51 protein-coding genes and 1 riboswitch (1 of these 52 only partly in view) are annotated in these 56269 nt (G+C 70.6%); of the genes, 25 read left to right on the top strand and 26 right to left on the bottom strand.

Translation table 11 applies throughout. From position 1 onward, the window contains the following. Positions 1-344: the 3' portion of an ester cyclase gene (locus tag ACFO60_RS16590; RefSeq protein ID WP_380841206.1), read on the top strand. 100 nt of this gene lie to the left of the window's left edge; 344 of the gene's 444 nt are visible here — the last part of the coding sequence; its start codon lies off the left edge, out of view; it ends in the stop codon at positions 342-344. 43 nt (positions 345-387) lie between these two features. On the opposite strand, the gene ACFO60_RS16585 is transcribed toward ACFO60_RS16590, so the two are convergent. Continuing rightward, the gene (locus tag ACFO60_RS16585; protein ID WP_380841187.1) at positions 388-675 is read right to left on the bottom strand and encodes a hypothetical protein; all 288 of its coding nucleotides are present in this window, start codon (positions 673-675) and stop codon (positions 388-390) included. 85 nt (positions 676-760) lie between these two features. Further along, positions 761-2437, bottom strand: a complete 1677-nt coding sequence (locus ACFO60_RS16580) for a sodium:solute symporter family protein (protein WP_380841186.1) — start codon at positions 2435-2437, stop codon at positions 761-763. Positions 2438-2717: 280 nt separating this feature from the next. Here ACFO60_RS16580 and ACFO60_RS16575 point away from each other — a divergent pair, with 280 nt between their 5' ends. After that, entirely contained in the window at positions 2718-5906 is a 3189-nt protein-coding gene (locus ACFO60_RS16575) for a cellulose binding domain-containing protein (protein ID WP_380841184.1), read from the top strand. A gap of 63 nt (positions 5907-5969) precedes the next feature. On the opposite strand, the gene ACFO60_RS16570 is transcribed toward ACFO60_RS16575, so the two are convergent. Continuing rightward, the gene (locus ACFO60_RS16570) at positions 5970-7076 is read right to left on the bottom strand and encodes a hypothetical protein (RefSeq protein WP_380841183.1); all 1107 of its coding nucleotides are present in this window, start codon (positions 7074-7076) and stop codon (positions 5970-5972) included. Between the two features lie 359 nt (positions 7077-7435). Between ACFO60_RS16570 and ACFO60_RS16565 the strand changes: the two genes are divergently transcribed. Next, complete coding sequence (locus ACFO60_RS16565; protein WP_380841182.1) at positions 7436-7858, top strand: TIGR02611 family protein; 423 nt, start codon at positions 7436-7438, stop codon at positions 7856-7858. Positions 7859-7987: 129 nt separating this feature from the next. Here ACFO60_RS16565 and ACFO60_RS16560 read toward each other — a convergent pair whose 3' ends face one another. Beyond that, positions 7988-8215, bottom strand: a complete 228-nt coding sequence (locus ACFO60_RS16560) for a carboxymuconolactone decarboxylase family protein (RefSeq protein WP_380841180.1) — start codon at positions 8213-8215, stop codon at positions 7988-7990. A gap of 8 nt (positions 8216-8223) precedes the next feature. On the opposite strand from ACFO60_RS16560, the gene ACFO60_RS16555 reads away from it, so the two are divergent. The 3 genes from ACFO60_RS16555 to ACFO60_RS16545 all read left to right on the top strand — a co-directional run bounded on the left by ACFO60_RS16555 (position 8224) and on the right by ACFO60_RS16545 (position 11121). Further along, positions 8224-8568, top strand: a complete 345-nt coding sequence (locus ACFO60_RS16555; RefSeq protein ID WP_380841179.1) for a sigma-70 family RNA polymerase sigma factor family protein — start codon at positions 8224-8226, stop codon at positions 8566-8568. Positions 8569-8807: 239 nt separating this feature from the next. Further along, positions 8808-10094, top strand: coding sequence for a PucR family transcriptional regulator (locus ACFO60_RS16550; RefSeq protein ID WP_380841178.1), 1287 nt, complete (start codon positions 8808-8810; stop codon positions 10092-10094). Positions 10095-10287: 193 nt separating this feature from the next. After that, positions 10288-11121, top strand: coding sequence for an esterase/lipase family protein (locus ACFO60_RS16545; protein WP_380841177.1), 834 nt, complete (start codon positions 10288-10290; stop codon positions 11119-11121). A gap of 121 nt (positions 11122-11242) precedes the next feature. Here the strand turns inward: ACFO60_RS16545 and ACFO60_RS16540 are convergent, their stop codons facing one another. Beyond that, complete coding sequence (locus tag ACFO60_RS16540; RefSeq protein ID WP_380841176.1) at positions 11243-11563, bottom strand: GroES family chaperonin; 321 nt, start codon at positions 11561-11563, stop codon at positions 11243-11245. A gap of 106 nt (positions 11564-11669) precedes the next feature. On the opposite strand from ACFO60_RS16540, the gene ACFO60_RS16535 reads away from it, so the two are divergent. The 3 genes from ACFO60_RS16535 to ACFO60_RS16525 all read left to right on the top strand — a co-directional run bounded on the left by ACFO60_RS16535 (position 11670) and on the right by ACFO60_RS16525 (position 16078). Next, positions 11670-12230 carry a DUF1349 domain-containing protein gene (locus ACFO60_RS16535; protein WP_380841175.1) on the top strand — a complete coding sequence of 187 codons (561 nt, stop codon included), beginning with the start codon at positions 11670-11672 and terminating at the stop codon, positions 12228-12230. Between the two features lie 191 nt (positions 12231-12421). Next, positions 12422-13240 (top strand): SAM-dependent methyltransferase, encoded by an 819-nt coding sequence (locus ACFO60_RS16530; protein ID WP_380841174.1) that lies wholly within the window; start codon positions 12422-12424, stop codon positions 13238-13240. 96 nt (positions 13241-13336) lie between these two features. Further along, positions 13337-16078: a penicillin acylase family protein gene (locus ACFO60_RS16525; RefSeq protein ID WP_380841173.1), complete on the top strand. Its 2742-nt coding sequence runs from the start codon at positions 13337-13339 to the stop codon at positions 16076-16078. A 50-nt stretch (positions 16079-16128) separates the two neighbouring features. On the opposite strand, the gene ACFO60_RS16520 is transcribed toward ACFO60_RS16525, so the two are convergent. The 3 genes from ACFO60_RS16520 to ACFO60_RS16510 form a co-directional block, all read right to left on the bottom strand. After that, the gene (locus ACFO60_RS16520; RefSeq protein ID WP_380841172.1) at positions 16129-16473 is read right to left on the bottom strand and encodes a hypothetical protein; all 345 of its coding nucleotides are present in this window, start codon (positions 16471-16473) and stop codon (positions 16129-16131) included. Between the two features lie 158 nt (positions 16474-16631). Beyond that, complete coding sequence (locus tag ACFO60_RS16515) at positions 16632-19013, bottom strand: helicase-associated domain-containing protein (protein ID WP_380841171.1); 2382 nt, start codon at positions 19011-19013, stop codon at positions 16632-16634. Positions 19014-19219: 206 nt separating this feature from the next. Continuing rightward, the gene (locus ACFO60_RS16510; RefSeq protein ID WP_380841169.1) at positions 19220-19741 is read right to left on the bottom strand and encodes an ATP-binding protein; all 522 of its coding nucleotides are present in this window, start codon (positions 19739-19741) and stop codon (positions 19220-19222) included. 203 nt (positions 19742-19944) lie between these two features. Between ACFO60_RS16510 and ACFO60_RS16505 the strand changes: the two genes are divergently transcribed. The 3 genes from ACFO60_RS16505 to ACFO60_RS16495 all read left to right on the top strand — a co-directional run bounded on the left by ACFO60_RS16505 (position 19945) and on the right by ACFO60_RS16495 (position 21399). Then, positions 19945-20766, top strand: a complete 822-nt coding sequence (locus ACFO60_RS16505) for a helix-turn-helix domain-containing protein (RefSeq protein ID WP_380841205.1) — start codon at positions 19945-19947, stop codon at positions 20764-20766. After that, positions 20767-21003, top strand: a complete 237-nt coding sequence (locus ACFO60_RS16500; protein WP_248959591.1) for a DUF397 domain-containing protein — start codon at positions 20767-20769, stop codon at positions 21001-21003. 132 nt (positions 21004-21135) lie between these two features. Beyond that, entirely contained in the window at positions 21136-21399 is a 264-nt protein-coding gene (locus ACFO60_RS16495; RefSeq protein ID WP_380841168.1) for a hypothetical protein, read from the top strand. Between the two features lie 92 nt (positions 21400-21491). Here ACFO60_RS16495 and ACFO60_RS16490 read toward each other — a convergent pair whose 3' ends face one another. The 3 genes from ACFO60_RS16490 to ACFO60_RS16480 form a co-directional block, all read right to left on the bottom strand. Then, entirely contained in the window at positions 21492-23636 is a 2145-nt protein-coding gene (locus tag ACFO60_RS16490) for an MGMT family protein (protein ID WP_380841167.1), read from the bottom strand. Positions 23637-24459: 823 nt separating this feature from the next. After that, positions 24460-24636, bottom strand: a complete 177-nt coding sequence (locus ACFO60_RS16485) for a hypothetical protein (protein ID WP_380841166.1) — start codon at positions 24634-24636, stop codon at positions 24460-24462. 789 nt (positions 24637-25425) lie between these two features. Then, positions 25426-26019: a histidine phosphatase family protein gene (locus ACFO60_RS16480; protein ID WP_380841165.1), complete on the bottom strand. Its 594-nt coding sequence runs from the start codon at positions 26017-26019 to the stop codon at positions 25426-25428. A gap of 363 nt (positions 26020-26382) precedes the next feature. Between ACFO60_RS16480 and ACFO60_RS16475 the strand changes: the two genes are divergently transcribed. Next, positions 26383-27021 (top strand): HD domain-containing protein, encoded by a 639-nt coding sequence (locus ACFO60_RS16475; protein ID WP_380841164.1) that lies wholly within the window; start codon positions 26383-26385, stop codon positions 27019-27021. A gap of 10 nt (positions 27022-27031) precedes the next feature. On the opposite strand, the gene ACFO60_RS16470 is transcribed toward ACFO60_RS16475, so the two are convergent. Then, positions 27032-27460, bottom strand: coding sequence for an ATP-binding protein (locus ACFO60_RS16470; RefSeq protein WP_380841163.1), 429 nt, complete (start codon positions 27458-27460; stop codon positions 27032-27034). A gap of 94 nt (positions 27461-27554) precedes the next feature. After that, positions 27555-27839 (bottom strand): hypothetical protein, encoded by a 285-nt coding sequence (locus tag ACFO60_RS16465; protein ID WP_380841161.1) that lies wholly within the window; start codon positions 27837-27839, stop codon positions 27555-27557. A 277-nt stretch (positions 27840-28116) separates the two neighbouring features. On the opposite strand from ACFO60_RS16465, the gene ACFO60_RS16460 reads away from it, so the two are divergent. Then, positions 28117-28926 carry a helix-turn-helix domain-containing protein gene (locus tag ACFO60_RS16460; protein ID WP_380841203.1) on the top strand — a complete coding sequence of 270 codons (810 nt, stop codon included), beginning with the start codon at positions 28117-28119 and terminating at the stop codon, positions 28924-28926. After that, a complete protein-coding gene (locus tag ACFO60_RS16455) occupies positions 28899-29117 on the top strand; it encodes a DUF397 domain-containing protein (RefSeq protein WP_380841160.1) in 219 nt (72 codons plus the stop codon). Before ACFO60_RS16460 ends, ACFO60_RS16455 begins: the two co-directional genes overlap by 28 nt. 86 nt (positions 29118-29203) lie before the next feature. Here ACFO60_RS16455 and ACFO60_RS16450 read toward each other — a convergent pair whose 3' ends face one another. After that, complete coding sequence (locus ACFO60_RS16450) at positions 29204-30091, bottom strand: SDR family NAD(P)-dependent oxidoreductase (protein ID WP_380841159.1); 888 nt, start codon at positions 30089-30091, stop codon at positions 29204-29206. A 99-nt stretch (positions 30092-30190) separates the two neighbouring features. On the opposite strand from ACFO60_RS16450, the gene ACFO60_RS16445 reads away from it, so the two are divergent. Further along, complete coding sequence (locus ACFO60_RS16445) at positions 30191-31114, top strand: LysR family transcriptional regulator (protein ID WP_380841158.1); 924 nt, start codon at positions 30191-30193, stop codon at positions 31112-31114. Between the two features lie 124 nt (positions 31115-31238). Here the strand turns inward: ACFO60_RS16445 and ACFO60_RS16440 are convergent, their stop codons facing one another. The 8 genes from ACFO60_RS16440 to ACFO60_RS16405 form a co-directional block, all read right to left on the bottom strand. Next, the gene (locus tag ACFO60_RS16440; RefSeq protein WP_380841157.1) at positions 31239-32033 is read right to left on the bottom strand and encodes an SDR family NAD(P)-dependent oxidoreductase; all 795 of its coding nucleotides are present in this window, start codon (positions 32031-32033) and stop codon (positions 31239-31241) included. A 209-nt stretch (positions 32034-32242) separates the two neighbouring features. Then, positions 32243-32845, bottom strand: coding sequence for a GTP-binding protein (locus ACFO60_RS16435; RefSeq protein WP_380841155.1), 603 nt, complete (start codon positions 32843-32845; stop codon positions 32243-32245). Beyond that, the gene (locus ACFO60_RS16430) at positions 32826-33215 is read right to left on the bottom strand and encodes a DUF742 domain-containing protein (protein ID WP_380841154.1); all 390 of its coding nucleotides are present in this window, start codon (positions 33213-33215) and stop codon (positions 32826-32828) included. Before ACFO60_RS16430 ends, ACFO60_RS16435 begins: the two co-directional genes overlap by 20 nt. Next, positions 33212-33634, bottom strand: a complete 423-nt coding sequence (locus tag ACFO60_RS16425; RefSeq protein WP_380841153.1) for a roadblock/LC7 domain-containing protein — start codon at positions 33632-33634, stop codon at positions 33212-33214. Before ACFO60_RS16425 ends, ACFO60_RS16430 begins: the two co-directional genes overlap by 4 nt. Positions 33635-33749: 115 nt before the next feature. Beyond that, positions 33750-36104 (bottom strand): sensor histidine kinase, encoded by a 2355-nt coding sequence (locus tag ACFO60_RS16420; protein ID WP_380841152.1) that lies wholly within the window; start codon positions 36102-36104, stop codon positions 33750-33752. A gap of 227 nt (positions 36105-36331) precedes the next feature. Then, on the bottom strand, positions 36332-38059 hold the full coding sequence (locus tag ACFO60_RS16415) for a prenyltransferase/squalene oxidase repeat-containing protein (RefSeq protein WP_380841150.1): 1728 nt from the start codon (positions 38057-38059) through the stop codon (positions 36332-36334). Continuing rightward, positions 38056-38955 carry a terpene synthase family protein gene (locus tag ACFO60_RS16410; protein ID WP_380841149.1) on the bottom strand — a complete coding sequence of 300 codons (900 nt, stop codon included), beginning with the start codon at positions 38953-38955 and terminating at the stop codon, positions 38056-38058. The genes ACFO60_RS16415 and ACFO60_RS16410 overlap by 4 nt, the downstream gene beginning before the upstream one ends. Continuing rightward, complete coding sequence (locus ACFO60_RS16405) at positions 38952-40280, bottom strand: cytochrome P450 (RefSeq protein ID WP_380841148.1); 1329 nt, start codon at positions 40278-40280, stop codon at positions 38952-38954. The genes ACFO60_RS16410 and ACFO60_RS16405 overlap by 4 nt, the downstream gene beginning before the upstream one ends. Positions 40281-40738: 458 nt before the next feature. Between ACFO60_RS16405 and ACFO60_RS16400 the strand changes: the two genes are divergently transcribed. From ACFO60_RS16400 to ACFO60_RS16380, 5 genes are all read left to right on the top strand, one after another. Next, on the top strand, positions 40739-41590 hold the full coding sequence (locus tag ACFO60_RS16400) for a Gfo/Idh/MocA family protein (RefSeq protein WP_380841146.1): 852 nt from the start codon (positions 40739-40741) through the stop codon (positions 41588-41590). A gap of 195 nt (positions 41591-41785) precedes the next feature. Then, positions 41786-41894, top strand: a riboswitch (cobalamin riboswitch). 72 nt (positions 41895-41966) lie between these two features. After that, complete coding sequence (locus ACFO60_RS16395) at positions 41967-42923, top strand: ABC transporter substrate-binding protein (protein WP_380841145.1); 957 nt, start codon at positions 41967-41969, stop codon at positions 42921-42923. 218 nt (positions 42924-43141) lie between these two features. Beyond that, positions 43142-44146: a FecCD family ABC transporter permease gene (locus ACFO60_RS16390; RefSeq protein ID WP_380841144.1), complete on the top strand. Its 1005-nt coding sequence runs from the start codon at positions 43142-43144 to the stop codon at positions 44144-44146. Further along, a complete protein-coding gene (locus ACFO60_RS16385; RefSeq protein WP_380841143.1) occupies positions 44143-45072 on the top strand; it encodes an ABC transporter ATP-binding protein in 930 nt (309 codons plus the stop codon). Before ACFO60_RS16390 ends, ACFO60_RS16385 begins: the two co-directional genes overlap by 4 nt. Before the next feature lie 62 nt (positions 45073-45134). Further along, complete coding sequence (locus tag ACFO60_RS16380; RefSeq protein WP_380841142.1) at positions 45135-45968, top strand: adenosylcobinamide amidohydrolase; 834 nt, start codon at positions 45135-45137, stop codon at positions 45966-45968. A gap of 28 nt (positions 45969-45996) precedes the next feature. Here the strand turns inward: ACFO60_RS16380 and ACFO60_RS16375 are convergent, their stop codons facing one another. The 3 genes from ACFO60_RS16375 to ACFO60_RS16365 all read right to left on the bottom strand — a co-directional run bounded on the left by ACFO60_RS16375 (position 45997) and on the right by ACFO60_RS16365 (position 50276). Beyond that, entirely contained in the window at positions 45997-46740 is a 744-nt protein-coding gene (locus ACFO60_RS16375; protein WP_380841141.1) for an SDR family NAD(P)-dependent oxidoreductase, read from the bottom strand. 162 nt (positions 46741-46902) lie between these two features. Continuing rightward, positions 46903-48627 carry a serine/threonine-protein kinase gene (locus ACFO60_RS16370; RefSeq protein WP_380841140.1) on the bottom strand — a complete coding sequence of 575 codons (1725 nt, stop codon included), beginning with the start codon at positions 48625-48627 and terminating at the stop codon, positions 46903-46905. Continuing rightward, the gene (locus ACFO60_RS16365; protein WP_380841139.1) at positions 48624-50276 is read right to left on the bottom strand and encodes a chromosomal replication initiator protein DnaA; all 1653 of its coding nucleotides are present in this window, start codon (positions 50274-50276) and stop codon (positions 48624-48626) included. The genes ACFO60_RS16370 and ACFO60_RS16365 overlap by 4 nt, the downstream gene beginning before the upstream one ends. 414 nt (positions 50277-50690) lie before the next feature. On the opposite strand from ACFO60_RS16365, the gene ACFO60_RS16360 reads away from it, so the two are divergent. From ACFO60_RS16360 to ACFO60_RS16350, 3 genes are read left to right on the top strand one after another with little or no spacing between them, the layout of a single operon-like run. Continuing rightward, entirely contained in the window at positions 50691-52751 is a 2061-nt protein-coding gene (locus tag ACFO60_RS16360; protein ID WP_380841138.1) for a DUF6421 family protein, read from the top strand. Beyond that, positions 52748-53428 (top strand): SDR family NAD(P)-dependent oxidoreductase, encoded by a 681-nt coding sequence (locus tag ACFO60_RS16355; protein ID WP_380841136.1) that lies wholly within the window; start codon positions 52748-52750, stop codon positions 53426-53428. The genes ACFO60_RS16360 and ACFO60_RS16355 overlap by 4 nt, the downstream gene beginning before the upstream one ends. Positions 53429-53469: 41 nt before the next feature. Beyond that, complete coding sequence (locus tag ACFO60_RS16350; protein ID WP_380841135.1) at positions 53470-54534, top strand: threonine aldolase family protein; 1065 nt, start codon at positions 53470-53472, stop codon at positions 54532-54534. 227 nt (positions 54535-54761) lie between these two features. Here ACFO60_RS16350 and ACFO60_RS16345 read toward each other — a convergent pair whose 3' ends face one another. After that, positions 54762-55397, bottom strand: coding sequence for a DUF305 domain-containing protein (locus ACFO60_RS16345; RefSeq protein WP_380841134.1), 636 nt, complete (start codon positions 55395-55397; stop codon positions 54762-54764). A 124-nt stretch (positions 55398-55521) separates the two neighbouring features. On the opposite strand from ACFO60_RS16345, the gene ACFO60_RS16340 reads away from it, so the two are divergent. Beyond that, positions 55522-56244: a DUF3105 domain-containing protein gene (locus ACFO60_RS16340; protein ID WP_380841133.1), complete on the top strand. Its 723-nt coding sequence runs from the start codon at positions 55522-55524 to the stop codon at positions 56242-56244. Positions 56245-56269 lie beyond the last annotated feature (25 nt).

Raw genomic sequence — 56269 nt, 5'->3', positions numbered from 1 at the left:
ACGTCGGCCCGGTGGGCACAGCCGAGGGGCGCGACCAGATCACCTGGCACTTCGAGCATCTGCTCGAAGCCTTCCCGGATCTCCACATCACGCCGTGGTGCAAGGTCCCGGTCTGCGATCCGGCCATCTCGGCTGTCTCCGAGTACGTCATGACCGGGACGCATCTCGGGCCCTTCCTGCTGCCGGGAGGGTCGGCGTTGCCGGCCACCGGGCATCGCATCGCGGTCCGCGTGGCCGGGATGTGCTCCATCGAGAACGGGCTCATCGTCAGCGATCGCGAATATTACGATCAACTGGAGCTGCTCAGCCAGCTCGGCCTGTGCCTGCCGCAGGTCGTCGTCTGACCGCCCTGGACCTCGCAGCCGGGGGTGTCCGGGCCGGTGAGTCTCAGGGGTTCTGCCCGGCCTCCTCTTCGCCGGCCTCGCCGGCCGCCTCGGGGCCCGGCGCGTCGAGGGGGCGCAGCCGCTCCCAGATCAGGAAGACCGCGCCGACGAGGATCATTGCCACGCCGGTCCACAGGTTGATCCGGATCCCCACGGCCTTGTCCATCGCCGCCTTGCCGTCCAGCAGGCCGGCGATCGTGAGGATCACGCCGTAGAGCAGGAAGAGGCCGCCGATGATACGGCGGATGTCGAAGAGCCGGGCGACGCGCCCGCGGTCGCTCTCGTCGTTCACAGCAGGTCTCCGATCGGGGACAGGTTGATCAGCGTCGGATCGGCCGCGGCCGGAATGGTGATCATCGGGGATGGCCCGGCGGGGGTCAGATGAACGGGATGTAGAAGACGGCGCCCAGGACGACCGCGCCCACGCCCAGCACGATCGGGGAGCGGAACCACGCCTTGTCGCCGGCCAGCGCGTCGTCGGCGATCGAGGCGTCGCTGAGCCCGTAGACCAGCCCGCGCAGCTCGCTCTCGGGCTTGGGCGTGGTGACCAGCGTGACGACGACCGAGACGACGGCGTCCAGGACGAACGCGGCGCCGGCGCCCCAGAACGTGGCGTTCAGCTCGGTGCCGAGATCCAGCACCCCCGCCTTGAACAGGATGTAACACGCGAAGGCGGCGAGCGTGCCGGTCAGCAGCCCCCAGAATCCGGCCCACGCGGTCATCCGCTTCCAGAACAGGCCGATGATGAACGTCGCGAACAGCGGCGCGTTGAAGAAGGAAAAGAGTGTCTGCAAGTAGTTCATGATGTTACTGAAACCGGCCGCGATCAGCGCGGTGCCGATGGCCATCACGATGCCGCCGACGGTGGCCAGGCGTCCCAGCCTGAGGTAGTAGTCGTCGGGCTTGTCCTTCTTCACGTGCGACCGCCAGATGTCGTAGGTGAAGACGGTGTTGAAGCCGCTGATGTTGGCCGCCACGCCCGCCATGAACGACGCCAGCAGGCCGGTGATCGCGACGCCGAGCACGCCGTTCGGCAGCAGGTCTCCCATCAGCAGCGGGATCGCGTAGTTGTACTGCGGGCCGCCCGGTTCGCCGAGGTCGCTGAACAGCACCAGCGCCACCAGGCCGGGGATGACGGTCACGGCCGGGATCATCAGCTTCGGGTACGCCGCGACGATCGGGGTGAGCCGCGCCGCCGTGGTGTTGCGCGCCGACAGGCCGCGTTGCACCTCGGCGAAGTTCGTCGTCCAGTAGCCGAAGGACAGCACGAAGCCGAGGCCGAGGACGATGCCGATCCAGTGCGCGCCGAGCGGGTTGGCGTCGCTGGAACCGGTGTTCGCCCAGGCGTGCAGGCCGGGGTCGCCGAGCGCCGACTGGCGCACCTTGTCCGCCAGCCCGGAGAAGCCGCCCACCTTGACCAGCCCGAGCACCGTGACGGGGATCAGGCCGGCGAGGATGACGAAGAACTGCATCACCTCGTTGTAGATGGCCGAGGACAGGCCGCCGAGCACGACGTAGACCAGGACGATGGCGGCCGACACGACGATCGACAGCAGCAGCGGCCAGCCGAGCAGCGCGCCCATCACCAGCGCGAGCGCGTACAGGTTGATGCCCGCGATCAGGACCTGCGCCACGGTGAAGGTGATCGCGTTGAGGAGCTGTGTCTGGCCGTTGAAGCGGCGGCGCAGGAAGTCGGGGACGCTGTGCACCTTGGACCGGTAGTAGAACGGCATCATCACGATGCCGAGGAACACCATCGCGGGAACGGCCCCGATCCAGTAGTAGTGCACGGTCTGCACGCCGTACTGCACGCCGTTGGCGGCCATGCCCAGGATCTCGGTGGCGCCCAGGTTGGCCGACAGGAACGCGAGGCCGGTGATCCAGGCGGGGAGGGACCGGCCGGACAGGAAGAAGTCCAGGCTGGTCCGGACGGCGCGGCGCGCGGCGAAGCCGATGCCGAGCACGGTGAGGAAGTAGAGCGCGAGGACGGCGTAGTCAAGGAGGTTGACGTCCAGTCGCAGGTCCTGCGCCACGAGGGTGAGGTGATGAGGCACGAACGCCCGTTACCCCGAAATTTCATGCTTTCACCTGCTGCTTCGCGGCAGGTTCCCGCCCCGCCCGCCGGCCGCCTCACGGGCCCCGTGCCGCGCGGAGAAAGTTTGAGCGGCAAACTATTGACGTCCAGGACCGGCTTGTGTGAATCTGCGGCGGAGACTGTCAGGAGTCTCATCGGTACCATGCACGGCGGAGGTCGACGGTCAGGGTCCCACCTGATCGTGCATGGCGGTTGACGCGTTCTCGAAGCGTTTCGAGGCGATCCGAAGGGAACCGTTCATGCGCAAGAAGCTCCTCAGCATGCTCGCGATGGCGCTCGCCGCCAGCTTCCTCGCGGGCGTGCAGGCGCCGCCGTCGGCGGCCGCCGCCTCCGAGCCGTACACCTTCAAGAACGTCCAGATCGGGGGCGGCGGGTTCGTCCCCGGCATCATCTTCAACCAGAGCCAGAAGGACCTGATCTACGCACGCACCGACATCGGCGGCGCCTACCGGTGGAACCAGTCGTCCCAGACGTGGACGCCGCTGCTCGACTCGGTCGGGTTCGACAACTGGGGCTACAACGGCGTGGTGAGCATCGCCACCGACGCCGTGGACCCGAACAAGGTCTACGCCGCCGCCGGCATGTACACCAACTCCTGGGACCCCAACAACGGCGCGATCCTGCGCTCCGGCGACAAGGGCGCCACCTGGCAGGCCTCGCCGCTGCCGTTCAAGCTGGGCGGCAACATGCCGGGCCGCGGCATGGGCGAGCGGCTGGCCATCGACCCGAACAAGAACAGCGTCCTGTACTTCGGGGCGCCGAGCGGCAACGGCCTGTGGCGCAGCACCGACTCCGGCGTCACCTGGGCCAAGGTGACCAACTTCCCCAACGCCGGCAACTACGTGGCCGTCCCCGGTGACGCCTACAACGGCGACAACCAGGGCGTCGTGTGGGTGACCTTCGACAAGCGCACCGGCACCTCGGGCAACGCGACCCAGACCATCTACGTCGGCGTCGCCGACAAGAACAACACCGTCTACCGCACCACCAACGGCGGGACGAGCTGGGAGCGGGTCGCCGGCCAGCCGACCGGCTACATGGCGCACAAGGGCGTCCTGGACACGGTCAACGGCTACCTCTACATCGCCACGAGCGACACCGGCGGGCCGTACGACGGCGCCAAGGGCGACGTGTGGCGGTACGCCACCGCGACGGGCACGTGGACCCAGATCAGCCCCATCCCGTCCAGCAGCTCCGACGACTACTTCGGCTACAGCGGCCTCACGGTCGACCGCCAGCACCCGGGCACGCTCATGGTCGCCACCCAGGTCGCCTGGTGGCCCGACGTGATCTTCTTCCGCAGCACCGACTCCGGTGCCACCTGGACGCGCGTGTGGGACTTCACCAGCTACCCCGACCGCTCGTTCCGCTACAAGATGGACATCTCGGCCACGCCGTGGTTGACCTTCGGCACCAACCCGGCCCCGCCTGAGGTCACGCCCAAGCTGGGGTGGATGACCGAGTCGCTGGAGATCGACCCGTTCGACTCCGACCGCATGATGTACGGCACCGGCGCCACCATCTACGGCACCACCGACCTCACCAAGTGGGACACCGGCGCGCAGTTCACCATCAAGCCCATGGTCCTGGGGCTGGAGGAGACGGCGGTGCTGGACCTGATCAGCCCGCCGTCCGGCGCGCCCCTGGTCAGCGGCCTCGGCGACATCGGCGGGTTCCGGCACAACGACCTGACCAAGGTCCCCTCGATGCTGTTCACCCAGCCCGTCTTCACCAGCACGAGGAGCCTCGACTACGCCGAGACCAACCCGAGCATCATGGTGAGGGCCGGCGACTTCACCGACGCCGACCGACCCAACGACAGCCACGTCGCCTTCTCCACCGACGGCGGGAGCAACTGGTTCCAGGGCACCGAGCCGGGCGGCGTCAACAACGGCGGCACGGTGGCCGCCGCCGCCGACGGCAGCCGGTTCGTCTGGGCGCCCGGTGACCCCGGCCTGTCCGTCGTCTACTCCGTCGGCTACGGCAACAGCTGGAGCCAGTCGTCCGGCGTCCCGGCCAACGCCGTCGTCGAGTCCGACCGGGTCAACAAGAACAAGTTCTACGCCTTCGCCAACGGCGGCTTCTACGTGAGCACCAACGGCGGCGCCGCGTTCACCAAGACCGCCGCGACCGGCCTGCCGGCCACTGGCGTGAGGTTCAAGGCGGTGCCCGGCACGGAGGGCGACATCTGGCTGGCCGGCGGCACCGGCGGCCTGTGGCACTCCACCGACTCCGGCGCCTCCTTCACCAAGGTGAGCGGCGTGGCCGAGGCGACCAACATCGGCTTCGGCAAGGCCGCGCCCGGTAAGACCTACCAGGCGCTCTACCTCGCCGGCCGGGTCGACGGCGTCTACGGCGTCTACCGGTCCGACGACACCGCCGCCACCTGGGTCCGCATCAACGACGACCAGCACCAGTACGGCAACATCGGCGAGGCGCTGACCGGCGACCCCCGCGTCTACGGCCGCGTCTACATCGGCACCAACGGCCGGGGCATCATCTACGGCGACCGCGACGGTGGCGGCACCCCTGACACGACGGCTCCGTCGAGGCCGGGGACGCCTGTGGCGTCGTCGGTGACCTCTTCGGGGGCGACGTTGTCGTGGACGGCGTCGACCGACAATGTCGGGGTGACGGGGTATGACGTGTATCGCGAGGCGGGTTCCACCGATGTGAAGGTGGGCACGGCGAGTGGTGCGTCGTTCGCGTTGACGGGTTTGTCGGCGAGTACGTCGTACACGTTCTATGTGGTGGCGCGTGACGCGGCGGGCAACAGTTCGACGGCTTCCAGCCCGGTCACCTTCACCACCTCCGGTGGCGGCACTCCCGACACGACGGCTCCGTCGAGGCCGGGGACGCCTGTGGCGTCGTCGGTGACTTCTTCGGGGGCGACGTTGTCGTGGACGGCGTCGACCGATAATGTCGGGGTGACGGGGTATGACGTGTATCGCGAGGCGGGTTCCACCGATGTGAAGGTGGGCACGGCGAGTGGTGCGTCGTTCGCGTTGACGGGTTTGTCGGCGAGTACGTCGTACACGTTCTATGTGGTGGCGCGTGACGCGGCGGGCAACAGCTCGACCGCTTCCAGCCCGGTCACCTTCACCACCTCCGGCGGCGGAACCGGCGGCTGCACCGCCACCTACCAGGTGGTCAACTCCTGGCCGGGCGGCTTCCAGGCCGAGGTCGCGGTCAAGAACACCGGGACCGCCGCCATGACCGGCTGGACGGTGAAGTGGGCCTTCGCCAACGGCCAGACCATCACGCAGCTGTGGAACGGCACGCTCACCCAGAGCGGGGCGAACGTCACGGTGAAGAACGTCGCCTACAACGGCAACATCGGCGCGGGCGCCTCCGTCACCTTCGGGTTCGGAGCCTCCTCGACGGGGACCAACGCCGTCCCGTCCCCGGTCACCTGCACCGCAGGCTGACCTCGACCACCGAAGCGGGCCCGGCACTCACCAGTGCCGGGCCCGCCTCGTCGCGGCCGGACGTCAGTAGGCGGAGGTGTAGGTGACCAGCGAGGCGCTCTCCACCGGCCTGCCGCCCTCGTAGCAGGCGACGTCGCGCACCGTCACCTCGTTGCCGTAGGTGGCCCAGCGCGCGAGGAGGTTGCAGAAGGCCGGACCTCGCCCGTACGCGGTGACCTGGACGTCGTCCGGGAGCTGGCCGACCTTGTGGAAGGTCACCAGGCGCAGCCCGAACCCGGCGCTCTGGATCTCGTTGAACGACCCTGCCGAGTTGAAGGTGACACCGGCCGGCACCGGCGTGTACGGGCCGGGGTCGGCCGGGGCGTTGTCGAAGGTGTAGGCGAAGTACTTGGGCGGGATCGCCCCGCCGATGACGGCGCGCTCGTTGTGGTAGGTCAGGGTCCAGCCGGTCTTGAGCGGGGCGTCCGCCGCGTCGAAGCAGCGCACCTGCAGTTTCTGCCCGCTCGTCGACGGCGACCACCCGCTCACCTTGCAGTGGGCCGGCACGCTGGAGTCGACCGCGGTCACCTGGATGTTCCCCGAGGCGTGCGCGGGGCCCAGCCCGTTCAGCATGACGGTCCACACGCCGGGCGACACCGATGGCACGACGGTGTTGGTGTTGAGGGCGGAGTTGTAGGACGCGGCGATGCCCGAGCCGTCCCAGTACAGGTAGCCCAGCGCCTCGGGCGGCGGCAGCGCTCCGGAGCTGGAGGCGAAGGTGATGGCGAACGGCGTGAACACCGGCCTGCCGCCGTACGCGTAGCACCGGACCGCCACGATCTCATCGGTGCCCACCGCGCCGTACTTCTCGACCTGGCACCACACGGCGGTCTGGGCTATCGCCGTGACGTGGACGACGCCGCGATCCGTGCGGGTGGAGGAGACGCCGATGTCCGGGAACCGCACGAACACCTCGCCGATCGCGCCGGGAGTCACCGTCACGTTCGGGCCGGCGGGCCAGCTTCCCGCCTGGTGCGTCAGGTCGGGGGTTCCCGAGGTGGTGTCCACCAGAGCGAAACCCCACCGGTCGGGGACCGCGGCCTGGGCGCCGGTGGCCGCCGTGGTGAGCCCCGCCGCGAGCATGGCGATGATGCACAGTAACCGGGAGAGCACTTTCCGTGGTCGACGCATGTCGTCCTCCGTTCACTCCAGAGCCGGCGGTTCCTGAACGTGGCGCCGGAGTCCCGGCGCGGATGATCGGAGCGGCGCGTGGAATCACACCGTGTCCAGCGCTCTTGATAACCCGCGCCACGATTGTTGAGAAGACCCAACATTCCTGGTGGTGCGGCCCGTTCCGGGGTAGATGGACATCGGGTTCGTCCACGTCGGAAGGGACGGCCGACCGAAAATCGGCGCCATCGCCAGGGGTGGATCAGGGACGTCTCCGCCTGGAGGCGGACGAGGAGTTCTACCTGCGGAGGAAGCGGGTCTCGGAGGAGCGCCCCTATTCTGGACACAGAGACGGGGCCGGACGGGGGGTACAGGTGGCGGTGACCGATGACAGGCGCGGCGATGCCACGAAGCACGCCCGCCGTGAAGGTTTCAAAGGCTGGCGGGACGGCGTGCGCTCCACCCGGACGGGCCGGCTCACCCTGAAGATCGTCATCGGCGTGGTGGGGGCCGCACTGGTGATCGGCGGCCTGCTGCTGGTGCCGCTGCCCGGCCCGGGGTGGCTGATCGTCTTCGCCGGCCTCGCGGTCCTGGCCACCGAGTTCGACTGGGCCCACCGGCTGCTGGAGTTCGCCAAGCGCACCCTGCACGACTGGACCGACTGGCTCAAGCGGCAGAACTGGCCGGTCCGCATCCTGGTGAGCGCCGTGACCCTCGCCGCCGCCGCCGTGATCGTCTGGGCCATGCTCAAACTCAGCCTGGGCATCGACCTGATCCAGCAGGCCCGCCAGTTCATCGCCTGAGGCCCCCGCATCCGCGTCCGTCTCGGGGCGGGCGTCGAACGGGCGTCCCGCCCCGTCCCGCCCCGCCCCGCCTCGCCGGGCGTCGGGAGGCGGGGCGGGGGCCTGCGGATCGATGACGTCCCGCTCAGCTCACCAGGCCTTACCGGCCTGCTCCAGAATCGTGCGGTTGATCCGGTTGAAGAAGTTGGTCAGCGCGATCTCCAGGTTGAGCGCGGACAACTGCGTTTCGTCGAAGTGGGCGGCGGCGGCGTCCCAGATCTCGTCGGTCACCCCCGGCGCGCCGTCCTGGATCCGGGTGGCGGCCTCGGGGAGCGCGAGCGCCGCCCGCTCCGCCTCGGTGAAGAACGGCGTCGTCATCACGTCAGGTGGTCCAGGCCTTCCTGGCGGCGGCTCGCCGCGGCGATTTCGAGGGGTTGCTGCGCGTGCTCGACCCGGAGGTGAGGCTGACCGTCGACACCTCCGACGGTGTGGTCGTCGTCCTCGGGGCCACCAAGGTCGCCGCCGGGGCGACCGCGCGCGTCGCCGCCGGCGCGGCCGCGCGAGGACGAGCGGTGCTCGTGAACGGCCTTCCCGGTTTCGTCTCCTGGCGCGAGGACGGAACTCCGCTCTCGGTCATGGCGTTCACCGTCGTCGACGGCCGGATCGCCGCCATCGCGACCGTGATCGACCCGGTCAGGCTCGCGTCGCCGGACCTGCCGGATCCGGCGTGAGTCACCCCCGAGCGTGTTTCCATCGTCGTGCCGGACGGCGTCCCCGCGCTGGGCGTCACCGTGGTGCGAAACGACCTATGAGAAATGCGTACGGAAGCATAGGAGCGGCGTGATTTTGGAGTAACGTCCGGATCTGTAGATCTTCACCGGACATGAGGTGTGAAGGTGGGCGCTGTCCAGAGCCAGGGGCCGGCCCTCGCTTCATCGAGGAGACAGGTGATCGCCGTCCAGAGACGCGGGTGAGCGCCTTCGCCGCCCCGGCACCGCCGCAGGTGCCTCGCGCGTTCGTGGACGTCATCCGTGCCCATCTCCCCGAGCTGGCCGAGGAGATGCTCGGCGAGATCCAGGCCAGCGTGCCCGAGTACGCGAGGCCGGGCGACGAGAAGTACGTCACGGCCGTGCGGCGGGCGGTGGAGGAGGCGCTGCGGCTGTTCCTCACCAGGGCCGCTGACGGCGGTTCCCGCCCCGGCAGGATGACCGAGGTCTTCCGGGCGATCGGCAAGGGCGAGGCGTACGAGGGCCGGCCGCTGGACTCCCTGCAGGCGGCCCTGCGGATCTGCGCTCGGGTGGCATGGCGGCGTCTCGCCCTGTCGGCGGAGACGCTCGACCTGTCGAGGCAGGGCCTGTGCGGAGCCGGGGAGGCGATCCTGGTCTACCTGGACGAGATCGCCGCGGCGGCGGCCGAGGGCTACGCGGAGGCGCACATCAAGGTCGCCGGCGAGCTGGAGCTGCGCCGTCGTCGCCTTCTCGACCTGCTGGTCGCCGACCCTCCCCCCGACCCGCGGGCCGTCGAGGACCTGGCCAGGGCGGTGGGGTGGCCGGTGCCGAAAACCCTGGCCGGGGTCGCGCTGGCGGCGCGGACGTCGGGCACGGGATCCCGGGCGGGCCCGTCGCGGACGCCCGCCGGACGCGACGGCGTCACGCCCGGGCCGTCCGCGCCGCCGGACGCGCCTGCCAGGCCCACTCTGCCTCCCGACGTGCTGTCCGACCTCGACCGTTCCGACCCGTACCTCGTCGTGCCCGACCCCGGGGGGCCAGGGCGGACCGCCATGCTGGACGGGGCGCTGAGGGGCTGGGTGGCCGTCCTCGGGCCGCCGGTGCCCGTGCACGAGGCGGCGCAGTCGCTGCGGCTGGCCCGCGAGGCGCTCGGCCTGGCCCGCCGCGGGGTGCTGCCTTCCGGCCGGGTGGTCCGCTGCGCCGACCATCTCGCCACGCTGATCATCTTCAAGGACGAGGCGCTGGTCAGGGTCATACGGCGCGTGCGGCTGGCCCCGCTGCGCGCGCTGCGCCCGTCCCAGCGTGACCGCATCGCCGAGACGCTGCTGGCGTGGCTGCAGTGCGGCTACAACGCCAACGAGGTGGCGGCCCGCCTGCACGTCCACCCGCAGACCGTGCGCTACCGACTCCGGCAGGCCACGGAGCTCTTCAGCGACCAGCTCGCCTCTCCCGACGACCGTTTCGAGCTGGAAATAGCGCTGCGCGCCCGCGCCCTTTCTCTGCGGGCCGCGCCGGACGCCGGACGCTGAACCCCGGGAGAAACGGCGTCCCGGGTAGTGCGGTGAGTTCTCCTCCGCCTGCCCGGCGGGTGTTCTTGTCATTCAGGTGATATGGCGGAAGGCGTATTTCATTTCCGCGGACAAGCCATTCGGCCGCTCTTCGACTTACTTTTCTGCCATTCGGGATGGCCGGGCCGTTCATCGGCTGGAAGGCGGAAAAGTCATGCGTTTTCGAGTCGTCCTCTCCGTGCTCGCCGGAGCGGTGCTGATCACCACCGCCCTGACCGGGACCGCGCGGGCCGAGACCTCCCCGCTGGGGGCCAACGACTGGGCCTGCAAGCCGACGGCCGCCCGTCCGCGCCCGGTCGTGCTGGTCCACGGCACCTTCGCCAACATGGCGGTCAACTGGCCGGCGATCGCGCCGGTGCTGAAGAGGGCCGGCTACTGCGTCTTCGCGCTCAACTACGGCGGGACGCCCGACGCGCTCATCCAGGGCACCGGCGACATCGCCCGGTCGGCGCAGCAGCTGTCCGCCTTCGTCGACCGGGTGCTCGCGGCCACGCGGGCGCCCGAGGCCGACATCGTCGGGCACTCCCAGGGCGGCATGATGCCGCGGTACTACCTGAAGTTCCTCGGCGGAGCCGCCAAGGTGCGCAAGCTGGTCGGCATCGCGCCGTCCAACCACGGCACCACGCTCAGCGGCCTGGTGGCCCTCGGCGACCTGCTCGGCCTCACCGGGCCGGTGACCGACGCCTGCCCCGCGTGCGGCCAGCAGATCGCGGGGTCGGCCTTCCTGACGGGCCTCAACTCCGGCGGGGACACCGTCCCGGGCGTGGAGTACGCCGTGATCGTCACGCGGTACGACGAGGTCGTCACGCCCTACACCTCCGGCTACCTCAGCGGCCCGGGGGTGCGGAACCTCCGGCTGCAGGACTTCTGCCCGCTGGACTTCAGCGCCCACCTCGGCGTCATCGTCGACCCGGTCGTGCAGCGCCTGGTCCTGGACGAGCTCGGAGCCCCGCGCGGAGGGATCAACTGCCTGAACCCGCTCGGCTGACACCCCTCGGCTGACACCCCGCCACGGCCGCGCGGGGCGGCCGCGGTGAGGTCGGACAGGGCGGCCGCGGCGAGGCGGGGGCGTCAGCGGGTGCGGGCCGGCGCCCTGGAGAGGCGGCTCGTCACAGGTACAGGCCGGTGCCCTGTTCGGACTGGGGGGTGGCGATGGCGTGCAGGTCGCGCTCGCGCATGACCAGGTAGATCTGGCCGTGCACCTCGACCTCGTATTGGTCCTCGGCGTTGAACAGGACCTTGTCGCCCACCTTCACCAGGCGGGCGCTCGCGCCGACCCCGCATACCTCGCCCCAGATGAGGCGGTTGGCCATCTTGACGGTGGCCGGGATGACGATGCCCGCCGAGCTGCGACGCTCCTCGGACTCCTGCTCGACCTTGACCATGACTCGATCATGGAGCATCTGTATCTCGAACTTGGGGTCAACCACATATGAAGCTTATTCGGCCCGCGCCGGGGACGGTGGCACCGATGCGCGGGCCGTCCGCGAGAGCGCTCTCCCGGTGGTGATCTATAAGGTGACCGCAGGAGGGGCGATGACTCAGGATTTCAGCGACTGGCAGTGGATCAACGAGCCCGCGAAGTGGTCCGCGGACGCGGCCACCGGCGAACTGCGGGTGACCGCGGACGCCCGCACCGATCTGTGGCGGGTCACCCACTACGGCTACACCTACGACACCGCGCACATCTTCGGCAGGACGCTGCCGGGCGACCTGCGGCTCACCGCGACGCTCGAGGCCGCCTACGCCGAGCAGTACGACCAGGCGGGCGTCGCGCTGCGCGTCGACGACGCCAACTGGATCAAGGCGGGCGTCGAGTACGTCGACGGTGGCGTCAAGCTCAGCACCGTCGTGACCAGGGACTTCTCCGACTGGTCCGTCACCCCGGCCGTCGGGCCCGCCGAGGTGGTCACCATCGAGCTGGAGCGCGAGGGCGACACCGTCATCGTGCGGTACGGGCTCGACGGCGCCGAACCGTCCGTCCTGCTGCGCCTGGCGTACTTCCCGCCGCAGGTCCCGGCGCTCGCGGGCGTCATGTGCGCCGCGCCGGAAGGCGGCGGCTTCGAGACCCGCTTCACCTCGGTGTCCCTCACCTGAGGTGCGTGTAATCCCGATTTAACGTGATCGTCGCCATGTTTCACGGCCAACCCGGCCGAATAATAGCCAGTGACATGTATATCGTGGTCATCTGTGTCGGCTTGTAGTTGAGCGCCGGGTTCGCGTCGTGAGTCACCGCACGCACCCCGCCGCGACGCTTTGACGAACCGCCGGTGAGGGGAGGTGGCACGGTGACGGCAGAGGTCCCCCGCGCGCGCGCGACCCTGGACACCACGGCCCCCAACCAGGCCCGCATCGCCAACTACGTCCTCGGCGGGAAGGACAACTTCGCCGCCGACCGGGAGGCCGCCGAGGAGATCCTCGCCATCGCGCCCGAGATCCGCGTCATGGCGCGCGAAGGCCAGGACTTCCACGCCCGCGCGGTCCGGTACATGGCCGAACAGGGCATCACCCAGTTCGTCAACATCGGCGCCGGCATCCCGTCCGAGAGCAACACCCATCAGATCGCGCGGTCGGTGACGCCCGACGCCCGCGTCGTGTACGTCTCCGAGGACCCCGTGGTGCTCTCGCACTCGCGGGCGCTGCTCGCGACCGACTCCAACATCGGCGTGGTCGAGGGCGAGATCATGCGTCCCGCCGAGCTCATGGCCGACCCGGGGCTGCGGCGGTTCATCGACGTCTCGAGCCCGGTGGGCATCGTGATCATGAGCTCGCTCCAGTTCATCCCCCACGAGGACGACCCTTACAAACGGGTCGCCGAGCTGCGCGACCTGCTGCCGGTGGGCAGCCACCTGATGATCGTGCACGCGGTGTTCGACTCCCGGCCCGAGGCGGTGGGGCCGATCGTCGACGTCTACCGGCGGGTCTTCGGCCGGGTGGAGGACGCCTCCCGAAATCGCGCCCAGGTCCTGGGCTTCTTCGACGGGATGGAGCTGGTCGAGCCCGGCCTGGTCTACATCCGCCTCTGGCGTCCCGAGAACCCGCTGAAGGTCCGCAATCCGGAAAAGGCGTGGCTCGTCGGCGGGGTCGCGAGGAAGCCGGCTCCCTGACCCGGGCGGCGCCCTTCCCGCTGGACCCCGGTCTGGTTTCGTGACCTTTGTAGCCTTTACTGTGGGGTGCGTTTTCCATGGTGAAAGGTCCGTAACTTGAGGTTCGCCCCCTTTGCTCGGCTGTCCCGTCCGCTCCGATGGGGGGCGCGCGTCCTCACCGCCGTCCTGGTGGCGGCGCTCGTGCTCGCCGTCGCCGGCGTGTGGACGGTACGGCGCTCGTTCCCGCGGCTCGACGGTGAGCTGCGCCTCCCCGGCCTGAGCGCGCAGGTCACCGTCCTGCGCGACGGCCACGGCATCCCGCAGATCTACGCGAGCACGCCACGCGACCTGTTCATGGCCCAGGGGTACGTCCACGCCCAGGACAGGTTCTGGGAGATGGACTTCCGGCGCAAGACCACCGCGGGACGCCTCTCGGAGCTGTTCGGCGCCTCCACCCTGGAGGTCGACAAGGTGGTGCGCACCCTCGGCTGGCGGCGTACGGCCGAGCGTGAGCTGCCGTTGCTCGATCCGCGCACCCGCCAGGCGCTCGCCGACTACGCGGGCGGGGTGAACGCCTGGATGCGGCAGCACGAGGGCTTCGCCGACAAGAGCCTCGAATACGCCGTGCTCAAGCTCACCAACGGCTCCTACACGCCCGAGCCGTGGACGCCCGCCGACTCGCTGGCGTGGCTGAAGGCGATGGCCTGGGACCTGCGCTCCAACATGGACGACGAGCTGGAACGGGCGCTGGACGCCTCCGCCGTCCCGGCCGCGCGGGTCGACCAACTGTTCCCCGCCTATCCGTTCGACCGGCACCAGCCGATCGTCACCGGCGGCGCCGTGCGCGACGGCCGCTTCGCCGCCACCCCCACCGAAGGCGCGACGGCCACCGCCGCCGGGGGCGCCACAGCCACCGCCATCGGAGGCGCCACCGCCACCGCCGCCGGGGGCGCCACCGCCACCGCTCGTGGCGCCGGCGGTGCCGCCGCGCCGGCGCAGGTTCGGCGGGCGGGACCGGATCAGGCCACGGCGCGGGTGCTCGCCGACGTGGCGAGGACGCTGCGGGCCGTGCCCTCCCCGCTCGGCACGGACGGGACCGACCGCGCCGGCATCGGCTCCAACTCCTGGGTGGTGGGCGGCGCGCACACCGACACCGGCAAGCCACTGCTGGCCAACGACCCGCATCTCGGGCCGCGCATCCCCTCCATCTGGTACCAGGCAGGCCTGCACTGCCGGGTGAGGTCCGCCGCGTGCCCCTACGACGTCGTCGGGTACACCTTCTCCGGCATGCCGGGCGTCGTCATCGGCCACAACGACCGGGTCGCCTGGGGCTTCACCAACCTCGGCCCCGACGTCACCGACCTGTACCTGGAACGGACCAAGGGCGACACCTACCAGGTCGGGGACTCCTTCCGGCCCATGGAGACCCGCACCGAGCAGATCAAGGTGGCCGGGCGCCCCACCGAGACGCTGACCGTCCGGTCGACCGAGCACGGCCCGATCATCTCGGGGGTGCTGGGCGGCGCGAAGAACGCCCTGCCGGGCGCCGCCGTCCGGACGGGCGAGATCGAGTCAGGCGCCACCGGAGGCCCGGGAACGGGCGCCGCGAACGACGGCCGGCTCCCGGCCGGAACGCACGAACTGGAGATCGCGCTCCGGTGGACCGCCCTGGACCCGGGCCGCACGGCCGACGCGCTGCTGCTGCTCGACACGGCGGCGAACTTCGAGCAGTTCCGCACGGCCGCGTCCTTCTTCGAGGCCCCCGCCCAGAACATGATCTACGCCGACGTCGACGGGAACATCGGCTACCAGGCTCCCGGGCGCATCCCCGTCCGGGCGGGGGGCGACGGCCGGTGGCCCGCGCGTGGATGGACCGGGAAGGAGGAGTGGAAGGGGTTCATCCCCTTCGAGGAGCTTCCCACCGCCTACAACCCGCCCGAGGGGTTCATCGCCACGGCCAACAACGCCGCCATCGGCCCCTCCTACGACCGCTTCCTCACCTCCGACTGGGCCTACGGGTACCGCTCGCAGCGCATCGTGGACCGGATCAGGCAGGCCATGTCCAAGGGGAAGATCACGGCGGCCGTCATGGGGGACGTCCAGATGGACTCCGCCAACGGCCTGGCCCCCCTGCTGGTGCCCCACCTGCTCCGCGCCGGCGCGAAGGTTCCCGAGGTGGGGGAGCTGCTCGCCGGCTGGGACTTCTCCCAGGGGCGCGACTCCGCTCCCGCCGCGTACTTCAACGCGGTGTGGCGCCACCTGCTGCAGCGCACCTTCGACGACGAGCTGCCCGAGGGCGGCCGGCCCGGCGGCGGGGACCGCTGGTACGAGGTCGTGCGCTCGCTGCTGGACAGGCCGGGCGACGCCTGGTGGGACGACGTCCGCACCAAGGGCCGCGTCGAGACGCGCGACGACATGCTGGTGGCCGCGATGGGCGACGCCGCCGGGGAACTGCGTGCCGCGCTCGGCGACTCGCCCCGCGACTGGCGATGGGGCGACCTGCACACCCTGGAGCTGACCAACGAGACGTTCGGCACCTCCGGCATCGGCCCCGTCGAGTGGCTGTTCAACCGGGGGCCGCTGAAGCTCGGGGGAGGCAAGGACGCGGTCGACGCGACCGGATGGGACGCCTCCAAAGGCTTCGAGGTGGACTGGGTGCCGTCCATGCGGATGGTCGTCGACCTGGCCGACCTCGACCGCTCGCGCTGGGTCAACCTCACCGGCGCCTCCGGCCACGCCTTCCACCCGAACTACGACGACCAGGCCGGGCTGTGGGCCGACGGCGCCACCACTCCCATGCGCCAGACCGAGTCAGCCGTTCGCAAGGACGCCGCCGACACCCTCACCCTGACTCCCTGATCCCCTGACCCGCCGTCGCGCGGGCCGCCGGAGGGCGTGCCGGCGGCGTCTCAGCCGCCGTGCACGCGGACGCGGATGCGCCGGCAGTTCGCGCAGCGCTGGGTGACCACGCGGCCGATCGCCTCCACGGTGATCCACTTATGGCGCAGGTGGATCTGCGAGGTCAGCGTCACGTACATCCGGGAGAGGTTCGTGACCAGGCCGGTGGCCCGGCGGCCCCGTGCGGCGCCGGTGCGGGCGTCGCGCCCGCCGTCCGGTCCGTGCCCGCCGTTCACCGAGCGGGAGGGGACCCGATGCCCGTCGCCCGCAGGGCGTGACGGGGAGTCGTCGAAGTGCCACGGAATCCAGCGGGGTGAGTCGTCGTGCTCCAGCAAGGCCATGTCGTCGCCCCCCACATCGGGCAGTCGAGGGACGCCGCGAAGAGCGGCGCCGTGCGGCCGAGACTGCCCGCAGAACGCGGCCTCATGCGCGCGGGCGGGAAAAAGTCAGGCGAGGCGCCCCTTGGGGCTGGGGAACGCGCGCGACGAAGCGGCCGGGAAGGCCGCGGGCCCTTTCAGCCGCTGGTCACCGAGGCTATCTCGGCGAGGGGGAACTCGAGGTAGTCGCCGGCCTCCTCGCACCAGGCGTCCAGGACGCCGCGTCGCAGCTCGCCGTGGCTGATGGTGGCGGTGAGGCCGTCGGACAGGGTGATGAGCGCGCGCACGCCCCGGTCGACGACGAACCCCAGCAGAGACTGCTGGGCGGTGGGCAGGCGGGTGGCCAGCCGGCCGATGACGGCCCAGGTCTGCCCTGTGTGGCGTTCCTCCTCGCGTGCGCCCGCGAGCCGGCGGGCGTGCTCGCGCGGGTCCGGCGCGGGTTCGGTCAGATGCACGTGCGGCTCGTCGAGCTCGGCCACCCGGCCGCCGGGCAGCAGGATGAGCCGGCCGCCCTGAGGTTCGCGCCTGACCGCGATCTCACCGCTGTCGTCCACGGGAACCGGGGCGTACCCGGCGTCGCGGAGCGCGGCGAGCGTGCGCGCCGCCGGGGCGCCGCCGGCCAGCACGGTGGGGGCGAGGAGCCGCAGCCCGAGCCGGGCGAGGCGGCGGTGGCCCGCGATCTCGGCGAGCAGCGCGGGGTCGGAGCCCTGGATGATGCACCCGACGGTGGTGACGGTGACCTCGCCGTACCGGCGGGCCACGTCCCTCACGAGATAGGTCAGCGGCTGCGGTATGGTGCCCGCCGCGCGCAGTTCCTCCAGCAGCGAGTCGGCGGTGTAGCCGGCGTCCAGGGCGCGCCGCACGCTCGCGGAGGTGAACCGCCACACCGAGGCGGCCCCCTGGGACTCGCGGTCGGCGGCCCGGTCGAGCAGGCCCGACAGCTCGGCGGCGGGGGGACCGGTGACGACGGCGGTCAGGTCGCCGCCGAACAGGGCGGTGCGCTGCGCGCCGGCCAGCGCGTGCACCGAGGCCTCCACCATCCCCGGATCGCGTTCGACGGCGGGGACGGTCTCGTCCTGCTCGTCCCCGGCCGCGGCGGAGCCGAGCGCGGCCAGCGCGCGCCCGAGGGCGGTCAGGGTGTCGGAGGCGACCAGCCCGAGTAGCCGGGCCTCCGTGAGGACGGCGGGACAGCACTCGGCGAGCAGGTCGCGGTCGAGCAGCGGCGCCCGCCAGTGCACGGCCTGCACCAGTTCGGGCATGCTCGCGAACGCGGCGTCCGGAGGCAGGGCGGCGAGAGTGGCCAGCACCGCCCAGCGGATGCGCGCCACCGTCTCGCCGGAGGGGTCGTCGCAGAGCACGGTGGGGTACTTGCCGGCGGTGCGCCGCAGCGACGAGCGTTCCATGCGCCACCACGCGGCGAGCAGGGCGCGCAGCCGCGCGGGGGCGTCCTCCAGCCGCCAGGCGTCGAACCGCTTGGTCGGGACCAGCCCGCCCGCGGTCTCGTCCAGGGCGAGCAGCCGGGCGACGGCGCAGGCCTCCAGCAGCAGCCGGGTCTCGTCCTCGGTGCAGCCGGTCTCCTTGACGACGCGGCGCACCTCGCGGACCCCGACGCCGCCGCCCTTGAGCAGGGGAAGCGGCGTCTTGTCGGTGTTCTCCAGCAGGGCGGCGGCCCGGTCGACGGCGTGTGGCGCGGCCAGGCACATCTGGTGGTCGACGGCCTCGGGGTCGACGGGGACCGTGCCGAGCTGGGGAGGTTCGGGGGTGAACGGCGCGTGGTAGTCGGGGCCGCGCAGCGCGAGCGCGGCCTCGCGCGGCATCTCGGCGATGTTCCACTGGGTGCGGTAGAGCAGGCCCCGGTCGGCGGCCCACTTCTCGGGGGTGCCTGAGGCGATGAAGCGGTTGCCGTCCACGCCGCGCACCGGGCCGTCCCAGGCGAACTCGTCGAGCAGGCTGACGGTGCCGTCGGGGGCGTCGTGCAGCAGGGCCGACAACCGGTCGGCGTCGGAGAGCACGGTGGTGATCCGCGAGATCAGCTGGCGCTTGCTCCCCTGGGGGGCCAGGCCGAGGGCGCGGCTCATGCGGCGCAACCCCTCGGTGTTGAGCGTCCAGGAGTCCAGGTAGGACAGGAGAGGCTCGCCGAGCCCGCAGGGAGCCGTCCACCAGCGGGCGACGGCCTCGGCGAGGTGGAGGCGGCCGTCGGGGCCGGGCCAGGCGAGGGCGTGGTCGAAGAGGTCGTCCAGCCAGGGAAGCACCTCGGCGGTGGTCACGCCCAGAAAGCGGGCGAGATCTTCGGCGTTGGCGCGCTCGCCGATGACCAGGCGGGCCTGCAGGATCTCGAGGGGAGGCAGGGGAAGGCCGCGCATGACCTCCATGACGGCGAAGGTGTCGCCCAGACGGCGGGCCAGGGTGTCGAGGCGGCGGGGCCAGGGCGCGGCGATCGCGTCCGGGCGGTTGGCCAGGACACGCGTGAGCCGGTCTTCGTCGAGGGTTGTCAACCAGCCGAGCAGGTGATCATCCATCACAGCTCTTTCAAAGGTCTCGCGGGAGTCACCAAGAAGCCACCGTAATGCAGAGCACCCGCTTGACGGATCGACCTTGCGGAATACACCTCCGAATCCTTGACGCGTTCCTCACGGCCCGGGGCGGTCTCCGCCATGGCCGGGGCGGGGCCCCGGGATGGGCGAAGCCGCGACGTCCAGCCGTCCGGCGTGGCGGCTGACCTCGGTCAACTTTTCAGGACGGCCCAGACGACCTTGCCGTGCGGCAGGAGGGGGTTCCACCCCCAGCGCAGGCTCATCGACTCGACGATGTGCAGCCCCATTCCGCCGGGTTCCAGCGGCGAGGGCTGGCGCATCACAGGCGCCGCCGACCCCGGGTCGGCGAAGACGCAGCTCACCAGCGAGTCCATGCGGATCATCGACATCCTGATGGGTTCGGAGCAGCCGCGGCGCGGATCGCGGGGGCCGGGCGTCAGGCCGTGCCGGAGCGCGTTGGTGGCCAGTTCCGACACCACGAGCTCCATGTCCTGCACCAGGTCGCGCATGCCCCAGCCGAGCAGGCTGCCGGCCGCGAAGCTGCGTGCCGAATGGACGGATTCGGGGCGGGGTGGGAGGACGAACGTGGCGCTCGACGTGTCTGCCTCAGGCGGTGCCAGGTCGCGCGCAGGGTAGGGCCACCAGCCGATGGGAGGCCACCAGTCGAAGGCCGACCACTGGTTCCGACCACGTGTCAGGTCCGTGGAGTGCACGAGATCATGATGCTCCAAACTCATGTGCAGGTGCAAGGGCGAATGCACGTGCAGAAGAGTCGTGCAGGCGCTACGGTTGCCCTGGGAGTGAAACGAAGGGGGACCACACGCGCGATCTTTGACAGACTGTGAACCAGTCCACAACCGGAGGAAAGCACGTGTCCATCGATCCGCCCGGCTCCGGCTCTACGGTTCGGCGCATCATGTTGGGCGCCAGCCTACGCAGGCTGCGTGAGGAGCGCGGGCTAACGCGCGAGGTCGCGGGATTTCACATCCGCGCTTCCGAGTCCAAGATCAGCCGCATGGAGCTTGGACGGGTGGGGTTCAAGACGCGTGACGTCGAAGATCTGCTCACGCTCTACGGTGTCAACGACGACGCCGACCGCCGTGGGCTGCTCGAGATGGTCCGCGAGGCGAACACTCCCGGATGGTGGCACAAGTACAGCGACCTGCTCCCCACCTGGTTCGCGACGTACGTCGGGCTCGAAGAGGCGGCGTCGGTGATCCGCACCTACGAGGTGCAGTTCGTGCCGGGACTGCTCCAGACGGCGGCGTACGCCCGGACGGTGATCAGGCTCGGGTACCCGGATGTCTCCGACGACGAGATCGAACGCCGCGTGCATCTGCGCCTGCACCGGCAGGAGCGCCTCCTCCGCAACGACGGACCGAAACTCTGGGCCGTCATCGACGAGGCCGCGTTGCGGCGGCCGATCGGTGGCAAAGAGATCATGTACGAGCAGTTGCAGCATCTGATGGCCGTCGCCAGTCTGCCGGCCATCACCTTGCAGGTGATGCCGTTCCAGTTCGGTATGCACGCGGCCGAGGGTGGAGCGTTCACCATCCTGCGTTTTCCGGAGTCCGACCTGTCGGACGTGGTCTACGTCGAGCAGCTGTGGGGTGCCCTTTACCTGGACAAGCGTGAGGACATCGATCCGTACCTCACCGCCATGGAACAGCTGTGCATCGAGAGCACAACGCCCGGGGGCACTGCCGAGATACTCGGCGACATACTCAGAGAGATCTAGATGAACCAGCCCTATAACGGAATGCCGGCCACGAGCCTCACCGGCGTCGCGTGGCGAAAGAGTGTTCATAGCAACTCGCAGGGCAACTGCGTCGAGCTTGCGAAACTCCCCGACGGGGGCGTCGCCGTCCGTAACTCCCGATTCCCGGACGGCCCGGCCCTGATCTACACCGCTGACGAGATCCGGGCCCTGGTGCTCGGCGTCAAGGACGGCGAGTTCGACAATCTGGTCGCGTAACACCCTGTTCACATATCGCGAGTCCGGTTAACCGGGGAGCGCTGATCGTGTAACCGGGGTTGTTCATCGATCCGGCACACTGGGTTCGTCCGCTTCTTGTGAAGTTCGTGGGGGCCCGTGATGCTGGATCAGATGACTCTCTACCCCGTAGCCGATGACGTGCTGTTCGCGCCGGGGGGCCGCGTCGTGATCCGTACCTACGGCGTCGCGTCCGCGGCCTCCACAGAGCAGGACGGCGCCCGGCCGGTCTCCTACCGCACCTGGGTGACCGGAGTCAGGGACCAGCCGAGATACTGGCGCTGGGGTCACTTCGAGGACGCCCGCCACGGCCACCGCAAGGTCCTCGAATGGCTCACCGGCCGCGGCCCCCAACCCCAGCCCGTCGTCCCGGCCTGACCGCACGCGTCGAACCCACTCGCGATCAACAGCGAGAACGCGCCGCCGTCCGCCCAACGAAGGCCACTCGCCTGTCTCCCCTTCCCTGTGGATCAGATGGTGCCGTCACGGGGCGGCGAAGGGTGGGTTTTGAGCTGTTGGAGTCCGCGTTGGCAAACTGCCCACTGGATATTGTCGCTACCAGCATCGGCAAGAACGACGCTTGCGACGATGTCAGCGTGGCAGGGTGGAGTTCCGTGCTGGCTGCAACCGCCCCGAGCGCCAGTGCTATTCGGGTTCTTATACCACGTCGAAGGCTGAGGGGCGAGGATCTGGACTATGCGTGACTTTACCGCCAAGAGATCATTGAGCGCGGCGATCACAACTTCCGACGCATCAGGTTGCGCGAGCGCGGCCGGAGTGAGAGATGGGCGCTTTGCGTAGTTTGCGGCGATGAGCTGATCACGGGCCTGCGCCCATCCGGGAAAGACGCTCAGAGCATCAACGAGACGCACTAGTCGGTCCTGGGAAGCTCCGCGATTATGCATCCATTCGAAGTTGATGGAAAGGACCGACTTACTCACACCTGTGTAAATGCTCCACACTGCCGCCTCGTCGGTGCCGAGACTGAACCACGCCGTGACGGAGGGATATTCGGCCTCGCCGAAGTAGTACCCACGGAACGACGGATGGCGTTCCGCATGCCGGTAGACCGCCAACAGGGTGCTAGTCACATCCTCAGGGCAGTACTGCTCAAGCGCATGGAGAAGGCTGTCCTCATCCCACTTACTCTGTCCTCGTGTTAACGCTTCCCGCCGCTCGTTGGTCATCGCGGGGACGGCTCCGAGGGTGCCCGCTTCGGGCGGCGCGGCGTCGTAGTCCGCGGCTGGAAGCGGGTCGCCGAGTGCCAACTGGATGGCGATCGCGATCGATTCAATCCAGGAGATGGTCTCCTCCGCTTCGCGCGCGCTGATGGCCGCCTTCTGACCGGGCCGGTCCGGGTCGTGATCGGCCGTATGCGCGATGTTGTTCCGGCGCCAGGCGATCTCGCGTAGCCTACTCCGCACGCCGTCGGAGGTGGTCGGCTCCGCCGAGTCCTGATCAGTGAGGATCTCCGCGACCTTCACCCAAAGGTTAACCGTACTGACATGGGCGAACCCTTCCTTGATCTTGTCTGGGTTCTGGAAGGTCATGAACGCGAAGACCTGCTCCAGATGGGCGCGGAACGCCGCATCGAGGGGCTCGTCGTGATGGTGAACCTTCTCGAACAGCTCGACGGGGATGGGCAACTTGCTGAACTTCGGAGGACGAGCCACCCCCGGCTGCAACGCGAGAGCCACCGCCCGGTCAATGATTTCTCGTGTAATCCAGTGGTCCAAGGCCGCTACGGACTGGGTCCAGGCGGCTCGGTAGAGATCGCCGACGTCAAAGGCGCCTACCCTAAGCCGTTCCAGGTTCTGACCTCCGTGTACGAGCTGCCGGGCATATCCGAGATTTTGCTGAAACTGCTCGAACGCTGGCGGGGCGTTGTCAGGTGCAGACGCAGGCGATACCTCGCTGATCACCCCTGGGATCAGTCCTGCCTCGGTGAATACCGTGCGGAAGTCATTCGCCGTAACACGGCGTGCTGGATGCGCCCGCCCGGTCTGGTCGAAAGTTAGTCCCTCCTGCTCCAAGACGGCACGTGGATCCTCGGTCCGCATGGAATCCAACCAGCGAAATTGCGGCGAGATTCGACCTCCGGTTTGGAGAACTCGATGGACGTTGTATCCCGGAGGGGCCTCGGCCATGAACCCACCGACCGACTGCGCTGACATACCGACCAGTTCGGCCAAGTCGCCGTAGGTCGTCCACCTGCCAGGCTTCAGATGCACCAGGGCCTTTAAGACTACGTCCCAACGGGGATCGGCATATTTGCGACCCTGGGCAGGCAGCCGCCGTGCTCGGTATTGACGCCCTAACTCCCGATAGAGCTCAACTCCCGGAAAATCTTCAAGCGCCTGAATCCCGGCGGGTGTGATCGACCACCCGTTCCTCTTGACCATCCAGCCAAGCGACGCCGCTTCCCCCGTCCGGAATCCCAACTGTGCCCACCAGCGTGTCTGGCCGTGCGCGTTGGGACCCTGGTGCTCCGCAGCGATCGAGATCCTCTCGGTGACCGCCTTCCGCACATCATCGGGCTGTAGCGGACGGCCGGCCTCCCGAAGGACCTCCAAGGTCGTGCGAAGAATTGGTGCGATGTGCTCGGCGAAGGACATTGGTTCTCCTTGATCTTCAGTTGCCGGTTTTGCCCTATTGGAAGGGCGTGAGGTCACCACCAACTAAGCAGGGCAACGCGGCACCCGTGGACAAACCAGCAGCAATGAGGTGATCTACGCAAGATCGATCTGGACAAGTGGGACATGATGTCCCTAGGGGGTATACGGAGCGGAAAGGGGTACAGAGAACAGTCTCGTGATATGGGTGGAGCCCCGGTGGGAGAGATATCTTTGCAAAGTGTCCTCTCCTACCGGAAACTCAGGTTGATCACCCATCGTGCCACGCTCGCTGTCTCCCCCAAAACAAGTTCGCCACATTGCCGGACTAGTGACTGCCGAAGGCCGCCGATGCGGCACTTGCACAAGGGCGCTGCCATGCTTCTGGCAAGCCGTGGTGGCCTGCGCTGATTCCGTGGTCACTGATAAGGCGTCTGGCGAGCCCACGGACACCCGACGCCATCACAGCGGCCGGTCCCATCGGCTGCCTCAGGCGCGTCCCGTCGATCATCCACAACACCCCCACCCATGCCCACGGCCTCCTGCCCTCCACCTCGACCGTCGCAGATGTCATCACGCTCGGGCACACCCACAGCCTCCCCGACATCTAGGGCCGAGGCTCCGCCTCATCGGAGAACTCGAAGTCGCCCTCATCTACATAGAGACGCTCCACCCAGGCGATACCCCCACCATCGACGGCCCCTGCATAAAGCGTCGTCCAGGGTGGTGCGGCACAGAACGGCATAAGCTCTCAGCCGTGACCGGTTCGAACGGCCAGAAGCAGGAGCCAGAAACGTCAGAGTCGTCCGCCCAAATCCGCAGGGCGTCAGCTCCAGGGCCTATTCCTGTCCGAGAGATCGATGATCGAGAGCTGGCCGCGCTCCTCGCGGCCAGGGCGTTCGTCGAGATCCGATACCTCGCCGGACACACCCGGCGACTGCCAGACGATGCCCCGCCCACCAATGAGCTCGACCGCATCGGATTTCTGGCGAACCTGTGCCATAACATGCCGTTAATCGCCAGACCGCACGCCTGGCAGCCCTCTTACAAAGGGGCGCCCGTGAGCCGGCGGGCCAAGGCGATGGCGGAACGGCCGATGAGCTGGACGTGGAACACCGCTGGCCCAGAAGGGCGTGCGTGTATCCTTGACCACGTCAGCCAGGACGGATATCGCCGGACGCCTCCACCGCCGCTTCCGACTCCTCGCAAACGGGTTCCCTCGCCCAGTGCACGGCAACGCATCACCATGCTGTGGGGCTGGCCGGTGAAGACCTCGTCCGGCCGTCGGCGACTGCCCCGCAAGGCACGCGTTCTCAAAGCCGTCGGTACCGAAGCGATTTACGCCCTTTACGAGGAAGCGGGCCGCTTACGACTCGGCTTCGGCAAGGCCACACCGTGGCTGCGAGCCCACCTTGACTTCAATGCCACCCACTTCTTGTTCCCCGACCCTGCGGCCTATTACTGGCCGGACCCAGAGGCGGGAAGGCGCTGGTGGCAGTGCCGCGTTCTCCTGCGAATGATCGATGGCGAGCAGGTAACGAGCTCGCTGGCCGTGTACCCGAGACGACGTTCATCGCCCTACGGTCGACCGTCGCACGCTACCGGCAGCGCCACCTCGCCCACATGGCCAGAGCCACAGAGCGGGACACCTACCTGTGGCGCCGCGACCACCAGCCGGACTGCTCCCGCGAGCAGTGCGGCTATGTTACGCCCGCGACAGAACAACCGGGCGTCACGCCAGGTGCTCCAGTGGACCGTTGAGCAGCTGTGGACGGAACCGCCCAGATCTGATTCAGCGTTCGTCGACCACCGGAGCGTTCCAGCGGATCAGGGCGGGGTCCTCGTGTTCGTAGCCGAGGACGGACATCGTGCCGGTGTCGAGGCTGAAGTGGCGGCCCTCCTGCGGGGGGAACCGCAGCCAGCGGGCGGTGAGCACGCGGAGGAAGTGGCCGTGGGCGACGATGGCCGCCGTGCCCTCGGCCTGAGTGATGCGGGCGATGACCCGGTCGGCACGTTCGGCGACCTGATCGATGGTCTCACCGGGGTGCTCGGCGTCGCCGGGGATCACGCCGTCGCGCCACAGGTACCAGCCGGGGCGCTGCTTCCGGATGTCGGCCGTGGTGATGCCCTCATAGCCGCCGTAGTCCCATTCCCACAGATCCGGCTCGATCTCGAAGCCGGTCAGGCCTGCCAGCTCGGCGGTGCACTGGGCGCGCTTCGCCGGGCTGACCAGGACTAGCGACAACGTGGTGCCCTTCAGCGCGGGCGCGAGCGCGCGGGCCTGGTCCTCGCCCTTGGGTGTCAGCGGGAGATCGGTGCGGCCGGTGTGCCGGCGGTCGCGGCTCCACTCGGTCTCGCCGTGGCGGAGAAGAATCAGCTCGTCCATATCGGACCATCATGTACCGCCTTCGCTCGTGCGTGTCGCCGGGGTGGGACGACGGGTCTCACGACGAGGCCTGGACGGCCCGGCCGGACGACGCCTCGCCGGCCCAGGTGAACCTTCTTCCGCCGGTACGGCCGGGCGTCCCGATCTGTGGGGTGCAGGGCCAGGGGCGCGGGCGCGGCGACGGGGGTGGAGTTGCGACAGTGGAGGGAGGCGCCGGCTCGCGGCCGGCCATCACGGCGGAGCGGTGACTTTTCGTCCCCCGGAGGAGCGGGGGAAGTTCCCGGGAAGAGCGGGGCGTAGACGCCGTCTCCGACGTGGTCAGGCTGCGCGGCCGGCCTCCACCGGAGCAAGGGAGAGCCCGATATGAGCGAGATCATCGCAGGCGTCGCCATCCCGGACTCGGCGCTCGCCGCCGAGGCGACCGAGCTGGTCCGCGACAACGCGCCGGAGCTGCTGTACGACCACTCTCGCCGCGTCTACCTGTTCGGCACCCTGCAGGGCCGCCGGCTCGGCCTCACGGCCGACCCCGAGCTGCTCTACGTGGGCGCGATGTTCCACGACCTCGGGCTGACCGAGTCCTACCGGAGCGCCGACCAGCGGTTCGAGCTGGACGGGGCCGACGAGGCGCGCCGGTTCCTGGCGTCGCACGGCGTCCCGGAGGCGGACGTCCGCAAGGTGTGGGAGGGCATCGCCCTGCACACCACCCCGGAGGTCCCCTACCGGCTCGAACCCGAGATCGCCCTGGTGACCGCGGGGGTCGAGACCGACGTCCTCGGCATCGGCTACCGCGAACTGGACCCGCGCGACGTCGCGGCCGTCACGGCGGCCCATCCGCGCCCGGACTTCAAACGGCGGATCCTTGCGGCGTTCACCGACGGCTTCAAGGACCGCCCGGACACGACGTTCGGCACGGTCAACGCCGACGTCCTTGAGCACTATGTGCCGGGCTTCCGTCACATCGACTTCGTCGAGGTCATCCTGAAGTCCGACTGGCCCGAGTGACGCCCGGCGGTCAGGCGGCCGAACCGGCCGGAGGGCACTTCTTGCGGAACCAGACGGTCTTGGCCACGCCCTCGGGGGCGGGCAGGACGCCCCACTCGTCGGACAAGGCCTCGACGATGGTCATGCCCCTGCCGTGCTCGGCGTCGTCGGAGCCGGTCCGGGGCTCGGGCCGCCCGGCGCCGTGATCGGTGATCTCGGCCAGCAGCGTCTCGTCCGACATCTGGAGCCGGAACCAGATCGGTGGCAGCCCGTGCACGACGGCGTTGCTGAGCACTTCGGCCGAGGCGAGGACGACGTCGTCGGTCAGGTCGTCGCCCGCTCCCGCGAGCCGCCAGGTGCTCAAGGTCAGCCGGATCATTTTCCGCACGTCCGCGAGGACCGTCGGATCCCGGGGGATGTCCCAGTACGCGGCGCGTTGCCCGTCCGGAGTCCCGATCATGCTTGTCCTTGTCTGTGCCGCTTATGACCTGGATGACCATACTCTGTCCAGGTTTGGGGTGTTCGGGTGGATGGGTGCCGTTGGCGATTCGATGTCAAACAGCAACGAACGTCGCCGTGCGCGCGATGTCCGCCAGTTCGGCCTCGCGCATGAGCCGCCGCAGGTCGCCGAGCGAGCGGGCGCCGACCATCGTCGGCTCGGCCGCCCGCCAGGTCGCGATGGCGAAGTACCGCCGGCTCCACACCCCGTAGAAGATCGACCACGCGGGCTCGACCGCGTCCAGCATCCTCGCCGCCGCCCGCGCCTCCGCCTCCCAGTCCCGACGCGGCACCGCCCGCCGTTCGCCGGTCCGGCCGCGGGCATGCCGTCCTGTCCGCATGGATCGCCTCTTTCCCTTTCGCCGGGGCATCGCTGGTGCGGCGGTCTCCGGAATGACGGAAACGGATTCCGCGTCCGTGGCCACGGTCACAGATTGCCCATTGACGGCGAGTTCTGGTGGCGGAAAGCGATGACACTGCAAGGACAAATGGCTGTCCGGATCGGGTCGTTGTTCTTATGGCCCCTGCCGGAGCCCGTATGCCAAACTGCGGGAAAAGAACGGTCACCCGAGTTCTTGGGAGCGTGTGGTGGGGCGAGAGCGGGACCTCGATCCGAACGTGAGCCCGCGTGCCTTCTTCGGCAGCGAGTTGCGCCGCTGCCGTAAGCGGATCGGGCTGTCTCAGCCCCAACTGGGCGAACGCACCACATACAGTCCCGACATGATAGGAAAAATAGAACGCGGAGAACGTCCGCCTTCGCCGGAATTCGTGGCACAGTGCGATGAGCTATTCGGGCTCGACGGCCATTTCCATCGTCTCTACCAGTTCATGCTCCAGACTCCCGGCCCGGCCTGGTTCACCCGCTGGCTGGAGGAGATCGAGCCCCGAGCCACCGTCCTCCGCACCTGGGACCCCCTGCTGGTCCCAGGTCTATTCCAGACGGAGGAGTACGCGAGGTACGTGTTCCGCGGAGCGCCCGGCATCACTCCCGAGGAGATCGAAGAGCGCCTGAAGATCCGCATGCGGCGAAAGGCGCTGCTCGAACAGGAGCCCCTGCCCATGATGTGGATTCTCATCGATGAGTACGTATTGCAGAGGCCTGTCGCGGATCCCGAGGCGATGTCCCGGCAGATGCGATATCTGGCCGAGGTGGTGCAGCGTCCCCACGTGACGGTTCAACTGGTCGCGGCTTCGTGCGTCACCGGCATGATGAGCGCGTTCATGATTGCCCAGCTTCCCGGAGGTCAGCCGGACGTCGTCAATGTCGAATCCTCCGCTGAAGGCCGCATTACCGCAGATCACGAGGTAGTAGGGCACATCTGGAGCCGTTATGACACGATACGAGCATCAGCGTATCCCGAATACCTTTCACGTCAGAAGATCGAGGAGGCGATACCCATATGGGAACGACGAGCCGGATCGACCTGAGCGGCGCGAGGTGGCGGAAAGCCTCGTACTCCGGGGACAGCGGCGGCCAGTGCGTGGAGGTGGCGCGGAGCGTCCCCGGCGTCGTGGGCGTCCGGGACAGCAAGGTGTTCGGTGGGCCGGTTCTCTTGTGCTCGCCGGGGGAGTGGGGTGCTTTCCTCGCCGGCGTCAGGAGCGGCGACCTCGGAAGCTGAGAGGTCCGGACCTGCAAGCGAAGGCCATCCCACCCCTCGACATCAGGTTTGACCATGATCGCACATGCGGTTCGGTCGTGATGCGGTCAAGGGGCGAGGGTGAGGTCCTGGGCGCGGGGTGGGGTGCCGTGGGGCCAGGGGAGGATGTGGCCGGAGCGGACGAGTTCGCCGTGGAACTCGGGGTTCATCGGTGCCGAGAGCAACAGGTCGACGATGGGGACGGCGGCCTGGGCGGGTGTCCTGGCCTGACTGAAGTCGCTGAACCAGGGCCGTGACAGCGGGGTGTCCACCAACCCGGGGCAGACCGCGGCGACGAGGATGTCCCGCGGCAGGTCGTCCGCCCGGCGCTCGGCCGCGACCGCGCGCACCGCGGCCACCTGGGCCACCTTGGACGGCACGTTGAGCCAGCGCGGCCAGCCCAGTTCCTCGGACGTCCCGGCGTGGATCGCCGAGAGCCAGGATGCGACGGCCTTCTCCACCTCGTCGAGCGAGGCGCCGTCGAACAGCGGCCGGAGCCGCGGGTCGAGGTGACCGAGGGTGCCGAGGGAGCTGGCGACGACGACCAGCCGCCCGCCGGGGCGCAGGAGGGGGCCGAACGAGCGCAGGACGGCGTGCGCGCCGCCGTTGGCGACGCCGATGAACTCCTCGGCCTGCGCGGACTGCGGGCGGTCGGGGGTGAGCATGGCGCTGGCGTTGGAGACCACGATGTCCACCCCGCCGTACCGGTCGCCGAGCTCGGCGGCCATCGCGGCGACGGCGTCCGCGTCGGAGACGTCGAGCACCCGGCCCTGGATCTCGCTCGTGGTGGCGGGGGACCCGGCGACCAGTGCCACGGCGGCGGAGACCCGCTCCGCGCTGCGTCCGGTGAGCAGGACGAGGTCGCCGGGTCCCAGCCGGGAGGACAGGCACTCCACGAGTGCGAGGCCGATGCCCTTGTTGGCCCCCGTGACCAGGGCGACGCGTGCGTATGTCATGCGGCCAGGCTAGGAAGCCACCGGGCCATGCGAAAAGCGAAAGTTCCGCACACCGGGTATGCGTGATGCTCATGGATGCGAGCTGGTATGCGTGGGGTCATGGACTTCACGAACGTCTCGCTGACGGCCCTGCGGGTCTTCCGCCAGGTGGCCGAGCAGGGCACGCTCACCGCCGCGGCCGCCGCGCTCGGCTACACCCAGTCGGCGGTGTCCCGGCAGATCGCCGCCCTCGAACGCGCGGCGGGGATGCCCTTGCTGGAGAGGCGTCACGACGGGGTGCGGCTGACCGCGGCCGGCCACGTCGTGCTGCGGCGGGCCAGGACGGTGGTGGAGGAGATCGACGGCACGGCGCGCGAGCTGGCCGGGCTGCCCGAGGAGGGCGGGAGGGTGCGCGTCGGCTGGTTCACCAGCGCGGGCGCGTTCCTGGTGCCCCGGGCCGTCGCCGCGCTGCGCCGCACCCACCCGGCGATCACGGTCGCCACCCGAGAGGGCAGCACGCCGGCGCTGGTCCGCGCGCTACGCGCCGGCAGCGTGGATCTCGCGATCTTGGGCTCGGCACCGCCGTTCCGCCCGCCCGACGCCGAGTCGCCCGCGCTGGAACTGGTGACGCTCGCCGAGCGCAGCCTGCGACTGGCGGTGCCGGTGGGTCACCCGCTCGCCCGGCGTGACGTCGTCGACGTCGCCGAGCTGCGCGGGCAGCGGTGGATCACCAGTGTGTCCTCCGGGGACGAGGTGCTCATGGGGGTCTGGCCGGGGCTGGACGAGCGGCCCGAGATCGCCCACACCGCCCGCGACTGGCTGGCCAAGCTGCACCTGGTCGCCGCCGGGTGCGGGCTGACCACCGTGCCTCCCTCGCTCGCGTCGGCCGCGCCGCCGGGGGTGCGCGTCGTGGCGGTGCGCGGCGGCCCGGAGGAGCGGCGGCGCATCGTCCTGGCGCGGCTCCCGGGGCCCCAGGCCGAGCCGGCGGCCCGTTTCGCGGAGGCGTTGCGAGCCACGGTGGCCGATGCCGGCGTGGCGGTCTAGCCGGATCGCCTCCACGGGGCGAACCGCGAAGGTGCCTGCGGGTGGACGCCGCGCTCCGAGCCGATGGCGCGCCGGGGCCGGGGGCGCGCGTCTTGCCGGAGGCCGGTCCGGGGGGAGGGGCGGGTCAGGGGATGAGGGTGGGGAGGACGCCGCCGTCGGCGCGCAGGGCGGCGCCGGTGGTGGCGGAGGAGTGTTCGGAGCTGAGGTAGGTCACCATGTTGGCGATCTCCTCAGGGCGGATCAACCGGCGGAGCAGGGAGGTGGGGCGCCCTTCCGCCATGAACCGCCGTTCGGCCTCCTCGAAGGGCATCTCCTCGCCGAACAGCTCGGTGATGAACTGCCGTACTCCTTCGGTGAGGGTGGGCCCGGCGAGGACGGAGTTCACGGTGACGCCCGTGCCGGCCACGGACTGCGCCATGCCCCGGGAGACGGCGAGCTGGGCCGTCTTGGTCATTCCGTAGTGCACCATTTCGGTGGGTGTCATCACCGACGACTCGCTGCTGATGAAGATCGCGCGGCCCCAGCCCCGCTCGACCATGCGCGGGACGTACAGGCGAGCCAGGCGCACGCCGCTGAGGACGTTGACCTCGAAGTAGCGCCGCCATTCGGAGTCGGGGATGTCGAAGACCGGCACCGGGCTGAAGATGCCGGTGTTGTTGACCAGGATGTCGACCTCGGGCGCCGCGGCGAGCAGGACGTCGGCGCCTTCCTCGGTCGCGACGTCCGCCGCCACGGGACGGACGCCGGAGTTGCCGGTCGCCTGGCGGACGGCCGCCGCGGCGTTCTCGGTGCGCTCGCGGTCGCGGCCGTTCACGACGACTTCGGCGCCCGCCCTGGCGAGGACGGTGGCGATGGCCCGGCCGATGCCCGATGTCGATCCGGTGACGAGCGCGGTGTGGCCGGACAGGTCGATGTGCATGGCGAGACTCCAGACGATCGCGTTCTGCGTACCGCCCCGACGTTAGTTGCAGACGCCGTCTATTGCAAACAACGACATTCGGCGTACACCATCATCTATCCGGGCATCCGCGCCGGTCACGGGCAGGTTCGCGGGCCCCGCGCCGGTCACGGACCGCTCGCGAGGCCACGCGCCACCGGTGGGGGCCGGTCGCGGCCTCGCGTGGCCGGTCAGCCGGCGATGGGCTCCTGCGTGCGGGTGCTGATGGCGTGCTGTACCAGCGTGACCAGCACGTTCTTGCTCGACTCGCGCTGCCGGGCGTCGCACAGCACGACGGGGGTCGCGGGCCCGAGGTCCAGGGCCATCCTGATCTCCTCCAGGTCGTAACGCCTGGCTCCCTCGAAGCAGTTGACCGCGACGATGAACGGCGTGCCGCGCCGCTCGAAGTAGTCCACCGACGGAAAGCAGTCGGCCAGGCGACGGGTGTCGGCGATCACCACGGCGCCCAGCGCGCCCAGCGCCAGCTCGTCCCACACGAACCAGAACCGCTCCTGGCCCGGCGTGCCGAACAGGTACAGCACGTGGGCGTCGCCGATGGAGATGCGGCCGAAGTCCATGGCGACCGTGGTGGTCTTCTTCTCCTCCACGCCCGACAGGTCGTCCACGCCGACGCCCCGGTCGGTGAGCGTCTCCTCGGTGCGCAGTGGGCGGGTCTCCGACACCGAGCCGACCATGGTCGTCTTGCCCGCCCCGAACCCGCCCGCGATGAGGATCTTGATCGCGGTGGGCAGCTTCGCGCGCGCCGTGCCGCCGTCAGAGCGTACGGAGTCCATTGAGCACCGCCTTGTAGGTTTCCAGGTCGAGAACGTCCGTTTCCCGCGCGGGCTCCTGAATGTCGATGAGCCTTCTGTCGACGAGGTCGCCCAGCAGGACGCGGACGGTGCCGGCCGGCAGGTCGAGGTGAGCGGCGATCTCGGCGACCGACAGCGGCCGCTCGCACAGCCTGACGATGGTGTGGTGCTCGGGGCCGAGCCCGGGTGTGGTCGCCGGCGCCGCCTTCAGGGTCACCACGAGGGTGATGAGGTCGATGCGGCCGCGGCTCGGCTCGGTGCGCCCGCGCGTCATCACGTACGGGCGGACGATGCGTCCGGCCTCGTCGTCGAGCCACTGCTCCTCGGCGGGGTCGTCGGAGAGGTGCGTCATGTCGCGCCTTCCCTCTTGGCGGCGTCCGAACGGGCGGGGGAGGTGAGGTACGCCCCGACGCGGGTCACCAGCATGGCCATCTCGTAGGCGACCAGGCCCACGTCGGCGTCGCCGGTGCACAGGACCGCCAGGCAGGCGCCCTCCCCGGCGACGGTCACGATCAGGTAGGCCGACCTCATCGCGATGATGGTCTGCCGTACGGGCCCGCCCTCGAACCGTTCGCTGGCACCGTGGGCGAGGCTCTGGATCCCGGCCGCCACCGCGGACAGGTGTTCGGCGTCGGTCCGGTCGAGGCCTCGGGAGGTGGCCAGGAGCAGACCGTCGGTGGAGAGAACGATCCCGTGCTCGGCTTCCCTCACCCGCTCGACCAGGTCGTCCAGCAACCAGGCCAGGTCGGCGGGGGAACTCGTCCTTTGCATCACTCGCTGTCCTCTTTTACCGGCTCACACTGTTCACTACGTCGTCTCCATTGCTCTCCGGCGGTCACCCTGGCGAGGCGGAGTTCGTTCGCCTGGCGGGCGGGATGCCGCGGGCTCACGGGGCTGGGGTCGGTGGTTCGTCCTCCCATGCCTGGGCGGCGTCCAGATGGCGCGGCTGCCTGGCGGCGTCGGCGCGGCCGCGTTCGGTGCCGCTCTGGAACGAGCCCATCAGCCGTCTCAGCTCCTCCGGCGACAGCTCGTCGTCCTCCGCCGGAGCGGACGGCGGCGCGGGCGGCTGGTCGCGCAGCGCGGGCGCCAGATGCGCCTGGGCGACGCGCCGGGGCAGGCCGGAGGGCGTGTGGCCGGGATCGCCGGGCGCCGCCGGCGGGTAGGACGGCTGCTCTGGTACGGACGCCTCCTCCCATCGCGGGGCCACCGTCAGCAGCGGCGGGCGGGCCTCCTCGGAATCGTCGGCTGCCTGCACGGGAACCTCCCCGGTCGGACTGTGCTCTCCCTGCCGGGCCTCCGGTACGCGGTTGCGCGACACCCGCTTGGGCAGCGCGTCCGGTTCGGGGGCGGGCTCGATGTCGGAGTCGGATTCGATCAGATCGCGGGGGATCAGGACGACGACGGTCGTGCCGCCGTACGGTGAGGCCTTCAGCGTGACCTGGATCCGGTGCCGCGAGGCCAGGCGGCTGACCACGTACAGGCCGAGACGGGGCGTGCCGCTCAGCTTGAACTCGGGCGGGTCGGCGATGCGTTCGTTGGCGGCGGCCAGCTCGTCGGGCGGCATGCCGAGCCCGCGGTCCTCGATCTCGACGACGTAGCCCCTGGCGACCTCTTGGCCGCTGACCTGCACCAACGCGTACGGCGGTGAGAAGGAGACGGCGTTCTCGATCAGTTCGGCGAGCAGGTGGATGACGTCGCCGATGGCGCGCCCGGCCAGCTGCGCCTCGCCCATGGGCATCAGCGTGACCTGTGTGTAGTCCTCCACCTCGGCGAGCGCGCCGCGCACCACGTCGACCATCGGCACCGAGCGCCGCCAGGCGCGGCCGGGGGAGGCCCCGGACAGGACGATGAGGTTCTCGGCGTTGCGCCGCATGCGGGTGGCCAGGTGGTCGACGCGGAACAGGTCGGCCAGCTCGCCGGGCTCGGTCTCCCGCTTCTCCATGGCGTCGAGGATGGTGAGCTGGCGGTGGACCAGCGACTGGGTGCGCCGCGCCAGGCTCAGCAGGATGCCCCGGTAGCCGCGCCGCAGCTCGGCCTGCTCCACCGCGACGCGGATCGCGGTCTCCTGGACGATGTTGAGCGCCTGGCCGACCTGGCCGATGGCGTCGTTGCCCACCGCGAGGGGCGGCGCCTCCGCCTTCACGTCCACGTCGTCGCCCCGGCCGAGGCGCTCGACCACGCTCGGCAGTCTCTGCGCGGCGAGCTCCAGTGCGGCGGCGCGCAGTTCCTCCAGCCGCCGCACCAGGGCGCGGGCGGTGGTGATGGACAGGACGATGGAGGCGATGACCGCCAGCAGCCCGAGGCCGCCGGCCAGGATCAGCCGGACGACGACGCCGATGGCGAGAGGCGTCGCCCGCTCGACCAGGGCGTCACCTCCGTCGCGGATGACCTTGTCGAGGTCGGAGAGGATCGCGCCGGTCGCGGACGCCCAGCTCTCGGCGTCGACGGGGAGCGATTCGGGCTGGAACCCCGCGGTGAGCTGGTCCTCCATGTGGCGGAGGTTGAGGAACCGGTCGCCGCGGGCCAGCCGCTCGAAGGCGGCGCGGTCGGTCGGGGGCAGTTCGGCCGCGGTGCTGGTCAGAAGGAAGCGCTGAGCGCCGACGATCTGGGTGAACTGCGTGACCTCCGACCGTGAGAACCCGCCCGTCGCCAGCGCGCCCGTCGCGAGGACGTCCTCCTGGGCGAGGAGCTCGCGGGCCCGGCCCATCTGGATGAACGTGCGGGTCTCCTTGGCGAGCGTGGTGTCGTCCACGGTGGCCATCGAGTCGTAGACGCGGTAGAGAGAGTCGATCACGTCGGTGATGGTCGCGGAGGCGCCGATGCGGTTCACCTGGCCGGCGTCGACCTGCTTGCGCAGCAGCGGCAGCTTGCGCAGCTTCTGGCTCGCCTCGGTGACGCGCGTGTTCAGAGCGTCGCCGGCCGCCCTGCGCGTGTCGTTCGCCGTCGCCGTGCGGAGGAACTCGGCGGCCGTCGCCTCGGACTTGGCCCACTGCGCTCTGACGGCGGCTCGCCGCCGGCCAGAGGATGGGTCGGCGAGCAGCTGCACGGTGAGCCGGCGCTCGTTCTGGAGTTCGGCCCGGAGCCTCTCGCTGGGCTGGGCCACGGCCGTGTTGAGGGTGGAGACCCCCAGCAGATTCAGGCCTTCTCGCGACGTCACCCACGCCGAGAATCCCCAGAGGGCGATAAGCGACACGAGGAGCACCGTCACCTTGAGCTGAACACGCGAGTTGTGGTGGCGCATAACTCCATCCCTGGCGAAAGGAGAAACCCCATATCACGGTTCACGGGGAAGAATGCTCTCGTCACACTATGCTGTTACGTGACGGCATATCACATCATAGGGTGATAACTGACCGTAACACCAGCAGACCCTAGCACAATAGGAATGCCTCCACGACACTCGCGTGTCAACCCTGCAAGGGTTCCGGTCAGGCTTTCAGTCAGGGTTTCAGTTTTTGTACTTCCCTATCATGTTTTGTCCGATGTGCTGCATGGTGAGCAGGGAGCGCTCCGTGCGAGGTGCAGCGCCCCGAGAACGGCGGCCCTGACGATCGCCACGGGCAGGTACAGGTCCTTGTCATGCCACATCGGAGGGTCGTCCGGTGGCTCGGGCGTCCCCGCCGGCCGGTCGGCGGGCCCTGCCGCGCTCCCCCGGCGGACCGCGCGGAGGAGATGGTCGCGGCCGCGCGTGACCTGCGCTTCGACCCCCTGATGCGAGGCGCCGGTCAGCAGCAGGAGTTGCAGCGCGTACGCCGTCTCCTCGGCGGTGCCGCGCCACAGGCCCCAGGAGCCGTCCGCGCGCTGCGTCGAGGACACCCAGCGCACCGCCCGCCGCACACTCTCCGCCGACTCGGCGCCGCCGAAGTCGTGGAGCGCCAGCGCGCAGCACACGGTCGCGTAATAGGGGGAGGCGTGCCACCGGTCCGCCCAGCTCCCGTCCGCGTGCTGCCGCGCGCGCAGCAGGCCCGCGAGCCGCTCGACGGCCGGGCCGTACCGTGGTCGCGCGCCGGGACGGGCCACCACGTACTGGCCGAAGGCGTCCAGCACGTGAGCGTTAACAGTTGTGGAAAAGCCCTGCTCGCCCTGCCACGTACAGAAGTGCGTCCCGGTGTCGTAGGCCCACAGGCTGTCCGGCTCGCGTGCCTCGCCGAGCAGTGTCAGCGTGTAGAGCGCCACGGACGTGGTGTCCGCGTCGGCCGGCAGCCCCGGCCCGGCGGCCACGCCGCCGGGGCCGAGCCGTTCGCCGAGGCTCGCCACCAGCTCGCGCGGCACGGTGACGGGAACCCCCGCTCTGATCAGCCAGCTGAGCACCCAGCCGCGCTCGAAGACGGTGATGGGGGTCGCGCACGGCACCGGGCCGCCGTCCACCGCCGTCACCGCCTCCAGGCGCAGTCGTGCGGGATGGCTCGCCTCCACCGTCCCGGCGGCGCCGAGCCACGCGGCGGTGGCCGCCGGCGAGGCTCCCACCAGCCCCTCCGGCGTCGGCCGCACGCCGCGGGCCTGGAACGCCGCCTCGCCTCCGACCTCCAGGGCGTGCATCAGCTTGACCGGAAGCGGATCCCCTGACCGCAGGCGTGAGCGGACCAGCTCCAGCTTGGTGCCGTCCATGCCCTGCGGCAGGGGCAGCGGGACGGTGCCCCGCCAGTGGTGCAGCCCGTCCAGCGGGGACTCGCCGAGCTCGCGAAGGCGCGCGTTGATCGACGCGACCAGCGACGGGACGATGAGCTCGATCGCGGGCAGGTCGGGAAGGGGGGCGCCGAAGTTCCGCCGTGACCACCGGAACAGAGCGCGCAGCCCTTCGTCGGCGCTCGCGGCGACAGAACGGGGGCCGACGTGCAGGACGCCCCGCCTGAGCTCGGCGAGGACGGCGTCGGTCGCGCTGAGCGTCGGGACCAGGGCGTACTCCTCGTGCGCCCCCCAGCCGCCGTCCGGCCGCTGGGTGTCCACGAGGAAGGCCAGGCGCTCGGGGTGCCCGGCGAGCCAGGGCGCGAGGGCCACCAGCCGCGCGGTCTCGTACACCGAGGGGGACGGCTCGCCCCACGGCCGTGCCAGGAGCCCGGCCACCAGCGCGCCAGCCTCCGCGGCGATGTCGACGACGTCCTGCGCGGTCGTCATGTCGGTCGCCGTGTTGGTCGCCGCGTCGATCGCCGTGTCGATCGCCGCGTCGGGCGCGCGGCCCCGGCCGAGGAAGGTCAAATCTGTCCCCAATAGTCGGCGAGCCGGTAGAAGCCCGCGCAGAAGTCCATCTGACGTTCCAGGTAGCCGGCGACATGCGGACGGCCGCCCCGGAGCGGGTCGATCAGCGTCCGGCTCCGGCGGGCGAGGAGGGCGACCTGCCGATCGACCTCATCGCGGGTCACGCCGAGCAGCAGGGCGTTGAGGTCGCCCCACGTCACGTCCCTTTCGTAGGTCCCGAGGTCGTTGAGCAGGCGGACCACCCGCTGCACCGCCCGGCTCGCCTCCCGGACGCCGGCGAGGTCGTCCCCGGCGTCCGGTCCGCCGCTGTGGATCAGGTGGGAGGCGAAGGCGAACGAGAAGCCGAGGTTGTCGGCGTTCTCCAGGTACTCCTCGAACGAGGGGGTCACGCCGGAGGCGCGCCACTCCCGCTCCCTTCTCATCGCGTCCAGCATGCGCTGGAGCTCCTCGCGCCAGTACGCGCCGAGCGCGGGCCAGGCGGGGGCCGCGCTCAGCTCCTGCCGGATGTCCGACAGGAAGCGGGTGAGGTCGTCGCCGGAGACGGGCGGTGCGCCGTCGGCGACGGCGGCGCACCGCCGGGCGATGTCGCCGACCTCCTCCGCCGACGTGGCGACGTAGTCCACCAGCCAGTCCAGCCCGAAGGCCCACAGGCACACCTTGTTCGCCATCCGGAGCTCGGCGGCCGTGTGCCAGGGGCCGCTGAAGGCCATGGCCAGCGACAGGGTGCTGCACAGGGCCGCGTCGAACGGCTTGGCGGAGAACAGCTGCGGGTAGGCGGCCAGCCAGTCCTGCATCTCCCGCTGGGAGCGCCCGGCGACCGCGCAGATCGCCCCGGCGTCCGTGGCGCCCGGCCAGCCGCCGGACAAGGGGGGGCGGTCGAGCCGCTCCGATGTCATCGCGCCCCTCGCGGGCCGGTCCCGGCGGGGATCAGCCGGAGCTCCACCTTGCCCCGGGGGCGCAGCAGCGCGGTGGGAGCGGGCGTGAACGGCCCGCGGCTGAGCAGGACGGGCCGGAACCGGCTCAGGATGGCGGCGACGATGAGCGGGGTGTCCAGATAGAACAGGTGCTGACCGATGCACTGGTGCGCGCCGCCGCCGAAGGGGAAGTAGGCGTAGCGGTGCCTGCGCTGCGGGGCGTCCGGCGAGAACCGCTCGGGGTCGAAGTCCAGCGGCCGGTCCCAGAACTCTTCCAGCCGATGGGTGGCGTAGGTGCTGATCAGCACCATCGACCCGGCCTTTATCCGGACTCCGCCCACCTGTTCGGACTCCCGGGCCATCCGGGGGAACAGCCAGGCGGCGGGATACAGGCGCAGGATCTCCTGCAGCACCATCTTGGTGTAGCGCAGTTCCGGCAGATGCGAGGGGGCGGCGGGGCCCGCGCCCACCACGCGGTCGATCTCGGCGTAGAGCTTCGCCGCCACCTCCGGATGGGCGTCCAGCACGGGCCACAGCCAGGTGAGGGTCGAGGCGGTGGTCACGTAGGCGGAGGCGTACATGCTGACGAGATCGTCCCTGATCCGGCGGTCGCCGCGCGGCCTGCCGTCGGCCTCGCGTGCCTGGCACAGCGCCGTGACGATGTCGACTCCGGCGCCGGCCCGCGTGTCCCGCTTGGCCTTGTCGATGACCGGGAGCACCACTTCGTCGACCCTTCGGACGGCGTCCATGAAGGCGCGGTCGCCGGGCATCGGGAGCGCGTACGGCATGAAGGGCATGAGCATCCGGAAGGTGACCGCCGAGTCGGCCGCGTGGTAGGCCGATATGAGCCGCTCGGTGTCCTGCGAGGAGATCCGGTCGCCGAACAGCACCCTGATGACGCTCTGGTTGACGACGGCGGCCATCTCGTGACGGGCGTCGATCACCTGGCCCGAGCGGGCGTGCTCCTCCAGCGCGCCGACCCGCTCGTCGACCGTCTTCGCGATCGCCTCACCCAGCGAGCTCACCCACTGTGCGGTGAACAGCGGCTGGAGGATCTTCCTGCTGGACTCCCACGTGGGGCCGTCGCTGAGGATGCCCTGGCCGAACAGGCGGTTCAAGGGACGCCAGAACATGCCTTGACGTGCGTAGTTGGCCTGGTTGTGCCGCAGGATGTGCTGGACGTGGTCGGGATGGGTCACCAGGTACAGGTGGAACGGCCCGAGTCTCAGCCGTTCGATCTGCCCGCCGGCCCGCATCGCGAGCTGCGCGAGACCGTTCGCCGGATCACGGACGATCTTCGGCGTCATCCGGGAGAAGGAGCCCCTTCCGGCAGGCCTTACTCGTCCGGCGGCGACATCGACCGGCATCGCGCTCTCCACCTTTCACCACCCTGGAACAGCGCACCGTGACGTGCGGGGCTTTCCTGCCTCGCTGCACCTGTTTCGAACGCCAAGTGCGTCAAGAGTGGTGAATGCAGCAAAGAGCACTCTTGTCGACAAGGGGACCATTAGCAATGAATTATCACGATCATCTGACTCGAGCAAGCTTTCCGTTCAAGGGGTATTTCGATTTTTTGTTCGAGGAACGTCGGGCGGCGTGCGTCCGAATACCCGGAAAAGCCCCAGGGAGCGGCCCGGGTCCTGGGAGCGAGAACGCCGGCGCCGAGCGCACGAGCAGGCACGCGTCAGGGAAAGGCGCCGCATAGTGCGCCCCGTCTGAGCTAGTCTCGCGGCGATTGATCGGATACGTCGGGGAGCTGAGCGTCGTGGAGCCAGTATCGGTGGGCCTGATCGGAGCCGGGCCGTGGGCGGAGGCCGTCCACGCGCCCACCCTTGCCGCGGGGCCGTACACGCGGCTGACCGGCGTCTGGGCCCGCAGGCCGAGGGCCGCCGCCAGGCTCGGCGTCCCGGTGTACGAACGCCTCGAGGAACTGTTCGACGTCTGCGAGGCCGTCGCCTTCTGCGTGCCGCCCGCCGTCCAGGCCGAGCTGGGCGTTCTCGCCGCGAAGGCGGGCAAGGCGCTGCTCCTCGAGAAGCCCCTCGCCGCCGACCTCGACGGCGCCAGGCGCCTGGCCGACGCCGTGGGGGAGGCCGGCGTGGCCTCCCAGATGGTGCTCACGTTCCGCTACTCCGCCACCACCAAGTCCTTCCTCGAACGGGTGCGCGCCATCGAGCCTTTCGGCGGATACGCGATGAACGTTTCAGGAGCCCTGTACACCATCGATTCCCCGTGGCGGCAGGAGCGGGGAGCCATCCTGGACGTCGGCCCGCACATGATCGACATGCTCGACGCCTCCCTGGGGCCGGTCACCGGCGTGCGGGCCCACGGCGACACCCTGGGGTGGGTCGGCCTGCTGCTCGAGCACCAGAGCGGCGCGGTCAGCGAGGCGTCGCTCTCCATGGCGGCCCGGGTCGAGCACGGCTCCTCGCACGTCGCGGTGTTCGGCCGCCAGGGCACCGAGACCCTCGACGGCGGCGACCTCGGCTACGACGTCTTCCCCGACATGGTCGCCGAGTTCGCCCACACCGTGCGCCGCGGTGGCGGCCATCCCCTGGACGCCCGCCACGGGCTGCGCCTCCAGGAGATCATCGCCGCCGTCGAGGCACAGCTCCGCTGATCCACGCGGGCCGCCGCCGTCGGCGCCTGCCCCCTGAGGGCGGCACCTGCCCCTGAGGCCGGCTCCTGCCCTGGAGCCGGCGCCTGCCCTTGGAGTCGCCGTCGCCGGCGAGCGCGGTAAGGAGACCGCCCGGCCGTACACTGTCGAAGTGGACCTTCGACCCGTCGTGCCCGTCCCCGGCGCGGGTTGATACCGTTCCCCTGACGCCCGGTGCGCAGCGAAGTCCGGTGTGATTCCGGCGCTGTCCCGCAACTGTGAGACCTCTCGGTCGAGCCAGGTCGCCTGCCCACCGCGCCGACGCCATCAACCCTCGTGGAAAAGGGTGATCCGTCACTTCGCGGGTCTCTCGATTTCCTAGCAACAGGAGGAACCCCTCGTGAGGCCCGTACGCACGGCCTTGGCGGGCGCGTTGCTGGGTGCGCTGACACTGGCCGCATGCGGCCAGTCCGGCAGCACCACCGCCGACGCACCGCCTGCCACCCCTGCCACCACCGCCGCCTCTTCGCAGGCCGCCGCCTTCCCGGTCACCGTCCAGGCCGGCAACGGCGCGGTCACCGTCCCCGCCAAGCCCACTCAGATCGTGTCGCTCTCGCCCACCGCGACAGAGAGCCTGTTCGCCATCGGCGCGGGACCGCAGGTCATCGCGGTCGACGACCAGTCCACCTACCCTGCGGACGCCCCCAAGACCGATCTGTCCGGCTTCAAGCCGAACGCCGAGGCGATCATCGCCAAGAAGCCCGACCTGGTCGTGCTCGCCAACGACACCGGCGGCGTGGTGGCCGCCCTCGCCAAGGTCGGCATCCCCGTCCTGCTGGAACCGGCCGCGACGAAGCTGGAGGAGAGCTACGACGAGATCGCCGACCTCGGGGCCGCCACCGGCAACAAGGACAAGGCCGACCAGGTCACGGCGGACATGAAGCGGCAGATCGAGCAGTTCGCCGCCTCCGCGCCCAAGGACGCCAAGCTCAGCTACTTCCACGAGCTGGACAACACGCCGTACTCGGTGACCTCCTCCACCTTCATCGGCCAGATCTACGCGATGTTCGGGCTGACCAACATCGCCGACGAGGCGCCGGACGCGGCCGGGGGCTACCCCAAGCTCTCCACCGAGTTCGTGGCCAAGGCCGACCCCGACCTGATCTTCCTCGCCGACACCAAGTGCTGCGGCCAGTCCAAGGAGACCCTGGCCAAGCGGCCGGGCTGGGGCGGCCTGTCGGCGATCAAGAAGGACCAGGTGTTCCCGATCGACGACGACATCGCCTCGCGCTGGGGTCCGCGCGTCGTCGACCTGGCCAAGGCCATCGACGAGGCGGTCAAGAAGGCCGCCGGCTGATCCGGTCCGGCCCCGAAACACCTGCGAGAACGATGACCGGCACCCGACCGGAACCCGCCATGCCCCCCTCACCCGACCCTGACCCCGCCTCCGGCCCCGATACGGTCTCCGGTGGACCGGTTTCCGGTCCCGTACCGGTCGCGGGCACCGGACCGGCCGCCGTTCCTCCGGCGACCGGAGAGTCATGGGCCACGGGCGAGAACTCGTCCGTGGCCCGGATGCGACCGCTGGTGCCGGTCGTCGCGCTGGTGCTGCTCGCCGTATGCGTGCTGGCCGGCTTGATGATCGGCGCGGCGCGGCTCCCGCTCAGGGGCGTCGTCCTCGAGCTGCTCGACCTGGTGCCGTTCGTCTCGGTCGACTCCGGGCTGTCCCCGATCGAGCGCGGGCTGCTCCTGCAGCTCAGGATGCCGCGCGTCGTGCTGGCGGCGGTCGTCGGCGGGCTGCTCGCGATGGCGGGCGCCGGATACCAGGGCGTGTTCCGCAACCCGCTGGCCGACCCGTACCTGCTCGGCGCCGCCGCGGGCGCCGGGTTCACCGCCACCCTGATGATCGTCCTGGTCCAGGCCGACGGGCTCGTGCCGCTCGCCGCCTTCGGCGGGGCGATCGGCGGCGTGCTGCTGGCGTACGCGCTCGGCAACACCGCCGCCCGGGGCGGCGGCACCGCGACCCTGGTCCTCGCCGGGGTGGCGGTGGCCTCCTTCCTGTCCGCGCTGCAGGCGTTCGTGCAGCAGCTCAAGGTTGAGCAGCTCCAGCGGATCTACTCGTGGATCCTCGGCGGCATCGGCGGCGACTGGTCGCAGGTGTGGCTCATCGCCCCCTACGCCGTGGTGTCGGCGGCCGTCCTGATCGCGCACGGCCGGCTGCTCGACGTGCTGTCGGTCGGGGACGACGAGGCGACGAGCCTCGGGGTGAACGCCGCCCGCGTCCGGCTCGTGGTCCTGTGCGCCGCGTCGCTGGCCACGGCGTCCGCGGTGGCGGTCAGCGGGCTCATCGGGTTCGTCGGCATCGTCGTCCCGCACGCCGTGCGGCGCCTCGCGGGCGGGTCGTACCGGGTGGTGCTGCCGATCTCGCTGCTGGCGGGGGCGGCGTTCCTGGTGCTGGCCGACCTGGTCGCCCGCACCGCGCTCGCCCCGGCGGAACTGCCGATCGGAGTGGTCACCGCCTTCATCGGCGCCCCCTTCTTCGTCGCGGTCCTGCGCGCCACCAGGACGGTGGAGGCATGAGCTCGGTCGAGGTGAACGGGCTGTCGGTGTCGCTGGGCGGGCGGCCGGTGCTGTCGGACGTCGGGCTGTCGGCCCGCGCCGGTGAGTGGCTGGCGGTGATCGGGCCGAACGGCGCGGGGAAGACCACCCTCCTGCGCGCCATGATGGGCCTGCTCGAGGCACGGGGCGAGGTGCTGGTGGACGGGCGGCCCGCGCGCGCGCTCAAGCCGCGGCAGCGGGCGCGGCTGATGGCCTACGCCCCGCAGAACCCCTTGCTGCCCGCGGGCCTGACCGTGATGGACTACGCCCTGCTGGGACGCACGCCCTACATCTCCTACCTGGGCCGGGACGGCCGATCCGACCGCGAGGTCACCGAGTCGGTGCTGGAACGCCTCGACCTGACCGCGCTCGCGCGAAGGCCGATCGCCCACCTCTCCGGCGGCGAGCGCCAGCGCGTCGTGCTCGCGCGGGCGCTCGTCCAGCAGGCGTCCGTGCTGCTGCTCGACGAGCCGACGACCGCGCTCGACCTCGGCCATCAGCAGCAGGTGCTGGAACTGGTCGACCGGCTGCGCCTGGCCGACGGGCTGACGATCGTGACGACCGTCCACGACCTGAGCGTGGCAGGGCAGTACGCCGACACGGTCCTGCTGATCGCCGGCGGCCGGGCCGTCGCCTCCGGGCCGGTCACGCAGGTGCTCACCGAGCCGTTGCTCGCCGGCACCTTCGGCGCCCACGTCCGCGTCGGCAAGGGAGAGGACGGCCGCCCCCTGGTGAACCTCGTCCGCCCGGGCACCCCACCCGCGTCCGAACCCGCGTCCGCGTCCGAACCCGCGTCCGCGTCCGAACCCGCGTCCGCGTCCGAACCCGCGTCCACGTCCGCATCCGCGTCGAGTTCCCCGTCCCCGTCCGCCTCCGCGTCCCGGCCCGCGTCCCCGCCCTCGTCCTGAGCGGACGACGCGTCGCATCCGGGCGGTCGGTACGCTTCCGGGACCTGTCGTGAGGAGATCGCATGCTGTCCCTGAGCCATCGGCACGAGGACGGCGCCCGTCTCGCCTCGCTGCTGTGGGAGCTCGGTCCCGGCTGGCGGGCGATCTCCTCCGCCATGCTGGGCGGCGGCATCGGCCCGGTCGAATGGGTGCTGAACGCCCAGGTCGTGGGCGCCTACTCGCGGATGGACCCGGTCGAGCACCTGCTCGAACTGGCGCCGCGCGGACGGGGAGTCGGCATGCTGACGGCGGCGTCCGTCGACCGGTACACCCAGGCGCGTGACGGGGGAGTGGACGCGGTGGCCACCGTGGGCCTGCGCGTGCCCACCTGGGCCGCCTCCCCCGAAGGAGTCCCCGACCCCGAGCTCCGCGAGCTCCGCGAGCTCCGCGAGCTCCGCGAAGTCCCCGAGTTCCGCGAAGTCCCCGAGTTCCGTGAACTCCGTGAGATCGGTGAGACCAGTGAGATCGCCGAACTCGGCGAGCCCGCCGGGTCCGCTGGGTCCGCTGGGTCGGTCGGGTCCGCCGAGCCGCGGCCTGTTGACGGTCTCGTTCCGCGGCCAGCCTTCCCGCCGCCCGGGACGATCAACATCATCGTGGCCGTCCCGGTGGCGATGAGCGACGCCGCCCTGGTGAACGCCGTGATGACGGTGACCGAGGCCAAGGCCCAGGCGCTGGCCGAGGCGGGGTACGCCTGCACGGGCACCGCCTCGGACGCCGTGTGCGTCGCGGCCCGGACGGACGGCTCGGAGGAGCCGTTCGGCGGCCCGAGATCCACCTGGGGCGCCCGCATCGCCAGAGCCGTCCACCAGTGCGTCCTCACCGGCGCGACCACCTGGGCCGACGCCCACCACTGTTAGGTGGGGCGGCACTCCTTCGGGGCGGCGGTCATATGGTGAAGCCGCCGTCGACGTTGACCGTCGCCCCGGTGATGTACCGCCCGTCCGCGCCGGCGAGGAACGCCACGGCCGCGGCCACGTCGGCCGGCGCCGCGTAGTGGCCGAGTGCGGTGAACCCGTTGACGGTGCCGGCGTTGGGGCCGTCCGCCGGGTTCAGCTCGGTGTCGGTGGCACCTGGGTTGACCAGGTTCACGGTGATCGCTCTCGGGCCCAGTTCGCGTCCCAGTGCCTTGGTCAGGCCGATCAGCGCGGTCTTGCTCATCGCGTACAGCGAGAAGCCGGGGAACACCGTCCGCTCGGCCACGTTGCTGCCGATGTTGATGATGCGGCCACCGGCCGGCATATGGGAGATCGCGGCCTGTGAGGCGACGAACGGCGCCCGGACGTTGACCGCGATGGTCTGTTCGAACTCCTCCAGGCTCAGCTGCTCCAGCGGTCCGAGAAGGAACGCGCCGGCGTTGTTGACCAGGATGTCCAGCCGGCCCAGCTCACCGGCGACCCGGTCCACCACGGCGGTCAACGCCGCAGGGTCGGCGCTGTCCGCTCGGATGGCGATCGCCCGCCGTCCCGCCCGCTTGATCTGCTCGACCACGTCATCGGCGCGCTGCTGGTTCCGCTGGAATGTCAGCGCCACATCGGCGCCATCTTGGGCCAGGCGCAGCGCCACGGCGGCGCCGATGCCGCGACCACCTCCGGTGACCAGGGCCACCTTGCCGTCAAGTGCGTTGTTCATGATGAGAAGCCTGGCCGACATCGGTGCGGAAGGTCTGGCGGTGATCGGACGTCGCGTTCGGCTCCGCCTGGCCGTCGCCCAGAGTGCGAGCGTTGCGCCCCTGATCCACCGACCCGCCGCATCGGACGGCCCGGGATGACGTCGCTTCCGTGACCGGCGGGGCTAGGAGGTGAAGGTGAGGCCGGCGAGGATGCGGTCGATCACGGGCTGGTCGCATCTGCCGGGGGCGCAGAAGAAGACCAGCAGACCGGCCGGCCGGCCCTGGCCGCGGCCGACGATGTAGACGATCAGGTCGAGGCGCCCCTGCTGGGTGGGGTCGTTCACCACGCCGGTCAGCCGGAAGGCCGGTTTCCCCGCCACCGTGTCCGTGGTGAGCGCCGAGGCGAAGTCTGCGGGACCCGGCAGCACGAAGCTGAGGCTGCGCTTGAGGCTCTCGGACGGGTCGGAGGTGGTGATGGTGTCGTTGACCTCGGCGAACAGGCCCATCGCCCGCTCGGGGTGGGTGCTGAGCAGGGTGTTGACCGCCGCCCAGTCCGAGGCGATGGGCACGGAGAACAGCGTGTCGAAGTCCGCCGCCGCCGGGGAGACGACCGCGTACTCGTCGGCGTGCGTGCGCGCCTCCCACCCGCCGGGGTACTCGAAGGACATCGGCACCGCCGTGCTGCCGGGGTAGCGCTTGGCGCCCACCGGGGCCGTCGTCTGGCTGAGCAGCAGGGCGGCGGCGACCGCGACCGAGACCAGGACCGCGCCCGCGCCGATGAGCGCGCCCATCCGCAGGCGCCGCCGGCGGCGGGCGGGTGCCGCCGGCCGCGCGCCGCCGGCCGAGCCCGGCCTGGTGACCGGCCCGAGCGAAGCGTGGTCGGCGGGCGCCTGCTGCGGCGTGGCGAACGACCGCACGGAAGCGGTCGGCTCCGCGGTCTCCAGGGCGTCGGCGTGCTGCGGATACGACGGCAAGGCGACGGCGCCGCCGCCGGGGGAGCCGTGCCGCGACGAACCCGCCTGCTGCACGCCGGTGGGCTGGTCGTCGGAGCTGATCGCGTCCCGCAGGGCGGCGACGAACTGGCGGCAGGTGACGTACCGCTCGGCGGGGGACTTGGCCAGGGCGCGGTTCATCACCTGGTTGACCGAGTGGGGCAGGTCCGGCCGGTACGGGGTCAGCGGCGGCGGGTCGTGCGAGACGTGCGCGTAGAGCAGGGCCAGTTCGGTGTCCCGCTGGAACGGAGGCAGCCCGCTGAGCGCCTCGTACACGACGCAGGCGAACGCGTAAAGGTCGCTGCGGCCGTCCACGGGCAGCCCGCGGATCTGCTCGGGCGCCACGTAGCGCGGGGTGCCCATGAAGTGGCCGTGGCTGGTCAGCCCCGCCTCGGAGAAGGTGCTCTTGGTCAGCCCGAAGTCGGTCAGGTAGACGTGCTCGGGGTCGCGGTCGGTCCCCTCGGAGACCAGGATGTTGGCCGGCTTGACGTCGCGGTGCACCAGGCCGTTCTGGTGGGCGGCGTCCAGCGCCGAGGCGATCTGGGAGAACAGGCGGTAGGCGCGTGCCACCGGCAGCGGTCCGCTGCCCTGGATGAGTTTGCGCAGGTCGGCGCCGTCGACGTACCGCATCGCGATGAACAGCAGATCGTCGGCTTCCCCGGCCTCGTAGATCGGGATGATGTTGGGGTGGTCGACCGCCGCGACCAGGCGCGACTCGCGCACGAACCGGTCGCGGAACCGCTGGTCCGCCGACAGTTGCGGGGCCAGCACCTTGAGCGCGACCGCGCGGCCGAGGCGGCGGTCGCGCGCCCGGTAGACCGTGGCCATGCCGCCGCGCCCGACGACCGCCTCGACGAGGTAGTCGGCCACCTGGGCGCCGATCAGCGGCGGCATCGAGAAACCCTGCTCGCTCATTGGTCCACCGGGTTCCCGCAGAAGCCGCAGAAGCGGTGCGCCCTGCCGAGGCGCATGCCGCACTGCGTGCAGAACAGCACCTGCCCGCCGCCGGGCGCGGCCGCGCCGGGGAGGCCGCCGTTCGCATCCGCGGGGCCGTTCGGGGCCGGGACTCCGGCGGACGCCGGGCCGGGCGCGGGCCTGCGCGGGACTTGGACGTCGGGGTCGCCGGCGGGGCGCGTGGAGACGCCGCCCGTGGCGCCGGGTGCGGAGACGGGCGTCGCCGACGGTCCCGTGCCGGGCCCGTGGACCGGCGACCGGAGATACGGAGGGAGGGACCCGTCGGCCAGGTTCGGGGGCTCCATCGTCTGGGTGCCCTGCGGCGGCCGGCTGGGAGGCCCGGAGCGGCCTCCCGCACCCACCGGTCCGAACGAGCCCGGCGAACTCGCGGAGCCCGCGGGGTCCGCCGGCGCGCCGGAGAACGCGGGGAACGACTCGGGCATGCCGGAGGCCGCGGCGTCCGCGCGCCGGCGTCGCCGCCGCACCAGCAGCGGCACCGCCACGGCGGCCGCGGCGGCGACGGCCACGATGCCGATGGACACCGGCAGCAGCAGCGGTGAGCCGGCGGCCTTGACGGCGACGGACGCCGGGCTCTTGGCCGGCCCCGTCGACGGCGTGCCGGCGCGGCCGGCCCGGGCGAGGCGCAGATGGTCCTGCGCCACCGCGTGATCGGGACGCAGCCGCAGCACCTGCTCCAGGACGGGGATCGCGTTGGCGTAGAACTTGTTGTGGTACGGCGCGAGCGCGGTCTCGTAGACCACGTCGACCGGGCCCCGCCGGGCGGTCACGTCGGCGGCCACCAGCGCGGCCCTGATGTCGTCCACCGGCGTGAGCGTCGCCGCGTCGCCGCTGCCGGTGATCAGGCCGATGACCTCGCTCTTGCCGTCGTCGATCACGGCTCCTCCGTCGCCGTCATCGCGCAGGAACGTCCCCAGCTTGGCTCGCTCGGCGGGCTTGAACGTGCGCCCGCCGGGCGGGTCGAGGTGCGCCGTCTGGATCTTCGGCGGGGCCTTGGCGCTCGGCCGGGCCGGCAGGCCGATGGTGTCCACCGACTCGATGCCGCTGCCCAGCGTCGTCCCCAGCGGCACCGTCGGCAGCGTGCCGTCCTCGCCGCCCTTGGTCAGCTTGAGCACCGCGGGAGACCCGGGCGAGTTGCCGGTGCGCAGCAGCTCGGCGGGGTACCCCTCGGGCACGGGCGGGTCGGCGTAGGGGAACACCGTGATCTTGGGCGCGGAGGTGGCGATGCAGTTGGAGTTCTCGCGGTGCGGTGGGTAACACGCCTGCAGGCGGGCGTTGAGCTCGGGATTCTTCAGCTTGTGCCGCGAGAAGTCGGCCGGGATCTTGACCTTGAAGTACTCGGCGAACACCCGGTTGGCGGCGTAGATGGCCGGATCCCTGCGGGGCTGCACGACGCCGGTGGCGGTGATCACGACACCGTCGGGCGAGACGTTGAACCCGCTGCCGGTGCCCACCGGCGTGTCGTACTCGCGGACGACCTGCTGGATGACCCCCCGGTCGTCCAGCAGGTTGATGGTGATGTGCGCCTTCGCCTCCACCCGGACCGTTCCAGGGGTCACACGGTCGGTGGAGCCGGTGGGATGGGGATGCATGGGGAGAATGAGTGATCCGAGGGCGCTTAGCCCCGCGACGAGGTGGTGCAGGCGGGGCATCTCCGCCTCCTGTTCCGGGACCGGTTGAGTCCAGGTTCTCAGCGCGGGCTGCCTCGTACAAGGCTCCTTCGGCCGCCGTCACGGACTTGCAATCGCCTGTTGAACGATCTGCGACAGCCGTTGCCGATCTCGGCCGGGCTAGCGGGTCACTTGGAGACGGCTTGGGCGGCGTCCTCGCGGTGAGCGCCCTTCCGTCCGCTCCCGGCGGAACCGGCCCGCGCCTCGGGGCGAGACCCCTGCCGCCGCGGGGGCAGGCCGTGATGGTTTCCCGTTGATGGGGGTCGTGCGTGTATATTTTCCGTACATAAGCGGACATAAACGGAAGATATTTAACTGGCGAAGGGGTGGAGCGGCATGAGGGCCTTTCCGCGGGTGTTGTTCGACGAGGCGCACAGCGAGTCCTGGACGATCCGCCGCGAGGTCGCCGAGGCGATCAACCCGGCGCACCCCGACGACAACAGCTACGCCCGCGCCGCGCAGGTCCTGCGCCGCCTCGGCCACACCGTCACCGCGCACACCGAGGGCCCGATCACCCCGGACGTGCTGAACGCCCACGACGTCTTCGTCGTCGCCCACCCCTCCGCGGACCGCTGGGAGCGCACCACCGGCCTCGGCAGCCCCGCCTTCCCCGCCGAGGAGATCGACGCCATCGAGCGGTACGTCTCCGCGGGCGGCGGCCTCATCGTGCTCGCCGAGTGCGAGCAGGAGAAGTACGGCAACAACCTCGCCGAACTGCTGGCCAGGTTCGGCGTCGGCGTCGAGCACACCACCGTCCTGGACCCGGGCAACTCCTACAACGGCGTGGCCACCTGGGTCCTCGGCACCCCCGCGCCCGGAGCGGGGGAGGACCTGACGGCCGGCGCCCGCGAGGCGTGCTTCTACCGGGCGGGCGTGCTGACCCCGCCCGACGGTGCGAGCGTGCTGTTCCAGACCTCCGCCTCGGCCGACCCGGCCGGGCGCGCCCTCGCCGTGGCCCTGCGGCACGGCGAGGGACGGGTGGTCGTCTTCGCCGACTCCGACCTGTTCGGCGACGACTCCATCGGCGACCTGCGGCACACCCGCCTGTGGGGCAACGTCGTCACCTGGGCCGCCCGCGTCCCGGTGGGCGCCGCCGGCGCGCACGCGGCCGACGCGGACTTCGCCGCGCTGAAGGCCGCCGTCGAAGAGCTGCGCCCCCTCACCGCCAAGGACGGCTCGGTGGCCGACACCGGGGCCGCCTCGCCCGTCGTCGACCGCGTCGTCGCCGGCGTCGAGAAGCTCGCGCCGCGCTTCCCCCACGACCGGGACTACCTCGCCGCCGTCGTCGCCGACCTGCGCGCGTGGCAGGCGGGAGGGTTCGGCGTGCCGGACTTCCTCGACTCGCTGAACGCCTTCCACCCCGACACCCAGCGGGTCGACGGGCTGGAGCACCTGGTCGTCTTCCCGATGTACACCCAGAACGGCAACCCCGGCCGCAACCTCGAGGCCGTCTGGATCCGCACCGTGTGGCCCGGCTGGCTCGCCGAGCTCGAGCGCGAGCAGTACGACAACCCCATGTTCGTGCCGATCGCCTTCGTCGACTTCACCGCCGGCTACGACACCAACAGCGCGGTGCTGTTCCCCGAGACGGTCGCCGTCCGCGAGACCCCGCCGCGGTTCACCTGGGGCGCCATCTTCTGCGACCGCGAGGCCGCCCGGTTCCGCGGCGTCAGCCGCGCCGCCGCGGACACCCTCAAGCTCGCCCTCCCGCCGGACGCGGCCCGCCTCCTCGCCAGCCAGGAGCTCGCCCAGGACACCTTCGTGCTGTGGGACCTCGTGCACGACCGGACCCACAGCCACGGCGACCTGCCCTTCGACCCGTTCATGATCAAGCAGCGCATGCCTTACTGGCTGTACTCGCTGGAGGAGCTGCGCTGCGACCTGACCGCGTTCGGCGAGGCGGTCGAACTGGAGAAGCGCGGCGTGCCGCACGCCCGGTACGTGCAGTACGCGATCCTGTTCGACCGGCTGTTCCGCTTCCCGATCACCGGTGAGCGGGTGCGCAACTACGACGGACTCGGCGGCCAGCTGCTGTTCGCCTACCTGCACCGCAACGACGTCGTCCGCTGGACGGACAACCGGCTCTCCATCGACTGGGACCGGGTCGCCGACGGCGTCGCCGACCTGCGTGGTCAGGTTGAGAAGCTCTACCGCGACGGCATCGACCGCTCGAAGCTGGCGCACTGGCTCGCCGCGCACCAGCTCGTCGCCACCTACGTCGCCCCGCACCCGGCGTCGGTGTGGAACCGCGGCGCCGACGCCCTGCCGGTCGAGGGGTTCCCGAAGGCCGTGGTCGACGCGGTGCTGCCCGACGAGTTCCCCCTGAGCATGTTCTACGAGGCCCTGCGCCGTAAGCTTTCCGGAGTCATCGAGGCGACGAAGGGAATCCGAGCGTGAGCCGCAGCGACGAGAGCGGGACGACGAACAGGGTCGTGGTCGTCGCCGGGGCCGGCGGGCCCACCGGCCGGGCGGTCACGGCGCGGCTCGCCTCGCGCGGCGACACCGTCATCGGCCTGGGCAGGCACGCGTCCGGCGGGGTCCTCGCGGTCGACCTCGCCGACCGCGAGGCGGTGCGCGCGGTGGCGGACGACATCCGGCGCGAGCACGGCCGGGTCGACGGGGTAGTCCACCTCGTCGGCGGCTGGCGGGGGGGAAAGACCTTCGCCGACACCGATCTCGCCGACTGGGACGTCCTCCACGAGCAGCTGATCCGCACCCTGCAGAACGTCTCGCTGGCCTTCGAGCCGTTGCTGCGCGCCAGCGAGGACGGGCGGTTCGCCATCGTGTCGGCCAAGGCCGCCCAGGCGCCCACCCAGGGCAACGCCGCCTACGCGGCGGCCAAGGCGGCCGCCGAGGCGTGGACCCTCGCCCTCGCCGACTCGCTGCGCGACACCGGCAGCGCCGCCACGATCCTGGTGATCAAGGCCCTGGTCGACGACGGCATGCGCGCCGCGAGCCCCGACAGGCGATTCCCCGGTTTCACCGACGTGAACGACCTGGCCGTCGCCGTCGCCGCGCTGTGGGACCGGCCGGCGGGTGAGGTCAACGGCGTCCGGCTGGACCTGACGGCGTGACCGCGGAACACCACCAGCACCACACACGGGGGCACGAACTCATGACGCAGGCACGGCGGCGCCACGATCCCGAGATCAAGACGTTCGCGAGCGACAACTACGCGGGCGTCCACCCGGAGGTCCTCCAGGCGATCGCCCTCGCCAACGGCGGCCACCAGATCGCCTACGGCGAGGACGTCTACACCGAGGCGCTCCAGGAGATCTTCCAGCGGCACTTCGGGCCCGACGCCCAGGCATGGCCGGTGTTCAACGGCACCGGAGCCAACGTCGTCGGGCTCCGGGCGATGACCGCGCCCTGGGAGGCCGTCATCTGCGCCGAGAGCGCCCACGTCAACACCGACGAAGGCGGCGCGCCCGAGCAGATGGCCGGGCTCAAGCTGCTGACCGTGCCCACGCCCGACGGCAAGCTCACCCCTGAGCTGGTCGACCGCCAGGCGTGGGGCTTCGGTGACGAGCACCACGCCCAGCCCAAGGTCGTGACGATCAGCGACAGCACCGAGCTCGGCACCGTCTACACCCCCGAGCAGATCTCCGCGATCTCGGCGCACTGCCGCGAACTCGGGTTGCTGCTGCACCTGGACGGATCACGCCTGATCAACGCCGCGGCGGCGCTGGACGTGCCACTGCGCGCGCTCACCACGGACGCCGGCGTGGACGTGCTGTCGTTCGGCGGCACCAAGAGCGGGCTCATGTTCGGCGAGGCCATCGTCGTGCTGAACCCCGACGCCGTTCGCGGGCTCATCTACCTGCGCAAGAGCTCGATGCAGCTCGCCTCCAAGATGCGGTTCGTGTCGGCCCAGTTCGAGGCGCTGCTCGCCGGCGATCTGTGGCTGCGCAACGCGCGCAACGCCAACGCCATGGCCGCGCGCCTGGCCGCGGCCGTAGGCGGCATCCCCGGCGTCACCGTGACCAGGGCGGTCGAGGCCAACGCCGTCTTCGCCGTCCTGCCCCGCGAGGTGGCCGACCGCGTGCGCAAGCGGTTCCGCTTCTACACCTGGAACGAGGCCACCGGCGAGGTTCGCTGGATGACCGCCTTCGACACCACCGAGGCCGACGTCGACGCCTTCGCCGCGGCCATCGCCGAAGAGTTGGCGGCTGTGTCCTAGGCCTCGCTCCGCTCGGGGCGCCTTTGAGGCGGCGCCGTTCGTCGCGCCCCGAGCAGCGTTTGCTTTGCCTCGCTTCGCTCGGCGGGCTCGGGGCGCCCTTGAGGCGGCGCCGTTCGTCGTCGTTCACGAGCGCTCGTCCCTCGCACTCGCTCTCTCCTCCTCACGACACCGCCGCGCCCCGAGCTGCTTGCTTTGCCTCGCTTCGCTCGGGGCGGGTGTGAGGGGGGTCAGGGTTTGGCGTCGCGGGCGGTGAGGAGTTCGGTCATGTAGGCGATCTCGCCGTTCTGGGTGTCGACGATGTTCTGCGCCATCGCGCGAACCTCGTCGCGGTTGGACAGCTTGAGCACCGCCTTGGCCATCTCCACCCCGCCCCGGTGGTGGCGGATCATGAGCTGGAGGAACAGGACCTCCGCGTCCTTGCCCTCGGCGGACTGCAGGCGCTTCATCTCGTCGGCCGTCGCCATGCCCGGCATCGCCGCGGCGCCGCCCGTGCCCGCCGGCGTGGCGGCGGCCGAGCCGCCGTGCTCGCCGTGGCCCGCCATCCACGCCATCACCGGCCGGGAGCCCGCCTGGTCCAGGCCCCACTGCTGCAGCCATCCCATGAAAATTCCACGCTGGGCCGTCTGCGTCGTGATGATGTCGTACGACAGGCCCCGGATGCGGGAATCCGTGCTGTCGTCCCGTACGGCGAAGCTCATCTCGACCGCCTGGGCGTGGTGAACCGCCATGTCACGGGCGAAGCCGGCCTCGGGAGAGGCGTCTCCTGGAGGCGCGGAGCGTCCGAAGACCAGGAACATGACGACGGCCGTCACCACGCACGAGATCAGCGTGATGAGGACCGAACGGAAGCGTGAGTTGACCATGGCCAGCCAAGAATAGTGATCGTCCTGGACGTTGAACGCAAACGTTATTACCTACCCACTATCCTCCACATAAGTATCGGCAGCTTGACCACACACGTCCTGAACAGCCGTTGGAGGAAACACGATGGGCAAGGAGAGGACGCAGGCACGGCGAGAGCATCTCGCCCAGCTGCGCGCCGCGCAGAAGCGCAAGGAACGGCGTGCGGCGATGCTCATGTGGGGTGTCGGGGCCTTCGTCATCGTCCTCGTCGTCGGCCTGGTCGGCTTCTATGTCATCAGGGAGAACGCGGCGAGCTCGCTGGACGGTGTCAAGACCTACGCCTACAAGGCCTCCCAGCACACAGCGATCAAGGTGAACTACAAGGAGAACCCGCCGGTCGGCGGCGAGCACAACCCCCAGTGGCAGCAGTGCGGGCCCTACGACGCGCCGATCAACCCCGAGAACGGCGTGCACTCCATGGAGCACGGCTCGGTCTGGATCACCTACCGCCCCGACCTGCCCAAGGCGGACGTGGAGAAGCTGAAGGCGCTCGTCACCTCCGACTACATCCTGCTCAGCCCTTACCCGGGCCTGTCGGCGCCGGTCGTCGTCAGCTCCTGGAACCACCAGCTTTCGCTCAAGGGCGCCGACGACCCCCGCCTGCCGAGGTATATCACCAAGTACAAGCAGAACCCGAGCAGCACCCCGGAGTACGGCGCCACCTGCACCGGAGAGGGCAGCACCTCCGCGCTCGCCGCGGACAACCCGCTTCCCACGACGCAGCCTTCCCCCGCGCCGAGCAGCTCGGCGGCCCCGACCCCGAGCGGCTCGACCGCCCCGGAGCCGAGCGCCACGCCCAGCTCCTGACCGCCCCGCGCGGTGCGCGCCGCCC

The sequence above is a fragment of the Sphaerisporangium dianthi genome (assembly GCF_042654065.1).
Classification (GTDB): domain Bacteria; phylum Actinomycetota; class Actinomycetes; order Streptosporangiales; family Streptosporangiaceae; genus Sphaerisporangium; species Sphaerisporangium dianthi.
The sequence above is the reverse complement of the archived record's forward strand: the minus strand, read 5'-3'. Positions and strand labels throughout refer to the sequence as shown.

Bases quoted from the DNA above. Each gene is read 5' to 3' on its own strand.
- ACFO60_RS16575 (WP_380841184.1), top strand. From the start codon at position 2,718: ATGCGCAAGAAGCTCCTCAGCATGCTCGCGATGGCGCTCGCCGCCAGC.
- ACFO60_RS16570 (WP_380841183.1), bottom strand. From the start codon at position 7,076: ATGCGTCGACCACGGAAAGTGCTCTCCCGGTTACTGTGCATCATCGCC.
- ACFO60_RS16560 (WP_380841180.1), bottom strand. From the start codon at position 8,215: ATGACGACGCCGTTCTTCACCGAGGCGGAGCGGGCGGCGCTCGCGCTC.
- ACFO60_RS16545 (WP_380841177.1), top strand. From the start codon at position 10,288: ATGCGTTTTCGAGTCGTCCTCTCCGTGCTCGCCGGAGCGGTGCTGATC.
- ACFO60_RS16535 (WP_380841175.1), top strand. From the start codon at position 11,670: ATGACTCAGGATTTCAGCGACTGGCAGTGGATCAACGAGCCCGCGAAG.
- ACFO60_RS16515 (WP_380841171.1), bottom strand. From the start codon at position 19,013: ATGGATGATCACCTGCTCGGCTGGTTGACAACCCTCGACGAAGACCGG.
- ACFO60_RS16505 (WP_380841205.1), top strand. From the start codon at position 19,945: ATGTTGGGCGCCAGCCTACGCAGGCTGCGTGAGGAGCGCGGGCTAACG.
- ACFO60_RS16500 (WP_248959591.1), top strand. From the start codon at position 20,767: ATGAACCAGCCCTATAACGGAATGCCGGCCACGAGCCTCACCGGCGTC.
- ACFO60_RS16495 (WP_380841168.1), top strand. From the start codon at position 21,136: ATGACTCTCTACCCCGTAGCCGATGACGTGCTGTTCGCGCCGGGGGGC.
- ACFO60_RS16490 (WP_380841167.1), bottom strand. From the start codon at position 23,636: ATGTCCTTCGCCGAGCACATCGCACCAATTCTTCGCACGACCTTGGAG.
- ACFO60_RS16485 (WP_380841166.1), bottom strand. From the start codon at position 24,636: ATGGCACAGGTTCGCCAGAAATCCGATGCGGTCGAGCTCATTGGTGGG.
- ACFO60_RS16480 (WP_380841165.1), bottom strand. From the start codon at position 26,019: ATGGACGAGCTGATTCTTCTCCGCCACGGCGAGACCGAGTGGAGCCGC.
- ACFO60_RS16475 (WP_380841164.1), top strand. From the start codon at position 26,383: ATGAGCGAGATCATCGCAGGCGTCGCCATCCCGGACTCGGCGCTCGCC.
- ACFO60_RS16470 (WP_380841163.1), bottom strand. From the start codon at position 27,460: ATGATCGGGACTCCGGACGGGCAACGCGCCGCGTACTGGGACATCCCC.
- ACFO60_RS16465 (WP_380841161.1), bottom strand. From the start codon at position 27,839: ATGCGGACAGGACGGCATGCCCGCGGCCGGACCGGCGAACGGCGGGCG.
- ACFO60_RS16455 (WP_380841160.1), top strand. From the start codon at position 28,899: ATGGGAACGACGAGCCGGATCGACCTGAGCGGCGCGAGGTGGCGGAAA.
- ACFO60_RS16450 (WP_380841159.1), bottom strand. From the start codon at position 30,091: ATGACATACGCACGCGTCGCCCTGGTCACGGGGGCCAACAAGGGCATC.
- ACFO60_RS16445 (WP_380841158.1), top strand. From the start codon at position 30,191: ATGGACTTCACGAACGTCTCGCTGACGGCCCTGCGGGTCTTCCGCCAG.
- ACFO60_RS16440 (WP_380841157.1), bottom strand. From the start codon at position 32,033: ATGCACATCGACCTGTCCGGCCACACCGCGCTCGTCACCGGATCGACA.
- ACFO60_RS16435 (WP_380841155.1), bottom strand. From the start codon at position 32,845: ATGGACTCCGTACGCTCTGACGGCGGCACGGCGCGCGCGAAGCTGCCC.
- ACFO60_RS16430 (WP_380841154.1), bottom strand. From the start codon at position 33,215: ATGACGCACCTCTCCGACGACCCCGCCGAGGAGCAGTGGCTCGACGAC.
- ACFO60_RS16425 (WP_380841153.1), bottom strand. From the start codon at position 33,634: ATGCAAAGGACGAGTTCCCCCGCCGACCTGGCCTGGTTGCTGGACGAC.
- ACFO60_RS16420 (WP_380841152.1), bottom strand. From the start codon at position 36,104: ATGCGCCACCACAACTCGCGTGTTCAGCTCAAGGTGACGGTGCTCCTC.
- ACFO60_RS16410 (WP_380841149.1), bottom strand. From the start codon at position 38,955: ATGACATCGGAGCGGCTCGACCGCCCCCCCTTGTCCGGCGGCTGGCCG.
- ACFO60_RS16405 (WP_380841148.1), bottom strand. From the start codon at position 40,280: ATGACGCCGAAGATCGTCCGTGATCCGGCGAACGGTCTCGCGCAGCTC.
- ACFO60_RS16390 (WP_380841144.1), top strand. From the start codon at position 43,142: ATGCGACCGCTGGTGCCGGTCGTCGCGCTGGTGCTGCTCGCCGTATGC.
- ACFO60_RS16385 (WP_380841143.1), top strand. From the start codon at position 44,143: ATGAGCTCGGTCGAGGTGAACGGGCTGTCGGTGTCGCTGGGCGGGCGG.
- ACFO60_RS16380 (WP_380841142.1), top strand. From the start codon at position 45,135: ATGCTGTCCCTGAGCCATCGGCACGAGGACGGCGCCCGTCTCGCCTCG.
- ACFO60_RS16375 (WP_380841141.1), bottom strand. From the start codon at position 46,740: ATGAACAACGCACTTGACGGCAAGGTGGCCCTGGTCACCGGAGGTGGT.
- ACFO60_RS16370 (WP_380841140.1), bottom strand. From the start codon at position 48,627: ATGAGCGAGCAGGGTTTCTCGATGCCGCCGCTGATCGGCGCCCAGGTG.
- ACFO60_RS16365 (WP_380841139.1), bottom strand. From the start codon at position 50,276: ATGCATCCCCATCCCACCGGCTCCACCGACCGTGTGACCCCTGGAACG.
- ACFO60_RS16360 (WP_380841138.1), top strand. From the start codon at position 50,691: ATGAGGGCCTTTCCGCGGGTGTTGTTCGACGAGGCGCACAGCGAGTCC.
- ACFO60_RS16350 (WP_380841135.1), top strand. From the start codon at position 53,470: ATGACGCAGGCACGGCGGCGCCACGATCCCGAGATCAAGACGTTCGCG.
- ACFO60_RS16345 (WP_380841134.1), bottom strand. From the start codon at position 55,397: ATGGTCAACTCACGCTTCCGTTCGGTCCTCATCACGCTGATCTCGTGC.
- ACFO60_RS16340 (WP_380841133.1), top strand. From the start codon at position 55,522: ATGGGCAAGGAGAGGACGCAGGCACGGCGAGAGCATCTCGCCCAGCTG.